A 54206-nucleotide genomic window follows, 5' to 3' on the forward strand; every position below is an offset into this window, starting at 1 on the left:
AAGCACTCGAATTGATCGGTCGACTGTCGATGCTACAGTTTGAGCGAAAAGATGTGCGGGCCGCTCGTCTCGGCTATACCATCAAAACGTTACAATCTCCGCGCCTTCGCTTCGGTAAAGGGAGGACAGCAAGCTACGCCAAAGGTGGTTTGAATCAAGGCGGCGTGTTTGAAACAGGGGAGGCGACCATCAGTTTCTTTGTCGACCCGAAATTACACGATCGCCAAAAATTGCAACAAGTCCTCGATTTTATCAAGAAACTGCAGAATACGTCTGAACGCTTTGGCGTGACACTCAACGTCTCGACTAAACCAAAAGGACTGAGCCAAACGCTCTCTACCGATTTGTTGCAGGCAGAAGACGTCATGTTCCAACTGAAGAATGTCCCGAAACACTTTGAAGGTGTCGTCGTCGTCATCGCCGAGGAAGCATCGCTCAATCATTCGTATCAAGCCATTAAGCGGGAATTTGGTGGGAAACATGATGTCGTGACTCAATGTGTGGAGCTGCATGACCGCGTGTTGAACTCTGAAGATACACTGTACAACATCCTACTCGGTGTGTACGTGAAGGCAGGCCTACAACCTTGGATTCTCGGTGAACCGCTCCACTCGGATTGTTTTGTCGGGTTAGACGTAAGCCATGAGAATGGAAAACATGCGTCGGGCATCATTCAAATCATTGGGAAAGACGGGGCGATGATTAAGCAGAAATCACTCTCGACAAGTGAAGCAGGGGAGAAAATCAGTGCTGAGACGATGCGGGAAATCGTCTATGACACGCTTCATGCGTTTGAAGAACAGTACGGTCATGCGCCAATGCATATCACGTTCCACCGGGATGGATTCTGCCGTGAAGATTTGGCTCTCATCGACTCGCTTCTTTCTCCACGTGGGATTCGCTTCGACTACGTGGAAATTTTGAAGAACGTCAATCGACGAATGGCGATTCATGAGAAAGAATGGAAGACATCACAGGGACTTAGTTATACAAAGGAGCGAATGGGCTATCTACTCTCGACTAACCCTCACGTGCGTGTCGGGATGGCGAAACCGCTCAAAGTGGTGCAACAGACAAACGTCTTACCGTTTGAGGATGTGTTAAGCGATGTGTATCGTTTATCGTTCATGCATGTCCACTCGCTCTTAAAGACACGACTGCCGATTACGACACACTATGCGGACTTAAGTTCGACGTTCCATAATCGGGGATTAATCAATGCGAATACGCAACATGAAGAGGCGTTGCCGTTTGTGTAACTTATGGAGTGGAAAGATGTCATATCGTTTTTATCAGTAGCATTGTTTGTCGAATATAAAATACAGTTTGGCACCAATGCGTATCATATAATTAGATTAAGACAATACTAGGAGGTAGAGTGATGAGTGAAAAAGGAGAAATCAGTCAATCCGCAAAACTGCTTATGGAAAATGAACATGCGTTAAATGACATCCCTTTTAAACAATATGAAACACTTTTAAAGCATACTCCAGACATCATAAATGCGGTTAGCAATATGGGAGGAGTCGGCTCGAAATCGCAAGACAAAGTGTACAGTACAATCGATAAAGCGATTGATGTCTTTTCCGAACAACTCAAAGACGACAACCTAACGGATGAAACTAGAGACAAACTCAATGATCGGATTGAGCGAATGGTGGATAAGTCATTTCAAAAAGATTCGGAGTTCAAGAGATGGATGGGTGCATCGATTGTGGCCGGAGTCAGTGGTGCCGCATTGGCATTAGCAAAAAATACAGAGGCGAGAAAAGCACTGATTCATTTGCTGACGAAGAAGGGCTGAATGTAGCAAATAGGATAGTTGAACGAAGTTTTTAAAATAGCAGGAGCGACGATTCAATTCGTCGCTCCTTTCTAGTTCAATCCGTCTGTTTCCGGTTATACATCACAATACTCCCGACGAACATGACAAGTGCCCAAGTGGACAGAATCACAAGTTCCACCCATGTAGAGCCGAGTCCAGCACCCGCCTCGATTTGATGAGCGAGGTCGATCAAGACGATGTTCGGTAAGTACTCGAGCAAACCGATGATGGCGAACTGGTCTTCGTACACCAATAACATCGGTGAGAACGAAAAGAAGAAAAACGCCGGCATGACGATGAGCGAGGCTTCCATGACCGTCTTCGTCATCAATCCGAGAATCGTCCCAATCCCGATATAAAAGAACGTCGAGACGATCAATGCGAGTGAGATGACGAGTAGGTTCGCAGGACTGTATCCCATGATAAAGGCACACGCCGCGATAAGGATAAGCGTCGTCACGAACGTGAGCGCGCTTTTCCCGAGCAAGATGTCGAGCGTGCTCGCCGGCGACAACATCAATCCGCGGAGCGTGTTCTTCTCTTTCTCTTCGGCAATCAAGGCGCACTGCACGAACGTCGCGACGAGGCTGAACGTGATATTGATGACGAAGTATGTCACGTCGATGCCTCCTCCGCCGAGCTGTGAATAGAAGACGGCGAAGAACAGCGGCATGATCAACGTCGACGAGACGAATAAGTTCCGCGACAAGTCTTTATAGTCTTTCTGGAAAATGGCGAGTGCCCGTTTCATTGAAAATGTCATGATAATTTCCTCCCCGTCACTTCGATAAAGATATCCCCGAGCGTCGGCTCGTTCGAATGAATGGCCGCGATGTTTTGATCACGCATCTGTTCATGAAGCCAGTCCGCCCCATCTTTTCCTTGCTTCAATTCAACCGTTTCCCCGTCATGCAGTTCGACGCGCATGGAGCCATTCGCATAGTTCCGGCGCAATCGTTTCGGAGCGTCGAGCAGTTGAATTTCCCCTTGATGTAAAAAGGCAACGCGGTCGCACAGTTCCTCTGCCTCGTTCATGTCGTGCGTCGTCAAAAAGATGGTCGTCCCTTTAGCCTTCAACCGTTCGATGCCTTTATAAATATGACGCGAGTTGACTGGATCGAGCGCGGACGTCGGCTCATCTAAAAACAACAGCTCCGGTTCATGTAACAACGCCCGGGCCAGTGTCACCCGTTGCAGCATCCCACGTGATAAAGCGGAAATGCGTTTTTTGCGTTCCCCGGCCAAGTTCACCGTTTGCAGTACTTCATCAATTCGGGTGCGTGGTTCGCCGTAAAGGTCGCAATAGAGTTGTAAGTTCTCTTCAATCGAGAGACGCGTGTACAGTCCGCTGTTATCGGTCAACACGCCGATTCGCTTCCGATACTGTTCTTGTTTCAACTCCGAGACCGGGACGCCGAATACGGTTGCGTCACCTGATGTCTGCGCGAGTTGGGACGTTAAGATTTTGATGGTCGTCGTCTTCCCTGATCCACTCGGTCCAAGAAAGCCGAACACTTCTCCTTTGCCGACAGAAAACGTCACGTCTCGCAACGCCTCTTCATTGCCGAATAGCTTTTTTAATCCGTTCACTTGAATGATTGAGTCCATTCTCATTCCTCCTCGTCGATGTCGTCTTGCTTGCTTTCATCATATCGAGAGGAAGAGGAGAGCGCATTAGAATGGCGGTAAATGGCGCTTCTTGAGGACTGAGTGGAGCGAATGAGCCGGTGAATGGAGCTTATTTTAGTCCGATCATCGTCTTCAACTCGGCCATTTTCGTCTTCGAGAGCGGGATAGTCGTCTTCGCCGAATCATCGAGGACGAGGCTGAAACTGTTCTTCGTATAGGTGATGACTTCCCGCACCCGTTGAAGGTTGACGATGTACGACCGATGGCAGCGAAAGAAGCCGTACGGCGTCAGACGCGTCTCGAGTTCGTTCATCGTGAAGACGCTCGGGAACTGTTCCGATTGACTGTGCAATACGGATTGTCCGTCTTGGCTTTCGATGTAGTCGATTTCCGGCGGGTCGAGTAAGACGATTTTCTCGTTCACTTTCGTCGGAATCTTCTCGAAGCGGACGTGCATGACGTCAGGCGTGATATCTTCGTTCGCATCAGGTTCATCCGGTTCCACATCGAGTAGGCGCAAGTGCCGGTGGTCGATGCGATAAACGGTCGACGTGACGAACAGGGCGCTCTCCATGTTGCTCGTCAGAAGTAGGATGGCTTTTTGTTGCTGCTTCAGTTGCATCAAGACGGTTGCGAACAAGTGGCGTGTCTCTTGGTCGACGTTTTGATCCGGTTCTTCGAGAACGTAGATGTCACGATTATGTAAGAGCAGCGCCGCATATTGGACGCGCCGGACGAGCGACAAGCTGAGCCGGTTCAAGCGTTTGTTCCGGTATGGGATGAGTTGAACGGTTTGCAGGACGGCATCCAGTGATTCTGTCGATGCGTAAAGCGTGTGCGTAAATCGCAAGTACTCCTCGACCGTCAGCCGGTCATACAATCCATCACGGATGGAGAAGACCGAAAGCGTACGATTCGCTATATCGATGTTTCCGGAGTAGTTCGCATGCGAGTCAGTCAATAATGCGAACACTATTTCCCGGGAAGTGACGCCGCAGTGGATGGCTGCGATTTCACCTGGATTGATGGTGAACGAGATATTTTCAAGGATGAGCGTGTCCTGTTGGCGAACAGAGACGTTGTCAAAAGTAAGCACCGAATCCCTCCCTTTTTAGTGGAGTATAACATTTTAAAAGAAGGTTTTAAGAGGGAAATTATTACTCATATAAGTTACATCTTTTGGTAAAATTGAAAGGTGTAGTTTTATGATAAGGTGGTGAATCAATCATATGGTTGAAAAATACGAGCAACTCCAGATACAAGTGTTTGAGCTTCAAGTAGAAGTAGAGATGCTCCAAACGTTGTTACGTAAAATGATTAATCAGGATGAGGCGTTACATCATAACATCGAAAGCGAATTGGAATACATCTTTCTCACACAAGAGTTGCCAGTCGAAAAACGTTTCGACGTTTCTTTTTATTTGACGCGACTGCAAAAAGAATATCAATTCGAAAAAACGATTCCCGATTTTATGTCTTTCCACGAAGGACTAAAGGAAAGATTAGGAGTAGACGAATTGTCGATGAGGGTGTCAAAGCGATTGATTCAAGAGCATATCGATCGAGGTGTTTTTTCGGTAGGGAAAGAAATCTTAGCAACGATGAAATGAGGCTGTTTCAGATATGAACGAAGTACAACAATTGATGGACAAAGTGATTGAATTTCGAGACGAGCGCGATTGGGCGTTTCACCATAACCCGAAAGACTTGGCGTTATCGTTGTCGCTTGAGGCGAGCGAGCTGTTGGAGTTGTTCCAATGGGTGTCGAGCGAAGAAGCGCTCGAGACGAAACACGTCGAGATGAAAGAAGAGCTCGCGGATGTCCTCATCTACGCGCTGACGTTTGCCCATGCAACAGGGATCGATGTGTCGCAGGCGATTGAAGAGAAGCTTGAGAAAAATGCGGTGAAATATCCGAGTCCGAACGCCTAAGTTGTAATCGACCGATTAACCTTGACCATTATTTTCACTACGTTTTGATGTGAAATCGGATAAAGTGGTGAAAGAACAAATGTGGAAAGGGTTAATGAATATGGGCATCTATTATACGTATCAGCATGAAGACGCTTGGAAAGTAGCATTGGAGCGAGGATATTTACAAGGTGATCCTCGATACGCCATGTTCAATGACGAAGGATTCGATTTTTTCAAAACGGCTTATGACTGGATGGTCGAACAATATGAGCAGCGAATTGGAATTCCACTGAACGGGAACTATCCGGTCTGGTGTTGGGATGAGTTTCCTGACCTCGGAACTGGCGGACATATCGGACATGGGAACAAAGGTGTCGTGTTAACGGTTGAATTACCGGACGATCAAGTGTTGGCTTCGGAAATTTCATTTTGGGATCTTGTTTTACATAAATCCACTTTGTACGATACAGCTGAAGCATTTGATACCGAGGAAGAACCCGACCCGTCGGATACACGAAAGTCTTGGGAGAAAATCTTTGACCGAGCGTGGTGCGAAGAGATGGCGGTCAATCGGTCAATCGAGACACCTGACTATCAATACGTGATTCATCGTATCGAGCTCCATCAAGTACGGGCCGTCATGCCGTTCCAAGACTTGAGTAATAGCTGGTTGGATCGGATTCGAGGATTTGTATGGCGTCTCGGTTATCGACTTGGTTTGAAAAAGTCGATTCCATTTCAGTGGCAAGGAAACTGTCATTTTAAAGAAATTAGTTGAAGAGGGGAAGATAGGAATCATGACCCAACGCGAACGGTTTGATCATTTATATGAGGCGGGGAAACGTTCCACCCGCCAAGCACTTCTTCTCGGATTGTTCATCATCTTACTCGGCGTCATGTTTTGGTTCACAGACGAGCGTCGACTCGCCGAACTGGTATGGTTCGTCTTGTTTATTCCGGTCGTCTCGTTCGTCAAAGTGTGGGCGCGGACGAAAACGCTGCTCACGTTCAACGAGGCTCCAGACTATCGGCGTCTCGTCTGGTATGAGTATTGGAGCGGGATGGCCGTGATTGTAATCTTTTGCGTGTTGATTGTGACGTTGCTGTTACGTCCGGAACAAGCAAATATTTTGATTCTCGTTGTGGCGTTCAATCTATTTGCGTGGATTGCTTCTTCTAAGATTGATCAAAAGCTTGCTAACATCGACCCGGAACACGTGACGCATAAAGCCTATGAACGCGGTAAAGTCGGTTTCTTTTTAAAATAAAGGCAGTCAAAAAGGAGTAGCACACGCTACTCCCTTTCGTTTACCCGATCGACCAATTGTTTCGCTTCAAGCAGCGACAGGTCATATGTCTCACGCAAGAATTTAACGGTCGGAATCACGCCAATCGTATCGATTTTTTCTTTAATCGACGCATGAAACTCAGCATCTTGCACGATTGGTTCGGTATGAAGTTGTTTTCGTTTCAATACACTCATATCCTTTTCTTGTCGCGTAATGATATTGAGCAAGAAAGCGTTCAAAATCAATGAGGCAGTCAACAGGATCGTGGTCCAATCCATTCAAACACTCCTTTCGCTTAATTATCGATGATATCGAAACTGTAAGCATTGGTGAGCGGATTATGAATAATCAATTCATAGCTTAGCTGTTGTTCGTCCACATCGTGAGTGATGTCGACATTAAGGGCGTGTCTCTATTTTTTCTTCGATTCGCTCGAGGCGCTCCACTAAGACGTCAAACTGTTGTTGCTGATGAGCCGCGGTTTGACGATCCAATTCGAGTCGCGCGTCGGCCCGTTTCTCGTAGCGATCGATAAATCGAACAATCATCACGATGACCGCGATGAGTAACGCGAGTGGGACAATGATCGCCAATAAACTAAATAGCAATGTCATTAAAACATTCATGCTTTTTCCTCCTTCATGTAATCCATACGGTTAGTATACTTCCAAATTCAGACAAACCCAAACGATTCCCATGATGGATCAGGAAACAGCAGGTCAGTTATGCTAACAGTATCTTCTAAAAAAGAGGTGGACCTATGGCAATTTACTATACATATCAACATGCGGGCGCCTGGGAAGCTGCCAATGCGTGTGGCTACTTGTTTGGGAATCCGGCGTACGGCATTTTTCAAGACGAGGACTACGCGTATCATCGCCCTGCCTACGATTGGCTCGCGGGGCAATATGAGCAACGGACGAAAATCTCGCTTCGTGGAAACTATCCGGTTTGGTTGAGCAAAACAAGGCCAGACGTCGCACGGGGTGGCTACTTGGAACCTGGAGAACCGGGCGTCGTGCTGACGGTTGAGCTGCCGGACGCACATGTGCTCGCAGTCGAGGCCGGTTATTGGACGTTCGCGTTGAATCGGTGTTTTCTCTCGTTTGAAGACCGGGAAGCTAGGAATGAGGAAGAGTTGAAAAAATCGTGGGAGAAGATGTTCGACATTGACTGGTGCGAATCAATTGTCGAGGAGTATCCGGAGACGAACACGAAGTATCACTATCTCGTCGCTCGGGTTGATCTCGGACAAGTGCTCGACGTGACGACGTTTATTGAGGAGGGTGTGTGATGGAGCTACCGACACGACTAGGTACAGACGAGGCGGGTTACGTCATCAATCAAACAGACGTGATACGGATTCAACCGATGTTTCGGCCAGTGCTTGATCAAGTGATTCAATTGTTGCGAGAAGAATTCGCAGAAGCACTGCATAGCGTATATGTATACGGTAGCGTCGGTCGTGGGACGGCTGTAGCCGGACGGTCGGATTTAGACGTGACGGTCATCGTCAAACGGGAAATGGATGATAATGTATTGAAGCGACGTACCGTGCTCCTGTTGCGGGAACATCCGGAAGTAATCAAAATTGATTATGACATTGGTCTGTTGGATACAGTGCTTGAGCCCACTAATCATGTTGAATGGGGATTTTGGTTACGTCACATGTGTGCATGTGTTGACGGGACTGACTTGTCTCATCGTTTTCCGTATATGAAACCGGACGAGCGGACTAGCCGAGCGTTGAATCGAGATTTGTTCGATCAGTTACGAGAAGCGAAAGTGCAATTGAAGACAAGACGTATGACGGGAAACGAAAAACGGTCACTCGTCAAACGGATGATTCGAGGTGCGTATTTGACAATCAACGTCGAAGATCAAAGTTTTGTATCGACGATTACAGACAGTCTGTTTGTATTGCGCCTCTATTTTCCAAACAGTGAAATCATAGATGACTTAGAGCGAGGCATGGAGTCAGAAGAAGTTCAAGATGACTGGTTGGGTAAGTTGATTAATCAGTATGAATCATTGTTTCTTCCACGATGACAGTCATTTATTAAAGCGACTTCTGTTGGTCTAAATCATCAAAATGAAATTCGACGTAAATCATCCCGAGGATGAGATACATGATTACGAACGTCCGAACTAAATTGGGTACGTAGAGGATTTGGAAAAACAGCAATCCTTCAAACGAGAACACGAATAGATAGGCAAGGAGATACATCAAGATCTTGCCTCTTCGAAATCGAGAGAACAGACGAATGCCTACGAGGAACGGATAAAGTAGCGTCTTGACGGTATTGGACATGTTGGTAAATCCTTTCTAAAAACGTCACCGCTCATTAAGCGGAACGTATTCCGGTTTAGTGCGTCTACGTCTGACATCCGATTCGAAGTAATACATTGGGGTGAACAATCCTGCTGAAAGATAAATCATAAAAACGGTTTCCAGTAAGAGCGACCCTTGGAGGCCATATCCGATGATGAGGACATGGACGGGAACAAAGAACAGCATGAATGCATAAGACATTGTACTTTCTGTTTTGATAAATCGATATAATCCTCGCATCAACAAGATGTAAGGAAATAAGATGTAATAGAAGAAACGCTTCACGTCGTAACGCCCTTTCCTGAGCGGTGCGCCCAAATTATGTACATTCGTCTTTTTCAGTATAATGGGAGCACCACGTATAGAGAAGGAGTATTTATATGACCAAATCAATCGCCATCATCGGGGCGGGTGTGAGCGGCTTATATGCCGCGTCGCTCCTCACTGAGAAAGGCTATGACGTCACCGTGTTCGAGGCGCGCAGTCGCATCGGGGGACGGGTGTTGAGCCAAGACGGGTTCGACCTCGGTCCGACCTGGTATTGGCCAGAGACGGAGACGACAATCACGCAACTGATCGAACGGATCAACCTTCCGACGTTCTCACAATATACGGCCGGTGATTTGATGCTCGAGCGGCAGTTCGGTGTCATCGAGCGTCATACGCTCCCGCCAGGTCATATCGTTCCATCGATGCGACTCGTCGGGGGCATGGCCAGTTTGACGACGGCGCTCGCTTCGACACTACCGGCAGGGACAATTCAACTCGAGTCGACCGTCACCTCAATTCAACAGGCGGAAGACGAGATATTGGTCGAGCTCGAAGGCGGACGGACAACAGCGTTCGAACATGTCATCTTAGCCATCCCGCCACGACTCGTCTCACGCATCTCGTTTCAACCGGAATTGTCTGAAACGACGAAGGTGAAGCTAGCAAACACACCGACTTGGATGGCCGGGCAGGCGAAAGTCGTCGCCGTGTACGACCGCCCGTTTTGGCGAGACAATGGTTTATCCGGTCAAGGGATGAGTTGGGCCGGTGTGTTGCAGGAGATTCATGACGCCTCGCAGCCGGGCGGACTTGCCGCGCTGTTCGGCTTCTTCCGGTTGTCTGCTGCCGAACGCTCGGTACTCGACCGGGACGAGCTGAATCGTCGCGTCATCGATCAACTCGTGCGCTTGTTCGGGGAAGAGGCGCGCCATCCGCGTGACGTGTTATACGTCGATTGGTCGAGTGATCGTGACACGGCAAGCCCTCGAGATGCCCAGCCGTTGACCGATTTCCCGGTCTATCAGCCAATCGCGCTCGATTCAGCCTGGGAAGGACGACTCTCACTCGCTGGGACGGAGACGGACTCGTTGTTCGGCGGACATATCGAAGGCGCGCTCCGTGCAGCGGAACGTGTCGTTGAGAAACTCTAACCAAAGATGCGTATCCTCCCGAGTCGGGACGATACGCATTTTTCATTTGAACTTTTTAATCATCAGCGCGAGTGAGCGATTGATCATCGTCATCTCATCATCTTCGAGCACGGAGAACATCTCTTCGGCGAGCCGTTCCTCGATGGCATCGATTTGTTTCGAATACTCCATACCGATTGGGCCGAGCCGGATGAAGCTCTCGCGCAAGTTGTCCGGGTTCTTCTCTTTTTTTACGAACTGACGCTGTTCGAGCACTTTGAGCACTTGGCTGACCGCACTCTTCGAGATATTCATCTTCGCGGCAATCTCGGTCGTCGTCCAAGTGTCTTGTCGTTTGAACAGGAGTAGCATCTGCTCTTGCTGGTAACTGAGTTCGAATTCGTTCAACTCGGTAAAGTATTTGGTGAACAACAAGTCGAGCTCGTCAATTTGACGGTACATCTCGATGACTTGCTGTTTGCGTGTGTCGTTCAATCGTCGTTCTCCTTTCATCGCGTGTCACGGAACGTCTGGCTCCGCACGTATAACACGATACTTAATACTAATCCGATTATACCAAACGAGATGAGGAGCGTTTGAATCGGTACGGCCAAGGCGACCAAAATCGATAGGACAGCGAACGCGATCGGCTCGAGGCCAGATGCGGCGAGCGCCATGATGCTCATGACCCGTCCGATCTTGTCATGGTCGCTATGTTCTTGCATGAGCGTGACAGTTGGCAAGTAGACGAGCATCAGCATGAATCCGCTCGCGGCCGCGGCCAAGGCGAGGAGCGTGATCGACTGTGCCTGCGTATAGAGGAAGAAGGCCCCAATCGTCAAAAACAAGACGCGGAAGACGAAGCGTCCACGATGGACCGAGCGGAACAAGAGGACAAGAAAACTTGCCACGAACGTCCCGACAGCAAGTCCACCTTCAATCAAACTCAAATCAAACGCGTTGCCACCCCGTTCACCGACGAGAATCGGGATGCTCATGATGAGCGGTCCCATGACGAACAAGTTGACGATAGCAATCGACAGCGTCCCGCTCCGCAAAATCGGTGTGCTCGCGACGTAACGGATGCCTTCTTTCAAGTCAACGATGACATGACCGAGCGACATGGCACGGGCTAGGGGAATCGAATCACGAATCAAGCGCGGCATAATCAAGATGGCGGCGATGAAAATCAGGACGGCCGCCGTCCCGAAGCTGAGCCCGAAGCCACCCCATGTCAGTAAGGCCCCGGCGAGAAACGGTCCGAACACGAACATGAGCTCGAGCGTTCCTTGGAAGAGCGAGTTGGCACGCTGCAGCTCTTCTTGTTTGACGAGCGACGGAATCAAAGATGACAACGCTGGATAAGACATGCCGTCGAGTAGACCGAACACGATGGAAATCATAATCAAGGCGAACACTGAATACGCGTCCGCGAGATGGAGCGCTACGACCGCGACCATAAGAAGACCTTGCCCGAGGTTCGTCAAAAACAAGAGCCGACTCTTTTGGAATCGGTCGGCGAACACACCGCCGAACACCATCATTACGACACGCGGTAACGAGACGGCGGTCATGATGATCCCGAGAAGGGCCGGTTGCTTCAGCACATCGATTGTGAGCCAGGATACGCTCAAGAAGAAAATCGAGAACCCGAGTGTGAGCGTCATGCCGGATAACCACGTAAACACGAAGCGTGTATTTTGTAGCAAATTCATAAAGAAAACCTCAGTCTTTCTGCCTTTTAATATAGTTAAGTTAACTAAACTATAAAGCGAAGTCACTTATTCGTCAAGCAAGTAGGTGGCTGTGAAGTTAATTGTAAAAAAACGGAACTTTTTTCACTGACAACCGTATAGTTAGTTAAGAGGTGAATGCGATGAGTAAACAAGAACGATTACATAGCGTGAAACAAATGAATGTACAGTGGATGTTGTTACGGCTCATGTTTGCTTTGCCGACTGGGGTTTTGATCTATTACTTCTTACAGTCGCAAGGCTCCCCGATGATTATGGCAGCGTTCCTTCTATCGTTGACCAGTGCAGCAAGTATTTTGTTTATGAGGGAAGCGCGCTTCGTCAAAGCATTAACGACGCATGATCAAGCGAAAAAGGTGATCGGTATCCAATATCAACTCGACTACTTGTTCGTCATCATGATGGCCGTGATTTTTCCGATGATGATGCGACTGAATATCCTGACCAGCTTGATTCCCTTTGTTCTGTTCGTCAGTGGTAGCGCGTTCATCTTGTTTACGCAACATAAACTTGATCAACAGTTGAGCTGGATGGATATAGAACAACCGACTCGTCGCGAGATTCAACGCACGAGATTCACGTGGTGAGGTTGAAACAGACATGAGGTTAGCTTGGATCCATCACAATTAAAGGAGTAGCTTATGAATAAACATCACCGTTTGAAGCAAATGGTTACCGCAAATCGGAAATGGCTTCTCATCAGGCTCGGTTTTGCGATTCCGATTGGGGTATTGCTCTTCTTCTTTCTACAAACCGAGACACGATCGCTCGTATACGGAAGTTTGATGGTCATGTCGTTGTTAGCATACGGCGTGATGATCATGCGGGAAAGTCGATTCATGAGCAGTTTCACAGACCACATTCGAGCAAAGCGGGTCATCCACATTCAATATGTGTTCGACTATATGATGGTTGTCTTCAGCTGTTTGTTTTTCCCGTTGCTTTTGAAGCTCGAAACAATCAGTTGGGTCCCCTTTTTCATCTTCTCCCTTGCGGCGTTAGCGCTGGTAATTGTCGAACGCCTGCTTGATGAGAAAGTAAAAAGGATTGATCCTGAGCAACCAAGGCGTCGCGACGTCAAACGAGAAAGCTTTTAAGGGGGGATTCGATGACCAAACAAGAACGTATCAATCTGATTTATAAAACCAATATAAAGACGGCCGTTCTTCAAAGTCTGCTCACGTTTCCGATGGTGTTTTGTCTCGTCGGATTGATTCGATCGGATTCATGGAACGGATGGTACGCGGCCGGCGCACTCGTCTGTCTCTTGCTGCTGGGAGGAATCTTCTTCAAGGCGAACCGAGTCGAGACCGAGTTGACTGAGCGAGAGGATGCCAAAACCATCATCGCCCGTCGGAATGGATTTGTCTTTGCGCTGTTCGTCGTATTCATTTTATCGTTTGCGCTGACGCTTAACCTTGGTTGGATGTACGCCTGGATATTAGCTGTGGCAGTTGGTGTACTATACGGTGGCTACCGCTTGATTCGAAAACAAGACGAGCGACTGAGCGATATCGATCCGGAGCATCCGATGCTTCGTGAGATTCGACTCGACAACGTCAGAGACTGAGGAGGTACGAAATGAACAGGGAAGCCCGGACTGAAGCGTTGTTACAAATCAACACGACGTATCGACGTTTTATGATTGGGAGCAGTGTCGTCATCTTTGTGAGTGCGCTCTATTTCATGATGCAGACGACTTACTCTGGCGTGATTGCGGTGGTCAGTCTCATCCCGACGTTGTTTTTCGAATGGAAACAGACAGTCCTCTATCTGCAGTTCAATGACGACTGGACGTATCGACGTCTCATTAAACTACAGTTTTCCTCACTCGTTTTCACGTTCATCTTATTGTTCAGTCTGATCGCCCTGTTTTTAACGGGGCAAGTCCATAAGGACGTATTGATGTGGGTGATTGTCATCGGGGCACCACCTTCTGTCTTGTTACCGCTGTGGATTGATCGAAAACTGCTCAAACTCGACCCGGAACACGTCACGTCGAACATGCTGGCTAAAGCCAATCGCGAGAAGTTAAAACGTCGTCTTGACGGAATCAATGATTAGAAAAGGAATGGAATCGTATGACGAAACAACAACGGATTGACGAAATGAATCGATATCGTGAGCAAAGGAAGCGGCGACGAGACATGTTGTTCGCTCCTGTCCCTGGACTTTTATTTGTCACGTTGCTCGCGGATCACATTTGGTGGGTGGGCTTAGGGTTGATGGGTTTGTTCGCCAGCGGTTCAATCGTGTATTTGCTAAAAGAAGGGAAGGCATTCGCTCGTCTATCCAATCAAAGCGAAGCACGAGTGGCGACGCAAAACGTCTACTGGATTTTAGGTGGGTGGTACGTCTTGATCGTCGGTAGCGTGGCAAGTTATAAACTGGCGGTCCCTTGGTGGACATGGATTCTTGTCCTTGGGATGGCGGTGCTGTTGCCGCTTCTGTATAAACGCTTCAATGAGACTGTCCGAAGCGCGGATGCAGCTCAACCGGTCCGCTCTGAATTGGCAACAGCGAGTGGATTGCTATGAAGATGTTGACGAAACAGGAACGAATCGAGCGTTTGCTCGCACATGAGGATGCGACGTGGCATTGGCGCTATTGGGGTCTCTTCTTCAACCTCATCGTCGTCGCGTTCATCTCGTATCAGACATCGATTTACTTACCGCTCATCCTATTTGCAGTGTATTTGCCGCAATTGTGTGTCGCGTGGTGCAAGACGAAAGTGTTGCTGACATTTAATCCAGATCCTCGCTATCGGCGTTGGGTTTACAGTGATTTCATCGTCGAATGGTTCATTTTTTTACTGTTTCTCTGTCTGCTCGCTGCTCATCACACCGGCTTCCTCACGATTTGGCCACTCCTGACCATCTTAGGAGTCGGCACGATTGGTGGGTTGGTGTTTTCACGTCTGGCCCATCGAGTCATACTGACGTTTGATGCACACCACGTGACGAATCGGATGTTCGACGAAGCGAAAACTGAGCGCTATACGCACCGAAAGACGAGTTCCTGATAGTCGGAACTCGTCTTTTTTCATTTTCAGGACATCGGTCCTTTATGCTCGAGTGCTCGAGGAGTAAGCTTGAGACGTACACAGTATATAGAGAGAATCGAGGAAGAGACTATGTTAGCCATTGTAATTGGACTCGTCATCGGGATTTTGTTACCGATGCAGACGAGCGTGAACTCGCGTCTGCGCACCATCGTCGGGTCACCGTTCGTCGCGTCGTTCCTGTCATTTGCGATCGGGACGACCTTTTTAACGCTCACGTTACTGCTCACCGGGCAGTCATTCGGGATCGAATCATCCATTTTCCAAGGAGAACCGCTTTGGATGTGGTCGGGTGGTTTGTTGGGGGTCATCTTTTTAACGGGGAACATTTTGCTGTTCCCGAGGCTCGGTAGTGTCCAGACCGTCATCATGCCGATTTTCGGACAGATATTGATGGGGCTCTTGATTGACCACTTCGGTTGGTTCAATTCAACCGTCAACGTCCTCACACCGTGGCGCGTGTTCGGGGCACTGCTCGTCTTGCTCGGCGTCGTTGGCACGGTCGCGCTAACGGACTGGATTAACCGTCGCCGCGGTAAACTCGTCGCCACATCGCAGACGGGAACCGGCAATTTGAACGTCTGGCGCCTCGTCGGAATCGGGACCGGGATGATGAGCGCGACACAGACGGCCATCAACGGTTATTTAGGAACGGTGCTCGAATCAGCTTTGAAAGGGGCGCTCGTCTCGTTCGTCGTCGGGACGGTTACGTTACTGCTCATCTTGCTCGTCTTACGGCCGAGCGTTGAATGGCGTGGACTACGCGGTCAGCCGTGGTGGATTTGGCTCGGTGGTATCATCGGGGCCCTGTTCATCGGCGGGAACGTCTTGATCGTACCGATGGTCGGGACCGGCATCGCCGTCGTCATCGTCATTGTCGGCTTGCTGTGCGGGAGTTTGCTCATCGACCGTTTCGGTTGGTTCGGTGCCGCCAAGAACCCGGTCACTGGGATTCAACTCGTCAGTTTACTCGTCATGGTCATCGGGATCATGCTGATTCGTTTATCGTAAAGGAGGAAGACAACATGCGCGGAGTACTGTTCGCCATCAGCGGCGGCTTCTTTTTGACGCTACAGAGCGTCGCCAACGCTCGCATCAGTTCGAGTATCGGGACGTGGCAGGCAGCGACGTTGACGCAACTGACGGGTTTTCTCGTCGCACTTGTCATCATGCTTCTCGTCCGCGACCGGACGTACATCCATATGCGTCGCGTCGAGCCGCTCTATTTGTCAGGCGGCGCGTTCGCTGCGTTCATCTTGTTCAGCAATATGACGGCCGTACATGAGCTCGGCGTCACGCTCACGATTTCGTTGTTCTTGATTGCCCAGCTTGCCCTCGCACTTGTCATCGACTGGCGTGGCTGGTTCGGGATGTTGCGCCGTGACTTGAACCGGACGCAACTGCTCGGGGTCGTCATGATGATCGTCGGGATTCTCGTATTGAAAGGATGACGTGCGATGGAACAGATTGACCGTTATATGAAGCGGTATGGGTTGGATGAGGTGCTCCCATTAGCCGTCCGACCTCAACTTAAGCTCGTCCGTTACGCGACAGGGGAGGCGATTTGCACCCAAGGCGCTAAGGCCGAGCAGCTCCACTTTCTCGTCAGTGGAAAGATTCGGGTGGCCCACACGTCAGCGGCTGGGAGGCGGCTCGTCTTGTCGTTCAAATATCCGCTCGACTTGATTGGCGACATCGAATACGTCCGACGTACACCGTTCTTGAACACGGTCGAGGCGGTCACGCCGGTCGAGATGATCGTCGTCCGCTTCGACGACCTCGCGCGTCATGCCAAGGAGGACGTCACGTGGCTCCACTATTTGTTGGAAGGAATCACGAAGAAGTTCGAGATGAAGTCGCAGTCGATGAGTTTCAACTTGTTTTATCCGGTCGATGTGCGGCTCGCGAGCTATCTGTTGTCGATGACACCGGAAGAGACGACGCTCGGGTCGACCGTGGACGAGTTGACCGATATCGCCGATTTGATTGGGACGAGCTATCGCCACGTCAACCGAACGCTCAAACGGTTCGTGGAACAAGGATTGATTGAACGGGATCGTCGGTCGATTGCAATCATTGATCGCGCCGGGCTGATTGCTGTTGCTGGGGAGAGTATTTATGAATGAGGAGGACACATCATGGCACTTGGGATGATGCTCGCGGTCATGGGCGGCATGCTCGTCTGTGTGCAGAATACGTTTAACGCCAAAGTGAAAGAACGGGTCGGGGCGTGGGCGACGACGACGCTCGTGCTCGCCCTCGGTTTCCTGGCATCGCTACTCGTCGGATTGATCAGTGAAGGCATGGGTCTGTTCGCCGTCACGGGGATGGAGACGTGGTACTGGTTCAGTGGCATCATCGGGGTCGGCGTCGTCATGAGTGTGACGCAAGGCGTCCAACAGCTCGGGCCGAGCCATGCCATCTCGATCGTCATGGTGTCACAAATCCTATTCGCACTCCTCTGGGATACGCTCGGTTGGTTCGGGCTCGAAGCCATCCCGTTCACGTGGAAGACAGCGCTTGGCATCGTGTTAATCGTTGGTGGGGTGCTGTTATTCCAGTTGAGTGGGAAAAAAGAGACGGTCCGCCAAAAAGCAAAGCAAGTTGGTTAAAACGATTTCCGACAAGTTGAACAAGTCTGCCCGTGTTCCTGCCGCTTAACGACAGCTTGGCAATGCGGGCATGTTGTCGTGAGCGAGGCGCGGGGTTGGACGGGGGAACGGTCTCCGAACGATGACGGATAGATGGTATACGAGCGGGTCACGATGAAGCCGACGATGCCGAGTAGAATAGCTAAAATCAGAATATCCATCGAAATACCTCCTAATTATTGGTATGCTACTTGTATATACGGTAAACGATCCGAATTGGTTTCAAGGAGGAATACATTTATGGTGACACGAGAAGAACGAATCGAGCAGTTGTATAAACGAAATAAGACTGGGATTGTCATGTTAATCGGAACATTTTTAATTGGATTGGCGGGGGGACTGTGGTTTTTTACAGGTGGCACCTATGAGCAGGTGGCTGCGTTCGTCTTCTTTTTCGTTGTCGCGCTGCCGCTCAGCTTCGTAGCTTGGCGTAAGACAAGAACGCTTTTGACATTCAATGAGGATAAACGCTATCGTCGCTGGATTCGCTTGAAAGGGTTTCTAAATATCGTCTTATTGATCGGGATGATGGGGATGATGTCGCTCTTTACATCAGGGTTGGTCCTGTTGTCATTGTTCACCGGGACGGTAGTGAGCTTGGCGATTGCATTTCTACTCATCGAAATGGTGATTGATCGACGCCTTCTTCAAATCGATGATGAGCACGTCGTCGATAGTCTGATCGGATTGACAAAACGTGAGCGCTTGAAGCGAAAATGGGAGAACGAATGATGGTCGAGCATAAAAATCGCTTGCTTCAATTGATGCGGTTTGAACAAGTCTCGATTCGTTTATTTGGTCTACTAGTCGCCATCATCATCTTGACCTCGTTTTATCTCAATAGTCGTTACACTTTAACGAACATGCAGGTGTTCGCAGCCTTTTTAGTCATTTACGCATCACTGATTTTATGGGGCTGGTTACGGATGAAGCTATTGCTTCGCTTTAGTTCGGATGAGCTGTATCGCCGATATGTTCGAATCAACTTTTTATTCATCTTCATGACGGTCATCGGGCTCGCGGTATTTATTTGGGGTACAGTCATTCAAAATTTTCAACACGTCACGTATTCATTGCTTGGTATGCTAATCGTCTTGCCTTGTCTTTATTTTGAATGGTGGGTGAATGAGCGACTCAAAAAGATTGATCCAGAACATGTGACGAATCAAGACATTCGCCAATATAGACGTTTGAAGAAAGCAGGGGAACAATGATCATTTGGAACGATATACCGGACGACCCGAACCGGTTGACCGCATTAACGGATGACGTGTTGACTGAAGTGGAGACGCGACTCGGAGTGAAACTGCCGATTGATTATCTCGAGGCGATTCGTATTCAGAACGGGGGATATGTCGAACAGCGCGACTTGCCGATTATATGGAATGGGCAAGCTGACATCGCTCTCGTTGATTCAATTGCTGGAGTTGGTTTAAATAAAGGGCTGATCGAATCGAAAGCTTTATTGACGGAATGGGGTGTCGAGGATGACCGATTAATCGCCTTCGCTGGTGACGGGCACTTTTTCCTCGCATTCGACTACCGTGCGGGCGCGACGCCGAAGATTGCCTATATCGATACGGATACGGAAGAGATTGATGTCTTGTTCGACTCATTCCGTCAATTCACGGAAGCGCTCACGACGGTGGATATGGCAGTATATGAAGAAATGATTCCAGAACCAGGTACTGAAATGAAACAAGGGGAGGCGCTCCTGAACGATGCGCGACGCCTACTCTATAGCGATCATCTAGAAGACAAAAGGATTGGTGCGGTTATTTGGTTCAATGGATTGGATTCACTTGAAGCGGACGAACTCGTTCGTGAGCTGTTGACATGGATGGATGACGAGACGTTACGAGAGACGGCGACAAGCGTCATTCAAGAAGTCATTATTCGACGGAAGCCTTTAGATCAACAACTGTTCGAAGCATTTTTTGAGACGCTCCACAGGCAAGACGACGTCTATAGTAAACAACGCTACGAAGAGACGATGTACATTCTCGATAACGATATTCGAGTTGAGTGAAACGATTTGCCGTTTCCTTTCGTAAAAGAAGGTAACGAGATTTGATTAGGGGGATTGGATGGTTGACCATAACATAAGACTTGAACGCATGATGGAGAATGATCGAAAGCGACAAAAACAAATGTTGTACCCGACGATAGGAATCATCGCACTGTTCATCATCTATTTTTGGGCGACGGACGTCCTCTTGCTGTTGCCAATCATCTTGGTTGGACAGTTGCCCGTGCTGTATAAAGGGTGGCACCGGATGAAGTTGCTGCTCACCTTCAACGACGACGCGCGCTACCAACAGAAAGTACGGTCCGAGTTCGGCTTGGCCGTTGGGAACATCGTGTTTCTCGTGCTGTTGATCGCGAGCTCGATGCTCGGATGGATCACGCTACTCACGCTCGTCATCGTCGTTATCGTCGGTCTGATCACGTTCCTAGCGCTTGGGATTCGCATCGACCGTGAGTTGAAAACGATTGACCCGGAGCATGTGACCGCGACGGAGCTTGGCAAGGCTCAACTCGAGCGCGAAAAACGAAAGTCATCATGATGGGAGTACCTAACTATGGTTAATAAAAATGAACGACTGAAACAAATGGTCGAGAACGACCGAAAGGTGAACCGGACGGCGCTCTTGCTCACGTTCGCAATTTTAGGGATCGCCTTTTTCTTCATCTTTACTCAAGACATCACGGTCGCGACGTTCGCTGTAATCATCATGGCGACGCAATTGCCGAGCCTCTATCGGGCGTGGCATCGGATGAATTTACTGCTTACGTTCAATGACGAGGCACGCTATCAAAAGTTCGTGCGTCTCGAGTTCGGTATCGTGCTTGCGAACGTCATCTTGCTTGGGGTTTTCATCGCCATCGCTTGGGTGATTGAAGGGTCGCTCGTCCTTTTCGCAATCATGTTGCTCGCTCTGTTCATCCCATTCATCTTCTTGTCAGTATGGGTGAACCGGAAAATCGAGTTGATTGACCCGGAGCACGTGACGAATCATGAGCTGCGGACGGCGCATCGCGATGAAGCGAAACGTCAGCTCAAATAAGTAGGCGTTCGATGAGCTATGCAAGTGTTTGACATGCTCTGGTCGCTTGGTACCTTTGCTGTCATGTTAGGCGGAATCGTTGTTGTATTGAAGCTGATTGTTGGAAAATCGAGTTCAGGCAACTAAAAGAAGCATCTGACGTCGTGTCAGATGCTTCTTTTTATGAAAACATACCTACCAATATACCGCAGATGACCATGCCGATCGTATAGAACTTGAAGCGGTGTCGTTCCCAAAATAAATCGGTCATCGTGTCACCGCCACATCATCAATGGAGCCTTCCACCATCTTCACGAACGCCTCGTCCGGGTCGGTCGTCCCGGAGGCGCGCAACCAGTCTTGGAAGTCGCCTTCGTATAACACACGTCCCGCGTGGAGGAAGATGACATGTGCGTCAAATTGCGAAAGGTCGTGTAGCTGATGCGTCGAGATGAGGCACGTCCGTCCGTCTTGGACGAGACGGTGTAACCGCCGCATGATGTGGATCCGCGATGCCGGATCGACCCCGCTCGTCGGTTCGTCGAACAGATAGAGGGAGCGCTTGACCGAGGCGAGTAACGTCACGAACAACCACTTCCGCTCCCCGACAGACATTTTCCCGAGTTTCATCTTCCATAAGTGTTCGAACAGCTCTTGCTCTCGTGCGGTCGAGAGACCGTTCACATACGACTCGAGTTTTTTGAAATCGGGTCGTTTGGACAACCGTCCGATAAAGAAAGCAAGGTCTTTCCCGGTCAGTTCATTGTAGTATAAAATGTTTTGCGTCAAATAGAGCATGTCGGTCGAAGGGACGAGCGACAGCGACGTATGATCGACCGGGAGTGTGCCGGTCATGCAGTCGAATAGCGTCGTCTTCCCGGCACCGTTCAAGCCAATTAAGACGTTGATTTTATTCGGGTGAAGCGTGAACGAGACGTCGTCGAGCACGGGACGTTTCGCTTTCGGATAACGATACGACAGCTGTTGAATGTGCATAAGTTCCTCCTAGCGTGTGACGAGTGAGACGAGATTGAATCGTTTCATGGCGATGAGTCCGATGACGACATAGCCGGTGAGCGAGAGCAAGGTGGCGACGAGATTGAACGAAACGTCGATTTGTGTGACGCCGTGGAGCAGGGCGAGCGACAGTTGATGGAGCGCGTAGAACGGATTGACGTACCCGAACCATTGATCCGACTGTTTGACGGCGAGTAGGAACAGCGGATACATGAGGATGTTCGCAAACTTCATCAGGCTCGAGACTTTCACCGGCAGGAGCGTGATGCTGATACATCCGACTGCTAACGGCAAGCTGCCGAGCAGAAGGAGCAGCGGGGTCACGAACAGGCCGAATGAAAACTGATCGTGGACGAGCGTGACGATGACCGTGAAGATGACGAGGCTGATGGCCGCGAACAGAAGCTGTGCCAAAATGATGGCCGTGACATATGTATATTTGTTCCCGGAAATCATGACGTACGTCTTCATAAGACCGTGCTCGCGCATGCGAGCGAGCTCGAGTGCGACGCCGTTCAAATACGTCGCCAAGATGATGTACACCCAAAAGTACGACAAGTACGTGGAAAACTCAGCGGGTGTCATCGTGTCGATGTTCGGCGGGCTGTACAAGAGTGCGATTGCGAGCGGGATCCCCATTGTGAAGATGAACGGGACGCGGTCGCTGGCGATGACTTTCGCATACATAAAGAAAAAACTCGTAATTTGATGCATTGGCTTCCTCCCGATATGTTGTCAGTATTCTATACCTTTATACAGTATACGGAAAGGAATTGTAAAAAGTTTCAAGTTTGAGGCGAATGCAAAAAAAGAGCTCCCATTCAGTCGTATGAATGAGAGCTCTTCCCTTATTCAGCTCGTGACGACGCCGTCACGTTTCGCAATCTTATCACTCACTTGCTGGCCGCTCAGTGTCACCATCGGCATGCCGCCGCCCGGATTGACCGTGCCGCCGACGAAGTAGAGGTTGTCGTACAGTTCGCTCTGTTTCTTATGCTTGAAGCCACCGTTCCGTTTCTTATCGGCGACGGTCCCATAAATCGCGCCCCGGTCCGAGCCGTATGTCCGCTCGATATCATGCGGCGTCCAGACGTCGCGCGTCACCGTATGTTCGCGCAAACCGTCCAAGCCCATGCGCTCGAGTTTATCGAGGACGCGCTCTTCGAATGCGGCGTACTGTTCAGGAGTGAACGGCTCGTCTTGGATATACGGGATATGCGGCAGGATTTTAATGTTCTCGTGCCCAGGCGGTGCCTGTGTCGGATCGGTCTTATTGACGTTCACCAAGTAAATCGTCGGGTCGTCCGGCAACTCGTGCTGCTCGAAAATCTTGTCCATCTGTTCATGCAAGTTCTCCGAGAAGAAGAAGTTGTGGTGGCCGAGCGCCGGATACTCTTTGTTCACCCCAAGGTGGAGCACGAAGCCGGAGCTGGCCGGTTCATATTTCTCGACGAGCTTATCGACGAACTGTTCGTCCGCCTCGACCATCTTTTGATAGAACGGGATGACTTCCATGTTGGAGACGAAATAGTCGGCCGAACGGAGCCGTCCATCTTCGAGTTCGATGGCCGTCAGTTGCCCGTTCAACGTATGGGCCCGGACGACACCTTGACCGGTATGGAGCTTCACACCGATCTCTTCAGCGAGTTTCGTCAGTCCTTCCGCCAGTTTATGTGTGCCGCCTTCGACGTACCAACAGCCTTGCGCGTGTTGCATGTAAATCATCATGTTGAGGACGGCTGGCGCACTATACGGGGATGAGCCGACATACTTCACGTAATACGACAGCATCGTCCGTAAATGCGGGTTGCTGATTCGTTTGGCAATCCCATCGTACATCGTCGACGTCAAATCGAAGCCGAACAACGTCGAGAAAAGGCCGGTCTGTGCCACCGCTTCGCGCGGCGACTCGAATCCTTCCTTCAAATAACTCTTCTCCGTCGTCTTGTAGATACGCTCGGCATACTTCAACAACTCGCGATACTCACGCATGTCTTTGCGCGACAGCGTCGGGTTAGCGTGCTCCATCACGTCCAAGTCATGGTAGAGATCGAGCACGGTGCCATCCGGGAAGAACGAGCGCCACTCAAGGTCGAGCCGCTTGGTTGGCACATAGTCTTCCATCCGTTTGCCGCTGCCTTCGAATAGCTTCTCGAAAATCTGCGGCATCGTTAAAATCGAGGGACCGAGATCGAAGCCGAACCCATCCTGTTCGAGCCGGTTCACTTTCCCGCCGATGTGATCGTTCTTTTCGTACAACGAGACGTCATATCCTTTTTGAGCGAGCGAGATGGCCGCGGATATCCCGCCGAGCCCTCCACCGATTACAATTACAGACTTGTTCACGTTTTGCATATATGTTTCGCCCTTCTTCCACCATGTATTTTTTAATCTTAAGTAGGAAAGCGTGATGATCTACTCTAACAATTTGCCATCATGTCTCTTATTCCCTGCTTCACGCTGAATGAACATGCATATTGCGCTCGAATGTACAAAAGTGACGAGGAAATGATTCGTCGCATGAATCTCCTGGTCCCTGTTTATACTTTGTTTACATCTTCTGATTATCCTTTAGGTACAACCAAAAGGAGGAATACACAGATGAAGCAGAAATGGAAATGGGGCCTCGGTATCGGGGTGTTAGCGATCACGTTAGGAGCAGGCGTCGCTTTGATGCCGCAGACAGTCGATTATAAGACGGAAGCCGTATCGGTCGAGACGATTGAGAATGTATACACATTCGCGGGACAAGTGACGAACATCGATCAGGAAACAGGGAGGCTGTTCGTCGACGAGCGAGATATCGGCAAAGTCGAGGAAGGGGATCCGTTGACAATTTATGTGGGTGCGCTCGACCTCGAAATCGATGCGACAATCGAATCGATTGCGGATGAGGCAGAACCGATGACGACACCGGGCGCAACGGCTCGCTATGCGATGGACGTTGAACTCCCTGACATCGACGGGTTACGAAATGGGATGACGTTAGAAGGCTCCGTCGTCGCTACCCGCGCCGAAGCAGTAGATACGCTCTCGCTCGACAGCATCACGTTCGAAGAGGAGGATGCCTACGTGTACGTCGAAGGAGACGACGGTCCGATCAAACGCCAAGTCGAACTCGGCATCACGGACGGGAGCCGTGTCGAAATCAAAGATGGTTTGGACGCAGACCGCGTCTTGTTGCTCGATGAAGCGACGAGCGGCGGATTGATGCCTCCACGAATCGGAGGTGCCCAATGACGCTCATCGAAGTCGAGGCGCTCACAAAAACGTACGGGTCTGGCGACAATGAACAGACCGTCTTACGTGGGATCGACCTCAATATCCAAGAAGGAGAGTTCGTCGCCATCCTCGGTCCATCGGGGTCCGGCAAGTCGACGCTCATGAACATTCTCGGTTGTTTGGATGGGTATACGAGCGGGCGGTACCGATTCGGGGACAAGGACGTGACAGGATTATCTGAGACCGAGCTGTCGTTGTTTCGGAACAAACAAATCGGGTTCATCTTTCAACAGTTCAATCTGTTGCCCCGCCTATCCGCTTACGAGAACGTCGAGTTACCGCTCATCTATCAACGGAGCTCGAAGACAGAGCGACATGCGCGGACAAAACAAATGCTCACACGCGTCGGACTCGGCGACAAGCTCGACGCCTTCCCGAACCAACTGTCCGGCGGGCAACAACAACGGGTCGCCATCGCACGGGCGTTGGTGACGAATCCGTCACTCCTGTTGGCCGATGAGCCGACCGGCGCACTCGATCAAGCGAACGGGCGCCAAATCATGGAGCTGTTCCATGACCTGCACGCCGAAGGGAAGACGATTATCATGATCACGCACGACATCGATATCGCGAGAGAGGCGACACGGATCGTCCATGTGCGGGACGGGAAGATTGAAAAGGAGGAACGGGTGCGATGATTCGAGAAAATATACGCATGGCCTGGTTGACGGTCATCAGTCATAAGATGCGTTCCTTCTTGACGATTCTCGGAATCGTCATCGGGACGGCATCCATCATCGCGTTGATGACGGTCATCTCCGGGGTGACCGATTCGATCAATGAAGAAGTGGCGACGTTCGGGGCGGACCGGATGACCGTTCAAATCGAAGACGCGAGCAAGCGCGGCGTCAGCGTCGCCGAACTCGACCGGCTCGAAGCCATCGACGGTGTCAGCTCCATATCCCCGACGACGACCCAGCAGACGGACGTCTATGTGACCAGCCAGACGTCGACGCAGTCAGTAATCGGCAAGAGTGATGCCTATTTCGATGATTCTATCGTCGCGACCGGTCGTGGCCTCACACCACCAGACCTCGAGCAACAGACGCACGTCGCCTTGCTTGGGGATACGCTCGCCAAAGAAGCGTTCCCGACGACGTCACCGCTCGGGGAGACGATTGTCATAGGTGGCATTCGCTATACGGTCGTCGGGACACTCGCCCCGTCATCTGAATTTTCGATGTCGACTGATGAAGCGATTATCATTCCGGTGACGACGGCACTCCACCAGTTTCACCAAAACACGATCGCATCATTCGATATTTACACCGATGCCGGACAATCCGAGACGGTGAACGAAGCGGTGACGCAACAGTTGACGACCGCCTTTAACGGCCGTGACACGTTTACCGTCACGAGCTTTGAGGACGCGCTCGCCTCGATTGATCAAATCAACGCCTTGCTCAGTATGTTACTCGTCGGGATCGCCTCCATCTCGCTCCTCGTCGGTGGCATCGGCATCATGAACATGATGCTCGTCTCTGTGACGGAGCGGACGAGCGAGATCGGGTTACGAAAAGCGTTAGGGGCGACACCCGGAAAGATTCGCCAACAGTTCTTGTTCGAGTCGGTGCTGTTGTCGCTGCTCGGCGGATTCGTCGGCGTGGTCGTGGGCGGACTGCTCGCATTCGGGTTGACGCTCGTCATGGGCGTACCGTTCACGCTCGCCAGTTCGACAATCGGGCTCGCGCTCGGATTCTCGATTCTGATCGGCGTCGTCTTCGGCTATATTCCAGCCCGGAAGGCATCGAATTTGCAACCGATTGAAGCATTACGAAACGCATAAGGAAAGCAGGGGTTCACGATGGTCACCATCCTACTGGTCGAAGACGACCCGGCGCTCGGGGGTCTATTACACGAATATTTGACGACGTCGGGTTACCGCGTCCACTTGGCGGTGGACGGAGAAGCTGCATTGGACGTGCTCGAACGAGAACCGATTGATTTGATGGTCACCGACGTCATGATGCCTCGGCTCGATGGCCGCGAATTGACGGAGCAGTTGCGTGACGCCGGCTACACGTTCCCGATTTTGATGTTGACCGCGCTCGAGACGTTGCCGGATAAGAAGAAAGGGTTTCGAGCTGGGGCCGACGATTATCTCGTCAAACCGGTCGATTTGGAAGAACTTGAGCTCCGCATCGAGGCGATGCTTCGGCGGGCCAACATCTATCGGGAGCACCAGATTCAATTGAACGACTGTGTGTTGGATGAGCGGTCGCTCACTGTGGTCACGCCGTCCGAGACGATTGAGGTGCCAAAAAAAGAGTTCGAGTTGCTGTACCATCTGGCGACGCACTTGAACCAAGTGTTCACGAGACAACAGTTGCTCGATCGGATTTGGGGCTATGAGACGGAGAGTGACGTCCGGACGATCGATGTGCATATCAATCGGTTACGTAGTCGCCTGAAGCATGTCGAGGCGTTCCAAATCAGTACGGCTTGGGGTCTCGGCTATCGGTTGGAGTTGAAGTCATGAAGCGTTTCCTCAGCACAATCTACGGCCGCTTTCTCATCATCTTCTTCGGGCTGTTGCTCATCCCGATCCTGTTGACATTGACACTTTTTTTGACGTTCCAATTCAACTCGTTGACGACGCAAGTCGAGACGATGCTCGTCGAACGGGCCGACAGTATGCGGACGGCATCCGAACGCTATGAGCTCGAGGCCGATGAGGTCGTCGAACTGTTCTCGGAACAGACGCTCGTCATGGCGACGAAACGCTACGAGACCGATGCTTGGTCCGTCTCCGAACGTGCTCGCCTGGAACGGGGAGACGTGTTGACCGTTCGCGATGAACGGTTACCTGCAGTCGTGTTGCTGATTGACGAGACGATTGTGACGTTGACGCCGAATGCGGAGGACAACCCGATTTCCATCTTCCGTGATTTATCACTCCAGACGTTACTCTTGACAGCGCTCGTCTCGAGCGGGTTCGTCCTACTCGCGGTTCGTCTTATGACGCGCCGGATCGACCGTGTCACGGAAGCCGCGAGCCGGGTCGCCTCTGGCGATTTGACGGTACGGGTCCAAGACGGTGGGAATGATGAGATTGGAAAGTTGGCCAGTCAGTTCAATCAGATGACCGAGACGCTCGCGACGAACGAGTCGAAGAATGAAGAGTTGACGTCGATTATGGCCCACGAGTTCAAGACGCCGGTCGCCTCGATCCTCGGGTATGCGACGATGTTGAAACGGGTGGACGTCTCGTCCGAGAAACGTATCGATTATGCGACGATGATTGAACAGGAAGGGAAGCGCTTGTCGCGCTTGTCGCGCGATTTACTCCGTCTCGCCAAACTCGATCACACGGTCGTCGGTTTAGACTTGACCCGTTTCTCGCTCACCGAACAGATTCGGGACAGTATCTTGTCATTCGAGCGCGAATCGACAAGGAAACGGCTGAAATGGGTCGTTGATTTGGATGAGATTGACATGGTCGGGGATGCCGGGTTACTGCAACAAGTGTGGATGAACTTGCTTCAGAATGCGATGACCCATGCCTACGAGAAAGGGAAAGTGCGAGTCCGCTTGATGCAGACGTCCGAAGCAATCGTATGTGAGATTCAAGACGAGGGGGAAGGCATGACGCCGGAACAAGTGAGCCGGATGTTCGAACGGTTTTACCAAGCTGATAGCTCGAGACATCAAGGCGGCTCGGGGCTCGGCATGGCGATTGTTCAAAAGATTGTCACGTTGCATGGCGGACAGATTCAGGTGAATAGTGAGGTGCAGGTCGGAACGACGGTGACTGTCACGTTGCCGCTTCGAAGAGACAGGTTATGATGACCTGTCTCTTTTTATGGCTTCAGGCCGCCTGCCGTGAGCGGGCCTTCGAACGTGATCGTGTAGATGATACGGGCGATGTCCTCGGCCGTTTCAGGTCGGTCGTTATACAGCCATTCGTAAATGACCCCCATATGCGCCGAGGAGATGTAAGACACGAGATAGTCGGCCGGAACGAGTGCTTTCGTTGCATCGAACAACACCGTCGGGGAACGTTGGAATAGCGCCGCGTGCATATACGACCGGAGCCGGGCCTGGAACTGAGGGTCCCCGTTTGGCCCGAGGAGCGGTTTCATCAAGATTTTATTGTCTTCGATGAAGCGGATGAACGGGACGAGCAGCTCATGAGCGGCCGGTCCACGCTGGTCACCGAAGACGCGTGGAATCTGTTTGACCAGTTTCCGTTCGGCCTCGTGGAAAATGACTTCAATCAACTTTTCCATCAAATCGTACTTATCCACATAATGACTATAAAATGTCCCGCGATTGATGCCGGCCCGTTCGGTGATGGCTTTCACCGTGACTGCTTCGAATCCTTGCTCGTCCATCAAGTCTAAAAAGGCCGTCTTGATTAATTGTTTCGTTCGCGTGATGCGTAAATCTTCATGTCCCATCTGTTTTTTCTCCTTTATCCAACACTTGAGTGCGAACTGTCTGTTAAGCGACACGATGGCCGATATTGCCGATTGTTGAGCTGTCGACTGGGGTCTATACTGAACCTATAAACCAACACGGTGTCTATTAATTTAGTGTACTCGAACAAGGCATCGAAAAGGAGAATGAATATGAATATTCAACTAAACGACATCAGTAAATCGTTCGGCGATCAGTTGGCCATCGACCATGTCGGTTTTACGATCAACTCAGGGGACATCTGTTGCCTGCTCGGCCCGTCCGGTTCGGGGAAGACAACGCTCATCCGGCTGATGATTGGTGCCTTGGCCGCAGACAAAGGAACGATTCGCATCGGTGAGACGGTCATGCCGAACATGGACATGCTTCACAGCATCGGCTTCATGCCACAAAACGATGGGTTATACGAAGATTTGTCGGCCGAAGCGAATCTAGAATTCTTCGGCTCCATCTATCAACTCGGCAAAACGAAGCTCCAGCAGCGCATCACCGACGTGCTCACACTCGTCGATTTGACGAACGATCGGAAAAAGCTCGTTCGGAACTTCTCGGGCGGGATGAAAAAACGACTGTCGCTCGCCATCGCCATCCTGCATCAGCCGGACGTCTTATTTTTAGACGAGCCAACGGTCGGCATCGACCCGATCTTGCGCCGTCAAATCTGGGATCAGTTTCAGGCGATTCGCTCGAGCGGGACGACCATCATCGTCTCGACGCACGTCATGGACGAAGTACTCGAATGTGACCGGGCCGCGCTCATCTATAACGGTCGCTTGATCGCTTACGACACGGTGCCGCATCTGTTAGCGCAAACGGAAAACGGTCGTGTCGAGGAATTGTTCCTCATCGCCGGTCGAGAAGGAGGGGAACAGCATGCGTAACTTAGCGAAACGCGTCATTTTTCAGACGCTCAACGACAAACGGAGTGTCGCCTTGATTTTGATTGCCCCGCTTCTCATCTTGACGCTCGTCTACTTCTTGCTCGGAGACTCGGATTACGTACCGGTCGTCATGCTCGATGAGAACGCACAAACGCAACTCGTCGAGGCGTTCGAAGCCGAGACGCTCGACGTCCGTTTGGATACGGTCGATGACCCATTCGAATATTTGGAAGACAATAAAGACGTCGATGCGGTATTTGAAGCGACACCGGAAGGGACGACGATCACGCTCCGGGAACCGTCGACGAAATCTTCGAAAGCGGTGCGGGAGATTCAAACGGCGCTGTCGACGTTGAATCCCTCGGCTGATATCGAAATGAATTATGTATACGGGGAAGAAGGTCAATCGACGTTCGATTCGTTCGGCTACGTGTTCTTGTCACTGTTCTCGTTCTTCTTCGTCTTCATTCTATCCGCGATGGCGCTCGTCAAAGAGCGGAGCGGTGGCACGCTCGAACGTCTGCTCATGACACCGATCAAACGCGGACAGGTCATTCTCGGGTACACACTTGGCTACGGCGTGTTCGCGGTCGTTCAGTCCGTCTTCATCGTTCTGTATACAATTTACGTGCTCGGTCTGACATCGCTCGGCAATATCGGTTGGGTCATGTTGGTCATGCTTCTCATGGCCGGGACGGCCGTCTTGTTTGGCGCGACGATTTCGGTGTTCGCCCGTTCTGAGCTTCAAGTCGTCCAGATGATCCCGTTCACCATCATCCCGCAAGTGTTCTTCTCCGGCCTGATCCCGCTCGACTTGATTCCGTACGGACTTGGCAACTTGAGCTACATCATGCCAATCTTTTACGGGGCGACGGCCATCAAAGAAGTGATGGTATACGGCAGCGGTTTCTCTGGAATCTGGATTTACCTGCTCGGCTTGGTCGTCTATGCCGGGATACTCTATCTCTTGAACATGCGAGCACTCGGGAAATATCGGGGGCATTGAGTCATAACGCGAGGACCCAATCTTGTAACTGTTGAAATGCCGGGACTTGTCCGGCTAAGCGAATCACGACAAACCAGGCCCCTGTGTAAAGCAAGGCCGAGATGGCATTGTACAGCGCATACGTCCGAAACTTGAGCGACGTGAAGCCAGCGATGTAGTGCAGCGGATGACGCAGGCCTGGAATGAAGTAGGAGACGAGGACGATTCGTGACCCGTACCGCTCATATAATGTCTTCGCCCGATTCAAGTAGCGTGAGTTGCGTCTAGAAGACGGGATCACGCGATGAAGACCGCGGCCGATAAGATAAAACCAGCTGAATGCGAGGGTGAAGACAATCCAAGTCGTGATGAAAAGCGCCCAATCCGGCGTCGTTACAGTCAAATGAGTAATCATTAACACGTCGTCTGATAATGGGGTAAACATGATGCCGACGGCGAGCATCACGTATTGCGTCAATAATTCCATAATCGTTCACTCCTTACCTTGTCTAGTATGACCCGACAAACGTAAGGAGTGTTTAGCGTCATCTTAAGAAATCTTAAGAAGTTCGACAGAAACCGTTGCGATCCGCTCGGTACACTTAAGATAAATGGACAAGTTGACGTGTAGGATGGAACAGAAGAAGAAAAAAGATGCTACGCTAGGTTCAATCGAGACGAAGTTTGAAGTCGTACATGAATCGTACGTTTAACGCGTACTCAGGCAAGGAGGAAGAACATGCGGTCACAACCGACCATTCTCATCGCCGATGACGATGAGGCTATTCGCGAGTTGCTAGCGATTTATTTGAAGAACGAAGGATATGGGCTTCGTTATGCGAAAACAGGCCAAGAGGTGCTCGACATCGTCGCGCGTGAACCGATTGATTTATTGATTCTTGACTGGATGATGCCCGTCATGGACGGTATCTCCGCATGCATCGAGATTCGAAAGACGCGGTTCATGCCCATCTTGATGTTAACAGCGAAGACGAGTGATCTCGATTTGATGCAAGGGATTTCTGTGGGGGCGGATGACTATATGAAAAAGCCATTCAATCCGCTCGAAGTGACGTTACGGGTCAAGTCGTTGCTCCGTCGTTACCGCGATTATGGAGCCGACCAAGCAACCCAAGCCGGTAAAGTCGTGTTCCAAGAAGTGACGCTCGACCTGCAAACACGGCAATGCCAAAAAGGAGAGGAATTGATTCGTCTCACCCCAAAGGAGTTTGATATTCTCGCTTATTTCATGCGCCATCCGAATCAAGTGCTGACGGTCGAACAGATTTATGAGGCGGTATGGGGTGAGGACGCATTCGAAGTCGATAATACGGTGATGGTGCATATCACTAAAATTCGAGAAAAGATTGAAGATACGCCGCGAAAACCCTCGTACATCAAGACCGTTTGGGGCGTGGGGTATCGTTTATGAGACAGCGGCAGTGGGATCGTTTGCTCGTCAAGTTGATTGGGATTATTTTAGTCAATGCTCTCATCGCCACGATTGCCTTTTTAATCATGGGCTACTCGATCAGCATGTATTATATTCGGAACGGGACCACGCCTGAGCCGTTGACGTCCAATCTTGCCTTTTTGACCGTGACGTTCATCACGATTTTCATTTTCATCATCGGCTTCTCCTTGATGATGCGAAAAACGTTACGGAAAATCACGTATTTGTCGAGCGAGATTGAGCAAATCGCCAGTGGCGACCTCGGTCGGACGGTCGAGGTGGAAGGGCGGGATGAACTGGCTTCACTCGGGCAAAGCGTGAATTGGATGTCCCAGCAGTTGCAGCACCTGTTCGAAAAAGAGCGCGCCCATGAAGAGGAACGAAACCAACTGTTCTCGAACCTCTCCCATGATTTACGGACACCGCTGACAAGTATTCGTGGCTACCTACAATTGTTAGAAAGCGAACGGGCCATGACGGACGTCGAACGGAGTCATTTCAACGTGTTGAATGAGAAAACGGCCCAGCTCGAGCAGTTACTCGAACAGTTGATGGACGTGAATCGCTTGTATTCTTCTCAAGTGATTCTATCGAAACATCAAGTGAATATTAGTTTATTGACAACGCAGCTCGTTCACGAGATGGGTCCCTTGTTTGAAGAAGCGAACCATCACATAACGAGCCATGTACAACCCGACCTTTACATCGAAGCCGACCAAGACCAACTCATTCGCGTGTTTCAAAACTTGATGTCGAACGCATTGAAGTACGCAACACCGGATGAGCCGATTGAATTGACGCTCGTTCAACAAGACGACCACGTATTGTGGCAACTGCGTAATCAGACGACACCCCAGACGATCGCGTCCATCGATCATTTATTTGACCGAACATATCGGGTGGACGCATCCCGAGGTGAGACACCAGGGGATGGACTTGGCTTATCCATCGCACGTCAAATCATGATTCTGCATGAAGGCATGCTACAGGCGTATCCCTTAGCAGGAGACCGGATCTGTTTTGAGGCCAGCTTTCCAATTGAACGAGGAAGCGATGCAACGAGTCACTAAGGGCGTTGCTCGCTGTATAGCGGGCGCGACCGAGTTGGACAAATGAAAAAAGCATCCGAGCAGATGCCCGAATGCTTGTTAACGTTTAAGTAGTAAAGCGACGCCCGTCACGAGAAGTGCGAGTCCGCTAAACAGTCGTATTTGGTTGCAAGTCACTATCCTTCACCCCTATATTCAAGATCATCCTCTAATCAGAATAATCTAAATCGTTAAAAAAGGAAACAAAAACCAGTTTCCTTACGTAAGATAGAAGTGAGGTGATGAGAAATGGAGAAACAAGCACGAATTCGAACGATTCAACTGTATCAAAAAAGATGGATGCCTTTGCACGTATCGGTCGTCATCGCGGTCGGGATCTCATTTGCGTTATTGGTCATGAACGAGTTTCAAACGGGTTATGGGGTCGCGTTTTTAGTGGGGCTCGTCGTGTTAAGCTATTTAGAATGGCGTGAAAGCCGATTTATGCAGCGTTTGACAGAGGAACCGCACGTTCAAACACTCATTCGTCGTTCCTATATGGGACGAAACGCCATCTCGTTGCTCGGCGCGATGGGGTTCTATGTTTTATTCAAGGCCGGGCTACAGTCCAATTTTTTCTTATGGATGACCATTGTATTGTGTACATTTGCTACTCAAACGATGACGACGATGTATTACGAACGTAAAATTCGGCAGCATGACCCGGAACATCCGAATCGGCACGATTTGAGTTTTACAAAAGGATAGACAGCAAACAAGCCGCCCTGTTCAGGACGGCTTGTTTCATTAATTCAATTCGCTTTTTTGAGTTCTGCTGTCTCTTCTTTAAAATCAAGTTTTTTCACGTCAACTCGTTTCACGAAGAACGCAAGCACGAGCGCCAAAATGTTCATACCGAGAGCGACATAGAATGAAACTTGAATCCCTGACAGTAACGCTTGCTGCGTCAACGCGCCCATCGCACTCTCGGTGAGTGTCGCTGGGTCGACGCCGGTCATGAGCGACTCGGCCTCTGTTTTCGTGACCGAGTTCATGATGGTGACGAGGACGGCTGTTCCGATTGCACCGGATACTTGTTGGGCCGTGTTGTTGATGGCCGTCCCGTGCGGGTTGAGATGCGTTGGTAGCTGGTTAAGACCGTTAGTTAAAATCGGCATCATGACCATCGACATCCCGAACATGCGAAGCGTATACGTCGTGACGATATACGTGTACGTCGAATCGAGTTGGACGTGGGCGAGCATATACGTCGAGATGGCCGTGATGGTGAGACCCGTGATCGAGAGCAACTTCGGTCCGAACTTATCGAACAGTTTCCCTGTAATCGGGGACATGATAGCCATGATAATGGCACCCGGTAACAACATGAGTCCAGAGTCGAGCGGCGAGATGCCCCGGACGCTTTGCACATAGGCCGGTGTCAAAATCATCCCAGAGAACATGGCGACAGCGTTGACGATTGCGATGATTGAAGCGAGTGCGAACATCGGATATTTGTACGCTCGTAAGTCGAGGAGTGGTTTCTCCATATTGAGCTGACGGATGACGAAGGCGATTAACGCGACGAACCCGACGATCATCGTCGTCAAGACGATCGGGTTATCCCAGCCGTCTGAACTCGCTGAGCTGACACCGTACAAGACGCCACCGAACCCGAGCGTCGATAAGACGAGTGACAAGTAATCGAGCGATTGCTCTTTATTTTGGACCATGACGTTTTCGGCTTTCCAGATGGCAAGGCCGAGGCCGATGATGGCGAGCGGGAGAATCATCTCGAACAAGACGCGCCAGTCGTAGTACTCGACAATATAACCCGAGAGTGTCGGACCGATGGCTGGTGCTGAGATCATGACGAGACCGAAAATCCCCATCGCCGTTCCGCGTTTTTCACGCGGAAAACTGACGAGCATGACGTTCATGAGGAGAGGGCCCATCGTCGAAGCACCGACCGCTTGAATCATCCGACCGGCGAGTAAGACGCCGAAGGTTGGAGAGAAAGCAGCGATAGCCGTCCCGAGGGCGAAAATCGCCATCGAAGTGATGAAGAGGCTCCGGTTTGAGAACCGGGTGATCAAGTAGGCCGATGCCGGGACGAGTACGCCCGTCACGAGCATAAAGCCGGTCGCGAGCCACTGCACGGTCGAGTAATCAGCAATCTCCAAATCGACCATGATTGATGGGAGCGCGACGTTCAATAAAGAGTTGTTGAGGAAGGCGATAAACGCCCCGACAAAGAGGACCGCGAGCATGAGATACGGCGGTTTCTTTTGGAATTCTGGTTTCATACGAGTTGCTCCTTTATTTTCTAAATAGTTATATACTAGTAAGTGTCGATGTCATGATTTTATACCCACCGTATAAATAAATCAACCATTTTGTACTAAGGGTTCAAAATGGTATACTTAAGCTAGAATTCAGATAGAACGGAGCAATCAGTATATGAAGGATAAGAAACGAAAAGTTGCTGACGTGGCCATGGCTTTGTTCATTGAGAACGGAGTCCAGCAGACGTCGGTCCAAGAAATCATCGAGCGGGCCAACATCTCTAAAGGCACGTTCTACAATTACTTCGCCTCGAAGACGGACTGTGTCGCCAACATTCTCGAAAATTTGCGCTATGACGCCGGCCAACGACGGATTGAGATGCAGATGGGACGTGACAAGCGCGACAAGGACGTCTTTATCGAGCAGATTTCCATCCTCATTCAATTGAATGAAGAACGGAACCTCCATGCCTTATTCGAGTCGATTATGTCGGCGAATGAGCCCGAATTGAAAAAGCTCGTCCTCCAACACCGCGTCTATGAAATCGAGTGGCTCGCCATGCGCCTGACGGAGATTATCGGGGAAGCGATTCGCCCGTATTCGGTCGAGTTGACGGTGCTCTTCAACGGGATGTTGCAACATATCCTGTTCACACTCCGGATCACGAACACGGCCTACTCGATTCAGCGATTGATTCGTAATTTGTACGCCTACGTCGAACTGATGGCGGCTCGGATGGTCGACACTGGAGAACATATCCTGAACCCGGTCACGGTCGACCAAATGCGCGGGACGACGGATAAGAATCTCGTCACGAAAGAGGAGCTAATCGAGATGGCAGCGCGCATCCATGAGCACGTGAAAATGACCGAGGAACAAGCGGATTTGTTTGAAGCGATCACATACGAGCTCCATCAAGACCGGCTTCGGAAAATCGTCCTCGAACAGTTGCTCAAGCCGTTCCAACGTTTGTTCAAAGGGGAGACGGGAGAGACGGAAGTACAAAAGTTCACGAACCTCGTTTGGTTATACACGCGGACACACTAACGACAAAAAGTGACTTTATCCGTTAATATAGAAGAAACACGGTACGAAAATAAATCTCAAAATATTCCACGAAAAAGAATTGATTCCTACAAATTCATGCGCTACAATCAAATTACCGAAAGCGCTTTCGGGAAGAGGAGAATGACATGGGTACGATTTATGATTTAGCTAAAAAAACCGGCTTTTCGATCACGACCGTCTCTAAAGCGTTGAACAACTATAAGGACGTCAGCGAAAAGACGAGAGCCAAAATATTACAAGCTGCGGCTGAGATGGACTATCTGCCAAACGCACACGCACAGTCGTTATCGACGAAGAAATCGTGGGCGATCGGGGTCATGTTCTCAGAAGCGAACGAAGTCGGAATGAAGCATCCATTCTTCAACGGCATCATTGAAAGTTTCCGTCACGCGACCGAGGAGCACGGCTATGATTTGATTTTCGCCTCGCGAAACCTCCGGAACCGTGACATGAGTTATCTCGAACACTTCAAACATCGAGCCGTCGATGGCATCGTCGTGATTTGTTCGGACCGGATGGACGAGCAAGTACAAGAGCTCATGCAAAGTGACATCCCGATCGTCGTGGTCGATATGGATAGCGCCAACTGTAGCGTCGTCTATTCGGACAACACGGAAGGTGCCCGCATGGCTGTAAACTACTTGTACGAGTTAGGACATCGCCACATCGCGCATATCGCCGGAGATTCGTCGATTGACGCTGGTGCGGCCCGGGTGAAAGGGTATGAGCTTGCGATGCATGCACTCGATTTACCGATTCAACCCAATCACTTGGTCAACGCCGGATTCTTCTCAGTCGAAGAAGGCAAGCAGGCGATGGAAAAGTTATTACAACTGGAGTCACCGCCGACAGCAGTCTTCGTCGCAGGCGACCAAATGGCCATCGGGGCCATCGAAGCCGTCCATGAACACGGTCTCCGGGTCCCGGAAGACATCTCGATTATCGGCTATGACGACATCGAGATGATCAAGTACATCACACCGAAGCTGACGACGATTCGTCAAGATACAGACGAAATCGGAGAAGCGGCGGCCGAGCTGCTCATCGAGCAGATGACAGCCAAAGAACGCCGGACTGAACGTCGCGTCATCCCAGTTCGGTTAATTGAACGGGCGTCCTGCGCACCGGTCAAAAAGTAAACAAGTCACGATGATCTTTCGAAGTCGCTCTGTTCGCTTCAGCGGACTGGAGAGAAGAGAGCGATTTCGAAAATCATTTACCCTAAATCGAAACCGCTTTCGATATTTTATTTCAGTATTTCCGAAAGCGCTTTCGACAAATCATTACCTCTTTTTGTAAACGCTTTCTAAAACACTTAAAAGGATGGGTTCACACATGCGTAAAAAATTAGTCAGCTTACTCTCAATCGGAGCACTATCAGTCGGCGTCTTGGGCGCTTGCTCAAACGACGAAGAGACTTCAGGTTCTGGGTCAGGTTCTAAAGACGACGTTCTCAAAGTTTGGTCGTTCACGGATGAGCTCAAAGAACCAATCAAAACATACGAAGAGAAGAACGGCGTCAAAGTCGAATTGACAATCGTTCCAATCGCCGACTATCCGACAAAACTTAAGCCGGCACTTGAGAGCGGCGTTGGGGCACCGGACGTCTTCACAGGTGAGATTGCGTTCCTCAAACAATGGGTTGACGCTGGCTACTGGGAAAACCTTTCAGACGAGCCGTACAACGTCAATGAAATCTCAGACGACTACATTCCATACGTCTTCGACCTCGGGAAAGATAAAGATGGCAACGTGCGCGCTCTTTCATGGCAAACGACACCAGGTGGCGTCTACTACAAACGTAGCTTAGCAAAAGAAGTCCTCGGCACAGACGATCCGACTGAAATCGGCAACATGATGAGCTCGATGGACGGCGTCTTCGAAGTGGCTGAGAAGATGAAGCAAAAAGGCTACAAAATGTTCCCAGACGAAGGCGCGATCCGTTGGTTCTCACAAGGCGCGAACCCAGAAGCATGGGTAAACGACAAGAACGAACTCGTGTTGACAGAAGACAAAATCAACTACATGGACTATGCGAAAGAACTTCGTGAGAAACAATACACGGCACTCGCTCCAGAATGGTCACCATCTTGGTTCGAAGGGATGTCGAAGCCAATCAAAGTGAAAGAAGGCGGCAAAGAAACGGAAACAGAAGTCTTCTCTTACGTCCTTCCGACATGGGGCCTTCACAGCGTCTTGAAAGACAGCGCGAAAGATACAGCCGGTGACTGGGCAGTCACGAACGGTCCAAGCCCGTACTTCTGGGGCGGCACATGGCTCGGTGTTTACGAAGGATCGAAAAATAAAGAAGCTGCTTACGATTTCGTGAAGCTCATGACACAAGACGAAGAGTTCTTGACTGGCTGGGCTGAAGAGACAGGCGACGTCCTCGCTTACAAACCAGTTACCGACAAAATCAAAGACGACTTCAGCGATGAGTTCCTCGGCGGACAGAACAACTACGAGTTCTTCCTCGACCAAGCGGATGAAATCACACCGGGAATCGTCACGAAATACGACCAACAGCTCGACACGCTCTACGGCGCTTCAGTCCTCCAGTACGTAGAAGGCAAGAAGTCGAAAGAAGAAGCGATCGAAGAGTTCAAGAAACAAGCGAAAAACGCTTACCCAGACATTACAGTTGACTGAGGCCAGCTAACCCGTGGGGGGATTTCCCCCCCTTTGAGGGTTGCTAGGGAAGGAGTAACACGACGTGAAAAAATTAGACCGCTATGGCTATGCCTTTATTGCCCCGTTTTGGGTCGTCTTTTTGACATTCAGTATTTATCCGGTCTTCTTGACCCTGTACTACAGCTTTACCAACTATACCGGCAGCCCGGGAGAAGAGGTCGTCGGATTCGCCAACTACACGCGACTCTTGACGGATACGTACTTCATCGAGGCGTTCGTCAATACGATCAAGATTTGGGGAGTAAACTTTGCCTTACAGATCGGTCTTGCACTGGCTCTCGCGCTCCTGTTCTCAGATCTTCGTCTAAAATTGAAGGGCCTCGCGTTCTTCCGTTCATTTTTCTACTTGCCTAACTTGATCACGATCAGTTCGGTCGCGCTCTTGTTCGGAATCTTGCTCGACTGGCAGCACGGTTCACTCAACATGATCCTCTTGAAACTAGGAATCATCTCGGACCCGATCAACTGGTTATCGCAACCGGTGACGGCACAACTGTCCGTCTCGCTCATTTTGACATGGATGTGGTTCGGTCACTCGTTCATCATCGTCATGGCCGGCGTGTCGGGGATTTCAAAAGATTTCTTCGAAGCTGCCCATATCGATGGCGCGAACCGTTGGCAAATGTTTACGTTCGTCACACTGCCACTACTTAAACCGATTCTCTTGTACATCATGATCACATCGCTCATCGGTGGACTTCAACTGTTCGACCTTCCGCTCCTCTTAACGGATGGAATCGGCGCACCAGATGGCTCATTGAACACGATGGTACTTTACTTGTACAACCAGGCATTCAAGTATAACAACTACGGCTATGCGGCAGCGGTCGCTTACGGCTTGTTCTTGATCACACTCGTCTTCTCGGCGATTGTCTTCAAAGGCATGTTCCGTAAAGAACGCGCTGCGCAGAAGGGAGCATAAGCAATGGAACAAAATGCAGAATCACGGCGTATGCTCGCCGACAGCGAAGTGCAGCCGCCACGCAAAGAGACACCGCGTCAAGTCGATCCGCCGCAACAAAAGCAAAAGAAAAAACTGTTCAGCCGTGGTGTCATCTATACGGGCTTGATCGTCTTGACGATCGTCTGCTTCATCCCGTTCCTCATGATGCTCGTCAACGCGACACGGACGAACGGAGAAATCATGTCTGGTTTCTCTCTTCTCCCGGGGACGGCACTCATCGAGAACTATGCGATTTTGAGTGACTACATCAACATCTGGAACGGCTTCAAGAACAGCTTGATTATCGCCGTTCTCGTCACACTGTTATCTGGTTACTTCTCGGCGATGACCGCGTTCGGTTTTGCGTTCTACGACTTCAAAGGGAAAAATGTGATGTTCATCTTCATGCTCGTCATGATGATGGTCCCAGGCCAACTCGGACTCATCGGGTTCTACGAGATTTCGAAGACGCTCGGGATTCTCGATTCGTTCATCCCGCTCATCATTCCGTCAATCGCGAGTCCGTTCGTCGTCTTCTTCATCCGGCAGTACACGCAGGCCACGCTTCATGTCAGTATGATCGAAGCGGCCCGAATCGATGGGGCGAGCGAGCTTCGCATCTTCCATACGATCGCGCTCCCGATGATGATGCCGGCTGTCGCCACGATGTCGATCTTCACGTTCATCGGCTCATGGAACAACTACTTGATGCCGCTCGTGCTCTTGTTCTCACCAGAGAAGTACACGTTACCGGTCCTCATGGGCTTCCTGAAAGGCTCACAAGTCGCCGAGAACCTCGGTGCCCTTTACCTCGGTATCGCCATCTCGGTCGTGCCGATCATGATCGCTTTCTTGTTCATGTCGAAGTATATCGTCAGCAGTATCTCGGCTGGTGCGGTCAAAGAATAACTAGAGAGAAAAGAGGAATGGACTATGCAGTTTAACAAAGACTTTGTCTTCGGCACCGCGACCTCGTCGTATCAGATTGAAGGCGCGCATAACGAAGACGGGCGTACGCCGTCGATTTGGGACATGTTCTGCGACATCGACGGACGCGTGTTCGAGAAGCATAACGGTGACGTCGCGTGTGACCACTACCATCGCTTCGAAGAAGACATCCAGCATATCAAACAGCTCGGTGTCGACACGTATCGCTTCTCGATCGCATGGCCGCGCATCTTCCCGGCGAAAGGTGAGTTCAATCCGGCTGGGATGGCGTTCTATAAGACGCTCGCGACACGCCTCCGTGAGGAAGGTATCAAGCCGGCCGTCACGCTCTACCACTGGGATCTCCCGATGTGGGCACATGAAGAAGGTGGCTGGGTGAACCGCGACTCGGTCGACTGGTTCCTCGACTACGCCAAAGTATGTTTCGATGAGCTCGACGGCATCGTCGACTCATGGATCACGCACAACGAGCCATGGTGTGCCGGCTTCCTCGGTTACCATCTCGGTGTCCACGCACCGGGGCATCGCGACATGAACGAAGCGGTCCGCGCCGTGCACCATATGCTCCTCTCGCACGGAAAAGCGGTCGAACTGTTGAAGCAAGAGTTGAAGTCGACGACACCGATCGGGATCACGCTCAACCTGTCACCGGTATACGCCAAGACGGACTCGGCAAATGACCGACTCGCCCAAAACAACTCGGACGGTTATTCGAATCGCTGGTTCCTCGACCCGGTTTTCAAAGGTCAGTATCCGGTCGACATGATGAACTTGTTCGCGAAATACGTGCACACGTATGACTTCATCAAACCAGGTGACATGGAGACAATCTCGACAGAGTGCGACTTCTTCGGCATCAACTTCTACAGCCGCGGACTCGTTGAGTTCAGCGCGGCGAACGACTTCATGACGGTGGCTGCGTACTCCGATTACGACAAGACGGGCATGGGCTGGGATATCGCCCCGAACGAATTCAAAGACCTGATCCGTCGCTTACGTAACGAGTACACAGACCTTCCAATCATCATCACAGAGAACGGCGCGGCTTACGACGACGTGCTTGAGAACGGCGAAGTCCATGACGATAAACGCATCGACTACGTCAAAAAGCACCTCACAGCCGTATCCGACTTGAACGACGAAGGCATGAACATCGCCGGATATTACCTCTGGTCGCTCATGGACAACTTCGAATGGAGCTTCGGTTACGAGAAACGCTTCGGCATCCTCTACATCGACTTCGACACGCAAGAGCGCGTCTGGAAAGACAGCGCGAAATGGTACGCTGGCGTCATCGGCGACCATAAAGCCAAACACGCGGATAGCGTCGAGGCGTAAAATTGATCCATCCCTGCCGCTACAGGGATGGATTTTTTGTGTGGAACTTATTCCAGGGGGGAACGTATAAAGGGAGACCAGGAATGAAAGGGAGAGTTCAGATGAAACGTGAATATGCGACGTATGAAGTGACAGGATATGATGATAAAGGGAAGATCAAGTTCATCCACTTGAAGGAAGGCGAATTCGTCTTACCGGTCGAGATCAAAGGCGACGACTTAACGAAGATCAAGAAGATGATGGAGCTCAATCCAGGAGTGACGGTCATCGTCCATGCGGCGGTCGATCAGAAACGATTACGTCTCCAAGAGATTGACGGTTATTCACTCAGAAAGGACGGATGACGATGGCACTCACGAAATTGGCGTCTCGTGACGGACTGATCGATCTGTCGATTGAAAGTTATGCGTACGCCTATCCGGACGCCGACAACATCTATGATGCGGCGTGGCATCAGAATTGGGTCGGGCTGCACACGCCGGACCACCGCATCACGTTCGACGACATCATGCTCGACAGTCTGCTCGTGGCGCATTACATACCACTTTTCGAGTCGTTCGTCGCGGGTGATGTGCAGGCAGTCATGTTTGCACCGACAGAACCGTTCATCAGCTTGACGTTGACGAGACGGGACGCGGATGGGGATGAAGTATATGTGCGAGGCCATCTGGAGCACCCGATTGGGGGCGAGACAGAAGAGCTTGATTTTGCGTTCGAGACGTCGGTTTTAAGCGTGGAGCAGTTCTTACAAGGGTTACGGGAGATGTTGCGTGAATTCCCCGTTCGAAAGGTTGAATGAAAAAACGCCATGACGACGACCGTCATGGCGTTATGTATGTAGTTTCGATGTGTGCGCCCGATACTTACCTAACGAATAGGCAGCACACAGAAGGAAAATCGTATGTAGACCGATGCCGATCAACATCGCATGCGGAATGATGGACTTGAAGCCAAGCCCGAAGGCGAGCGCTGCGCTCGATAAGATCATGAAGCTAGGGGTGTAGTTTTTCAAATCAAATCTCTCCTTTACTAGAGGTTATAGGGTGACGTTGTTTTCCAAAATGATAGCCGGCGAGTAAAAGGAATGCCGTGCTTAAAAACAACGGATAGACAGATTGGGTTGCAAGACCGACAAAGCCGGATATGCTTGATAAGAAACAGAAGAGCGAAGTGTGATTCAGTTTCATTGTTTCCCAACTTTCTTAGGTAAGATAAGAGAAATCAAGATTATGACAATCGAGATGGCATAAAAAATAAGCAAGAAATCTCTCATTTCGTCTCTGGATATATGCATTCCACTGATCAGAGCAATTGATAAACCAGACGTAGGCAAAATAGCGATAGCAAACGCGATTCATTGCCATATCTTTCTCGTCATGTAATCCCTCCCTCATTCCACCAGTGTCCACTTTCTTACTTGTTTCCCTAAATATAACAGCCCTTCTCATCACTGAGAAGGGCTGTTGTTTTTTGCTTAGGCTGACGCTTTGTCTGATTCTTCTTGTGCTTTCAACTCTTCACCGTACGAGACGCGGTCTTGCATGCGGACGAACGGGAGGTAGACGGCTACGGCCATGGCGATCGTTGCGATCTGTAAGAGCGCTGCACGCCATCCGCCGATTAAGAAACCAGAGATGACCGGTGGTGTCGTCCACGGCACTTGAAGTGCGTTGAACGGATCGACCCAGCCCCAAAGGATTGAGAAGTACACCATGAACGAGGCGATGGCAGGAACGATGACGAACGGTACGAACATGATTGGGTTGAACACGATCGGCATCCCGAAGATGACCGGCTCGTTGATGTTGAAGAGACTTGGTGCAAGCGAAAGCTTACCGAGTTGCTTCAAGTGAGCCGAACGGGCGACGATGAGTGTTGCGATGATGAACCCGATTGTTATTCCTGATCCACCAAGCTTCGTGAAGACATCGAGGAACTGGATGGTAACGATTTTTGCGTTCTCACCGGCGACGAGTGTTTCACCCGCATCGATGAGTGCTTGGTTTTGAAGCGCGTTTGCTGTAAGGAGTGGTCCCATAATCCCCATGAGGATGGCAGCACCGTGAATTCCACACCACCACATGACTGACATGAGCACCATGATGATAACGGCTCCGGCAAGTGTGTCTGTCAAGTTTTGAAGTGGTGCTTGAAGCACGTCATAGACGACTTCTGTGAACGTACGTTCCGCAACTGCTTGGAAAATTGCGAACGTCGCGACCGCAAGTGTGATAATCGCAAGACCAGGAACGAGTGCTGAGAATGAGTTCGATACGCCTGGTGGGACACCGTCAGGCATTTTGATGCTGATGCCGCGTTTGATGAACTGCGAATAAATAAATCCAACGACGAGTCCGACGACGATGGCAGCGAGGACACCTTGTCCGCCTGTCCATACTTTCGGGATGACTCCGCCGACTGTTTCTCCACCTTCAGAGAGGACAGACGCTTGTGTGATGATCAAGAATGAGATGATTCCGAGGATACCAGCTGGGACACCTTCGATTTTCTCGTTTTTTACGTACGAGTAAGCGATTCCAAAAACACCGATTAAAGCAAGGATGTCAAACGTCGCACCGACGACTTGCGTGAGCGGGAGCGTCCAATCGGCTCCGAACAGACCTGACATGAATTCAGCCCAGCCCGGAATCGGGAGTGCGAGGATGAGCAAGAACAATGACCCGATGATCGTCATCGGCATCGTCAGGATGAACCCGTCCTTAATTGCAAGGACGGGCTTGGCGTTCGCGAAACGAACGAACCCTGGCGTGAATTTTTCAAATACGGTTTCTAAGCGGCTCATGGGGAACCTCCTTATAGGTTTTCAGCGCGAGTAGCGATGATGTCTTTGTACCAGTAGAATGATTTCTTCTTCTTGCGAGCAAGCCCGTTGGCGTGATCGACGTAGATAAAGCCATATTGCTTCTTATAACCGTTGAGCCAGCTGAGCAAGTCGATGGCCGACCAAGCGTAGTAGCCTGCGACGTTGATTCCTTGTTCGACCGCGTGTTTCACAGCGCGCAAGTGGCCTTCGATGTATTCGATACGTGGGTCGTCAAGGATCTCGCCGTCCACGATCGGGTCGACATCACCGAGACCGTTCTCTGTGATGTAGATTTTCACGTCGCCGTAACGATCTTTGAGCATGTGCATGCCGTCAAGGAACGCCTCCGGTGAGATTTCCCAAGCCCATTTCGTGTAGACTTTGTCATCCATCATGACCGTCTTGTAGACGCCATCAAATGAAGGGTTACCCGGGCGGCCTGTCGAGTTCTCACGGCCACCGGCCATGACGAGTGCCGAGTCATTTTTCATGACGCGTTGCGGGCTGTAGTAGTTGAGGCCGATGAAGTCGTTCATTGAAGCCGTTCGTTTCAAGAGGTCGAGCTCTTCGTCTGTCATCTCAGGAAGAAGACCTTGCTCTTCGAGTCCTTTCACGACGTACGCTGGATATTCACCTTTCAAGATCGGGTCATAGAACCAGTGTGTCGCATAAGCGTTCGCGTGCATTTCGGCGAATTTGTTCTCTTCGGCGTCATCGATGCTGAAAGCCGGGTTGAACACGTGCGTGATTCCGATTTCGCCCTCGTATCCGTTTTGTTTGAACAACTCGACGGCACGAGCGTGAGCGACGAAGACGTGGTGCGTCGTTTGGAAGTATCCTTTAACGTCGCCTTCGATGCCTGGCGGGTGTGCCCCAGTCAAGTAGCCGAGCGAGCAGAAGATGACAGCTTCGTTGAACGTGATCCAGTGACGGACACGGTCGCCGAACGATTGGAAGCAAGTATCGGCGAAACGGACGAATGCGTCAACCGTCTCTGGGTTTTTCCAGCCGCCTTTTTCTTCAAGCGCTTGCGGGAGGTCCCAGTGGTAAAGCGTCACGAATGGGACGATGTTGTGCTTTAAGCACTCGTCGATCAAGTTGTTGTAAAACTCGAGTCCTTTTTCGTTCACTTCACCTGTGCCGTTCGGGAAGATACGCGGCCATGAGATCGAGAAGCGATACGATTCGAGTCCCATCTCTGCCATGAGTGCGATGTCTTCTTTATAACGGTGGTAATGGTCGACTGCGACGTCGCCGTTCGTATCTTCAAATGTTTTTCCAGGAATTTTCGAGAAGACGTCCCAGTTCGAGAGTCCTTTCCCGTCCTCGTTCCATGCGCCCTCGACTTGGTAAGAAGCCGATGCGGCACCGAACAAGAAATTGTTTGGCATTTTCAAAGTGGTCACCTCAGTTTATTTATTTGCGAGTTTTAACGCGTGGTCTAATACTTTCGTTCCGTTCATCATGCCGTAGTCGACTGTGTTGATGACGTCGATTGGAACGCCTTTAGGCTCACAGATTTGTTTGCCTTTCGCGAGCAAGTATTTGACTTGTGGTCCGAGAAGCGCGACGTCGAGGTTGTCCACGTACGTTTCCATTTCTGATTCTGGGTAAGCTGCGATTTCGGCTTCCAGGCCTCGCTCAGCAGCAACCGCTTTCATTTTTTCGACTAACATACTTGTTGACATACCTGCTGCGCAGAAGAGTCCGATTTTCATCATTTTTGATCCATTCCTTTCAATTGGTTGATTTCGTTTTGCATGTTCATCATATAGCCGAGCATCTCTTTGACGAGGATCGTGTTCATCAAGTGGTCTTGCGCGTGCACCATGAGGACGCCGACCGTAGCCGTTTTCCCTTGTGCCTCGAGTGTGACGAATTTCGTCTGGATGGCGTGCGCTTCTTTCAATGTCGCGTCACCAGCTTTTACTGCCTCAGCCGCTTCCTCTGCTTTACCTTCTTGCATCAAGAGCATCGCGTGATGGTAGCTTGCCTTGGCGTCGCCTGAGAGAGCGATTAAACCGAAGATATCTTCGGGCGTAATTTCGATTGTTTCAGAAACCATAGTATCTCTCCTTTTTGTATGGATAACCAAAATTCATAGGTACAAATTCTACAAGTTGATAGTAGCACGATACCGCTTACATGTAAACCCTTTCTTTTCGTCTGAAATGTGAACATAAAAAAACGCACGCGAGAACAATCTCTCGAGTGCGTTTAGGACTTGATGTTAGAGACTTTGAGCATCTTCACATGGCGGAAATGATGTGTCGAGCGCGATACGTCGAAGATTTGACCGTTCGTCAAATAGACGGTGTTGTCGACGAGAAGGGCCGGGTCGTTCTCTTTCAGTCCGAGCAGTGTCGCGTCTTCCGCGTTCAAAAAGTCGGCGTAAATGACACGGTCGGCAAAACCGATAGCGAGTTTTTGATCGTTGCGGAAGTAGTTATAAATCGACTGTTCGGTGATATTCCGGTCGAGATAGACGACGAGGTCTTTTCGGAAATACGAGTCCTCGACTGAGAACGGATGGTCATCGACGAGCCGGAGACGTTTGACGTAGTAGACGGGTGTGCCGACGTTGCACTTCATCCGTTCAGCCACTTCATCGTTCGCTGTCGTCAATTCAAAATCAAGGACTTGTGTTTCGACTTTCCGTCCACTGAAGTCGCTGGTGAGACCTTGCAACTTTTCGAGGTTCACGTAATCGCTCATGTAATGGTCACGGACGAAGACGCCGCTCCCTTGGACTTGATAGACATAACCTTTGTTGACGAGAATCTCAATCGCTTTTCGGACCGTGTTACGGCTGACGCCATACTTGTTGGCGTATTCGTCCTCGGTGAGGAGCTTGTTCGTATGTTGATAGACGTGATTCATAATATCCGTCTCAATTTGTTCAGCGACTTGCTTATACTTTGGACCCATGACTGTCTGCACCTTTCACAACAAAATTTGTAGGTATGAATACGCTATCAGTATATCAGAAATTGAATCGGGATGGCGGACAATCCTTCGGCAATTGTTGAAAAACGTCGAACGATTCATTGCGAGAATATTTGGAAAATATGAAACAATTAGGTGATAGGGCACGTATGAGTAAGGTAAGCATTGTAATGAAAGGGTGTGCCTTAAGTGAAAGAGACACGTTGGTATATGGAGGAGAATACATGGGGGAAGTCACCTCTTCGCATAAGCTATGCTTCCGTTGCGTTCGCATCAATGGCGCTTGCTATATCCTATTTCGGAAGTTACTTATGGTTGACCATTCCGCTTGTCGTGATTGGAATCGCCATGATTGTGTTGGATGTGAAAAAGTATCGAATACGGCGTACACATATAAGCGAACGTGATTTAGTACGATTACTTAAGTGGGATCTCGTATATGATTTGGTGAGCTCAACGATTCTTATTTCAATAACTGTAGTGCTCCTGCTCTTACAATATGACAGTTTGACGATATTCATCGCATTGCTCCTATGGGTAGTGTTCGGCCGATCATTCCAGAAGCAGATGAGTGAACGTATCCCACTGTTAGAGGAATCAGGGAAGGAACGATTGAAGAGATGAATGAGCGGATGACGCAAGAGAAGGCATGGGCCCGACTTTTTGATCAATGGATTTTTGGTCTTTTTGGAACATTTTTTGTCCTGATGCTACCCATCAGTTTCTGGACGGTTGAACTCAAGTGGGGCGCCCTGTACATCGCTTGTACACTCATTCCACTTAATCTTTTATATATGAAACGCTATCGTATGCGCCTAACATTCCACCCAGAATTGAAGGGGTTGTATCGTCGCCAACTTGCTCGAGATGGCATAAACAGTGTCGCATTTTTTCTTGGATTGAATCATGGGATTTTGTTCACATCAAACGTGGCGTACGTATACGTGATGATCTTCATCGGAGGCGCCTTCCTATGGACGTGGAACGTTGAAACGCAAACGAAACGTCATGATATAAAGTATAAACAGTTAAACAAGGAGGCGATTTAAGATGGAGCGGGACGTGAGATGGGTTCAACGGATGCGACGTTATGGGGCACCCGTCCTCATTCTGTATGTCACAGCTTTCATCGTCGCCTTGTTGTTGGAGAAAATGTGGCTCATTCCCATCATGGGCTCGGTCTCTTTCATCATCGTTGTGACAGGCTATAAAGAAATGCGCATCATGTGGAGGGTGACGGAGCATCCTAAGGCGCATCGGATCCTCATGCTCCAATTCGTTTTTGAACTGCTGGACGCACTTTTGTTGACGACACTCATGGTGACGCTGCTGACAGCGGAAGATCTCGGTCTTTTGATTGGTCTCTTTTTTGGGATATGGGGAGTGTTGAGTCCGATTCGGCGGAAGTGGTTTGTCAAAAAACTTAAACAAGTTGGGCCAGAGCTACCGACGTATGAGGAAGTGATTGAAGGGAGGGTCCCGAATGGATCGTCAATTTGATATCTCGTTAGAACGTGCCAAGCAATTCGAACGGGTCTTTGGCTGGCCGATCCTATTCATTTTCTTGATTTCGTTAATCGTTATGTTATGGACACAGGCGACGTGGATCATCCCAGTCATGTTGATCGTATCTATAGGAATGGCCTATAAAGGATACATGGAATATCGAGTCGTGCGTCATTTTGCCGACCATCAAGCCGTCGTGCAGGTGTTACGTTACCGACTCGTTGACTGCTGGATTAAGGCCGCTTCATTATTTGCGCTGTTCATTCCGCTGTACGTAAACGAGGGTGCCTTTATTTTAACTGGCGGTGTAGTCGCCCTTTGGAATTTAACAGGATCTTATCGGGAGAAAAAATGGAAACAACGAATCGATTTACATCAACCGCAGTTATTAACCTATTCAGAAATCTTGGAACAAGAGGATGACGCATGGGACGATCACCAAAAATAACAATACATTTTTAAAAGTCGAAGTGTTGTGACGAATTGATTGAAAGGATGAGTTGAATGGAACTATCACCGCAATCCAAACAACAGATTGATACGGTTCTTCGATTTGAAAACTGGACCGGTTGGGGTTTTGGCATCCTGGCTGTTTCTGCAATCGTTGGAATGCTCGTTTACGCATCGTACTGGGACATGCCAGATTCATTTTTCCTCGTATTCTTAGTAGCGATTTTCGTTCTTCTGTTTAGTATCGAAACCGCTCGATTCTTCATGTGGCTCCGGTTCGTGAAAAACGAAAAAGCACGGAAGCTGCTCACGCTGCGATATACGGTTTATTTGATTGGGTTTAGCGCGATTGGATACTACGGGATTGTCGTATTTTATGAGACGACACAACCACAAACGTTCCAGGCATTCTTGTTGTCGCAAGCCTTTTTCTGGGGAGCTGCCTTTTTAGGGAGATGGCTCGACCGCATCATCCAAAAGCATGACGGTCATTATTTGACGGGAGAGGACTTAAAATTGATTCGAGAAGCCCGTGAGATTGAGCAGGAACGAGAGCATGGATAAGCGCAGCCAAATGCGTGAATTGACGGCGTTCGATCAGAGAAAGCATTCCACACACGTGTTCTTGTCAGCGGTGTTGGCCGTGCTTCTATTTTTCTCAATGGAATATAATTGGCTATCACCAATGACAGTCATATTTCTCAGCATCGCAGCGGGCCTGCCTGATTTTCGCAAGATGTGGCAACGAGAGAACATCAAAAAGCAATTTTTGCAGTCGGATGCAGCAAAGCGGCTCATTCACCTCAACTCGATCTTTGGGCTCGTGATGTTACCCTTCTTCTTATTGTGGGTTTACGCATTGCTCACGGATCTCATTTCACTCCAAACGTTCGCCTTGATTGGTCTAGGGGGATACATGCTTGCCATTTTCGAGCATCGTCTGTATGAACGGCATATGGCTCAACTCGATGATCACTACGTCACGGAAGCTGAATTGCGGGAAGAACAAAAGTGGGGGAGCGCTTAGGTGCTTCCTTTTACATGTTGAAGGGGGAACAATTGATGAAGCGGAAGGTATGGATTATCTCGGGACCGGCTGGCGTAGGGAAATCGACGACGGCGAGACGGCTCGCTCAAGTCATGGAGAAGAGTGCATACGTGTCTGGTGACGACATCAGTCATATGACGGTGTCCGGTCGTGAAAGACCTTGGGAATCGGAGCGGGCGAACGACCTGGTATGGAAGAACATAGTATCTTTAACCGATAATTTTCTTGAAGCAAGCTATGACGTCGTTGTGGACTGGGTCGCGTTTTGGCAAGACGTGAAGCGTTACACGGCGCACTGGATCGCGCAAGGAATCGAAGTACGCTACGTTATCTTATGGGCGAATCAAGACGTTCACGTCCGACGCGATCAGCACAGACCAATCGATGCGCAGATGGGGGAGCGGGTGATCCTATTACGGAACGAGTTTCTAAGCTCGGATGCACCAGACCGTTACTACTTCGACAACACTTTCGGGGAGTTGAGCTGGACGATTCAACAGCTTCAAGAAAGCGAACGATTTGTGCTGACAGATACGTACCAAAGCGGGGCTGGCATATGAGGATTGCGACATTCAACATCTGGAACAATCCGACATCCTGGTCCGAACGAATCGAATCTATCTGTGCCACAGTGCAGAAGATTGATGCCGATCTACTGGCGCTTCAAGAAGTCAAAACGTATGTGGAAGGGGAGCAAGGCATCCGTGTAGCCGAGCAGATCGCCAACGAAACGGGCTATCCGTGTTGCGTGTTTCTCGCCTATCCGGACTCACCCGATGAAGGGCTCGCTATCTTAAGTAAAGTTCCGCTCGATACAGAAGATGCGATTTGGCACCACGATGTAGAAGAAGTGAACTACTGTGCGATGCGGGTGACGTTTCAAGCCGGAGGTCACGCGTTCGGATTGACGAACGTCCATCTAAATTGGAGGTCGCCGGACATTCGGGAAGCGCAAGTGCGAGCGGTCCGCGAGTGGACCGGTGCGGGAGAACGCTACGAGATTTTGTGTGGGGACTTCAATGACGATCCGCAGTCGGAGATTCATCGCTACTTGAGTGAACATCGCTGGATCGATGTCGCCACATGTGACTGTGGTGGGGATGAGCCGACGTTAGACTATGTACATAATCCGTATTTGAAGCAGGATGCTTTACTGAAACGACCAGAGCGCTATGATTGGGTGTTATTGCGTCACGATGCAAGGAGCGTCCCCTCCATTTCGAACGTGGACGTGTTTGGGAAGACGCCCGACCCGAACACCGACGTACTGCCGAGTGATCACTATGGAGTCCTACTCGACTTCGACATCTCTTAAAAAAGAGGAACGCCTAGGCGCTCCCCTTTTTCATTTGAACGTGCGGATGACGAAGTAGAGACAGATGAAGAACGGAATCAAGAACATACTTCCGATCCACTCGCCTTGCCCGAACAGGAGCCAGGCGAAGAGCTGGAATGACAAGACGCCGCCGGCAGCAAGTCCGGCAAAGCGATACGCTTTCGGACGGAGCGACGGGTCATCCCACCATTCTTTAAAGAACGGGAAGCTGAACAAGAGTGCGAGCGCCAAGAAGAAGGCGGCCGGAAACACGAGAAAATCTCCAATCTCACTTTGTCCTTCAATCTGTAGCCATTTCGATGCTGTTGATAAGATGATGCCGATGACGAGAAAGACGATATTCATAGCCATTCCTCCACTTCATCTATATATACTTCCATCATGCCCGAACGAGCTCGACGGGACAACCCTGTTAAAAAAGTAGCTTTTTAGTGAAAGTGGTGACTTTTGCATGAACAGTAAAAAAGTATCGGATTCTGTTGTGACATAAACACTTTCGGATTCGATCGAGACCGGCTAGCATGAAAGGGTATCTGGAGAAACGGCCAGCTATGAAAGAAAAGCGCCAGAACTCTACGGAGTTGACGAGGTGGGGGTAATCGATGTTTCGGCGGATGCTTCCTAGTCGCCTGTCACGACTAAAAGTGTTCTTTTAAAACGTTCGGGTGACCGGACGGACAATGAGGAACACGTTGACAGCACTCTAAAAAGCCCGTTTCCTTTTTCGAGAAATCGAATATAGAGGAGATTTTTGTATGTGTGGAATTGTAGGGATGATCGGTCAAGTCGGAACGAAAGAGATTTTATTGAAAGGGTTGGAAAAGCTCGAGTATCGAGGCTATGACTCGGCCGGAA

At 50.2% G+C, this 54206-nt stretch carries 71 protein-coding genes (2 of these 71 cut by a window edge); 49 read left to right on the plus strand and 22 right to left on the minus strand.

Features of this window, described 5'->3' with window-relative positions; genetic code table 11:
• On the plus strand, positions 1-1259 hold the 3' portion of the coding sequence (locus tag EVJ33_RS10200) for a Piwi domain-containing protein (RefSeq protein ID WP_131436798.1). The gene continues 850 nt to the left of window position 1, outside the view; 1259 of the gene's 2109 nt are visible here — the last part of the coding sequence; its start codon lies off the left edge, out of view; the stop codon is at positions 1257-1259.
• Between the two features lie 122 nt (positions 1260-1381).
• Positions 1382-1804, plus strand: coding sequence for a hypothetical protein (locus tag EVJ33_RS10205; protein ID WP_131436800.1), 423 nt, complete (start codon positions 1382-1384; stop codon positions 1802-1804).
• Between the two features lie 76 nt (positions 1805-1880).
• On the opposite strand, the gene EVJ33_RS10210 is transcribed toward EVJ33_RS10205, so the two are convergent.
• The 3 genes from EVJ33_RS10210 to EVJ33_RS10220 all read right to left on the minus strand — a co-directional run bounded on the left by EVJ33_RS10210 (position 1881) and on the right by EVJ33_RS10220 (position 4550).
• Positions 1881-2588 (minus strand): ABC transporter permease, encoded by a 708-nt coding sequence (locus tag EVJ33_RS10210; protein WP_131436802.1) that lies wholly within the window; start codon positions 2586-2588, stop codon positions 1881-1883.
• Positions 2585-3433, minus strand: coding sequence for an ABC transporter ATP-binding protein (locus EVJ33_RS10215; RefSeq protein ID WP_131436804.1), 849 nt, complete (start codon positions 3431-3433; stop codon positions 2585-2587). Before EVJ33_RS10215 ends, EVJ33_RS10210 begins: the two co-directional genes overlap by 4 nt.
• A 130-nt stretch (positions 3434-3563) precedes the next feature.
• The gene (locus tag EVJ33_RS10220) at positions 3564-4550 is read right to left on the minus strand and encodes a LytTR family transcriptional regulator DNA-binding domain-containing protein (RefSeq protein WP_131436806.1); all 987 of its coding nucleotides are present in this window, start codon (positions 4548-4550) and stop codon (positions 3564-3566) included.
• 133 nt (positions 4551-4683) lie between these two features.
• Here EVJ33_RS10220 and EVJ33_RS10225 point away from each other — a divergent pair, with 133 nt between their 5' ends.
• The 4 genes from EVJ33_RS10225 (at position 4684) to EVJ33_RS10240 (ending at position 6636) form a co-directional block, all read left to right on the plus strand.
• Complete coding sequence (locus EVJ33_RS10225; RefSeq protein ID WP_131436808.1) at positions 4684-5064, plus strand: hypothetical protein; 381 nt, start codon at positions 4684-4686, stop codon at positions 5062-5064.
• Between the two features lie 13 nt (positions 5065-5077).
• Complete coding sequence (locus EVJ33_RS10230; protein WP_131436810.1) at positions 5078-5386, plus strand: nucleotide pyrophosphohydrolase; 309 nt, start codon at positions 5078-5080, stop codon at positions 5384-5386.
• Positions 5387-5465: 79 nt separating this feature from the next.
• Positions 5466-6146 carry a DUF3841 domain-containing protein gene (locus EVJ33_RS10235; RefSeq protein ID WP_131436812.1) on the plus strand — a complete coding sequence of 227 codons (681 nt, stop codon included), beginning with the start codon at positions 5466-5468 and terminating at the stop codon, positions 6144-6146.
• Between the two features lie 19 nt (positions 6147-6165).
• Positions 6166-6636 (plus strand): hypothetical protein, encoded by a 471-nt coding sequence (locus EVJ33_RS10240; RefSeq protein ID WP_131436814.1) that lies wholly within the window; start codon positions 6166-6168, stop codon positions 6634-6636.
• Positions 6637-6662: 26 nt separating this feature from the next.
• Here the strand turns inward: EVJ33_RS10240 and EVJ33_RS10245 are convergent, their stop codons facing one another.
• A complete protein-coding gene (locus tag EVJ33_RS10245; RefSeq protein ID WP_131436816.1) occupies positions 6663-6935 on the minus strand; it encodes a hypothetical protein in 273 nt (90 codons plus the stop codon).
• A 120-nt stretch (positions 6936-7055) separates the two neighbouring features.
• Positions 7056-7283 carry a hypothetical protein gene (locus EVJ33_RS10250; protein ID WP_131436818.1) on the minus strand — a complete coding sequence of 76 codons (228 nt, stop codon included), beginning with the start codon at positions 7281-7283 and terminating at the stop codon, positions 7056-7058.
• Positions 7284-7417: 134 nt separating this feature from the next.
• Here EVJ33_RS10250 and EVJ33_RS10255 point away from each other — a divergent pair, with 134 nt between their 5' ends.
• On the plus strand, positions 7418-7951 hold the full coding sequence (locus EVJ33_RS10255) for a DUF3841 domain-containing protein (RefSeq protein WP_131436820.1): 534 nt from the start codon (positions 7418-7420) through the stop codon (positions 7949-7951).
• Positions 7951-8706 (plus strand): nucleotidyltransferase domain-containing protein, encoded by a 756-nt coding sequence (locus EVJ33_RS10260; RefSeq protein ID WP_131436822.1) that lies wholly within the window; start codon positions 7951-7953, stop codon positions 8704-8706. Before EVJ33_RS10255 ends, EVJ33_RS10260 begins: the two co-directional genes overlap by 1 nt.
• A 10-nt stretch (positions 8707-8716) precedes the next feature.
• Here the strand turns inward: EVJ33_RS10260 and EVJ33_RS10265 are convergent, their stop codons facing one another.
• On the minus strand, positions 8717-8968 hold the full coding sequence (locus EVJ33_RS10265) for a hypothetical protein (RefSeq protein WP_131436824.1): 252 nt from the start codon (positions 8966-8968) through the stop codon (positions 8717-8719).
• A gap of 401 nt (positions 8969-9369) precedes the next feature.
• On the opposite strand from EVJ33_RS10265, the gene EVJ33_RS10270 reads away from it, so the two are divergent.
• Positions 9370-10410: a flavin monoamine oxidase family protein gene (locus EVJ33_RS10270; protein ID WP_131436826.1), complete on the plus strand. Its 1041-nt coding sequence runs from the start codon at positions 9370-9372 to the stop codon at positions 10408-10410.
• 42 nt (positions 10411-10452) lie between these two features.
• On the opposite strand, the gene EVJ33_RS10275 is transcribed toward EVJ33_RS10270, so the two are convergent.
• Both EVJ33_RS10275 and EVJ33_RS10280 read right to left on the minus strand, forming a co-directional pair.
• Complete coding sequence (locus EVJ33_RS10275) at positions 10453-10884, minus strand: MarR family winged helix-turn-helix transcriptional regulator (protein WP_236634598.1); 432 nt, start codon at positions 10882-10884, stop codon at positions 10453-10455.
• Positions 10885-10898: 14 nt separating this feature from the next.
• Positions 10899-12104: an MFS transporter gene (locus tag EVJ33_RS10280; protein ID WP_131436830.1), complete on the minus strand. Its 1206-nt coding sequence runs from the start codon at positions 12102-12104 to the stop codon at positions 10899-10901.
• 161 nt (positions 12105-12265) lie between these two features.
• Between EVJ33_RS10280 and EVJ33_RS10285 the strand changes: the two genes are divergently transcribed.
• The 10 genes from EVJ33_RS10285 to EVJ33_RS10330 all read left to right on the plus strand — a co-directional run bounded on the left by EVJ33_RS10285 (position 12266) and on the right by EVJ33_RS10330 (position 17816).
• A complete protein-coding gene (locus tag EVJ33_RS10285; protein WP_131436832.1) occupies positions 12266-12730 on the plus strand; it encodes a hypothetical protein in 465 nt (154 codons plus the stop codon).
• Positions 12731-12784: 54 nt separating this feature from the next.
• Complete coding sequence (locus EVJ33_RS10290; RefSeq protein ID WP_131436834.1) at positions 12785-13240, plus strand: hypothetical protein; 456 nt, start codon at positions 12785-12787, stop codon at positions 13238-13240.
• An 11-nt stretch (positions 13241-13251) separates the two neighbouring features.
• Positions 13252-13713 carry a hypothetical protein gene (locus EVJ33_RS10295; RefSeq protein WP_131436836.1) on the plus strand — a complete coding sequence of 154 codons (462 nt, stop codon included), beginning with the start codon at positions 13252-13254 and terminating at the stop codon, positions 13711-13713.
• Positions 13714-13724: 11 nt separating this feature from the next.
• Positions 13725-14207: a hypothetical protein gene (locus EVJ33_RS10300; RefSeq protein WP_131436838.1), complete on the plus strand. Its 483-nt coding sequence runs from the start codon at positions 13725-13727 to the stop codon at positions 14205-14207.
• A gap of 17 nt (positions 14208-14224) precedes the next feature.
• Positions 14225-14680, plus strand: a complete 456-nt coding sequence (locus EVJ33_RS10305) for a hypothetical protein (RefSeq protein WP_131436840.1) — start codon at positions 14225-14227, stop codon at positions 14678-14680.
• A 2-nt stretch (positions 14681-14682) separates the two neighbouring features.
• Positions 14683-15165, plus strand: coding sequence for a hypothetical protein (locus EVJ33_RS10310; protein ID WP_131436842.1), 483 nt, complete (start codon positions 14683-14685; stop codon positions 15163-15165).
• A gap of 111 nt (positions 15166-15276) precedes the next feature.
• On the plus strand, positions 15277-16215 hold the full coding sequence (locus EVJ33_RS10315) for a DMT family transporter (protein ID WP_131436844.1): 939 nt from the start codon (positions 15277-15279) through the stop codon (positions 16213-16215).
• A 14-nt stretch (positions 16216-16229) separates the two neighbouring features.
• Positions 16230-16655 carry a DMT family transporter gene (locus EVJ33_RS10320; RefSeq protein ID WP_131436846.1) on the plus strand — a complete coding sequence of 142 codons (426 nt, stop codon included), beginning with the start codon at positions 16230-16232 and terminating at the stop codon, positions 16653-16655.
• Positions 16656-16661: 6 nt separating this feature from the next.
• Entirely contained in the window at positions 16662-17330 is a 669-nt protein-coding gene (locus EVJ33_RS10325; protein WP_131436848.1) for a Crp/Fnr family transcriptional regulator, read from the plus strand.
• Between the two features lie 12 nt (positions 17331-17342).
• Positions 17343-17816: a DMT family transporter gene (locus tag EVJ33_RS10330; RefSeq protein ID WP_131436850.1), complete on the plus strand. Its 474-nt coding sequence runs from the start codon at positions 17343-17345 to the stop codon at positions 17814-17816.
• Here EVJ33_RS10330 and EVJ33_RS10335 read toward each other — a convergent pair.
• On the minus strand, positions 17813-18016 hold the full coding sequence (locus tag EVJ33_RS10335; protein ID WP_131436852.1) for a hypothetical protein: 204 nt from the start codon (positions 18014-18016) through the stop codon (positions 17813-17815). The two genes, EVJ33_RS10330 and EVJ33_RS10335, sit on opposite strands and share 4 nt — an antisense overlap.
• Before the next feature lie 79 nt (positions 18017-18095).
• Here EVJ33_RS10335 and EVJ33_RS10340 point away from each other — a divergent pair, with 79 nt between their 5' ends.
• From EVJ33_RS10340 to EVJ33_RS10360, 5 genes are read left to right on the plus strand one after another with little or no spacing between them, the layout of a single operon-like run.
• Entirely contained in the window at positions 18096-18587 is a 492-nt protein-coding gene (locus tag EVJ33_RS10340; protein WP_131436854.1) for a hypothetical protein, read from the plus strand.
• Positions 18587-19069 (plus strand): hypothetical protein, encoded by a 483-nt coding sequence (locus EVJ33_RS10345; RefSeq protein WP_131436856.1) that lies wholly within the window; start codon positions 18587-18589, stop codon positions 19067-19069. The genes EVJ33_RS10340 and EVJ33_RS10345 overlap by 1 nt, the downstream gene beginning before the upstream one ends.
• Complete coding sequence (locus EVJ33_RS10350) at positions 19066-19884, plus strand: SMI1/KNR4 family protein (protein WP_131436858.1); 819 nt, start codon at positions 19066-19068, stop codon at positions 19882-19884. Before EVJ33_RS10345 ends, EVJ33_RS10350 begins: the two co-directional genes overlap by 4 nt.
• Positions 19885-19942: 58 nt before the next feature.
• The gene (locus EVJ33_RS10355; protein WP_131436860.1) at positions 19943-20422 is read left to right on the plus strand and encodes a hypothetical protein; all 480 of its coding nucleotides are present in this window, start codon (positions 19943-19945) and stop codon (positions 20420-20422) included.
• A gap of 15 nt (positions 20423-20437) precedes the next feature.
• Positions 20438-20923: a hypothetical protein gene (locus tag EVJ33_RS10360; protein WP_131436862.1), complete on the plus strand. Its 486-nt coding sequence runs from the start codon at positions 20438-20440 to the stop codon at positions 20921-20923.
• A gap of 246 nt (positions 20924-21169) precedes the next feature.
• On the opposite strand, the gene EVJ33_RS10365 is transcribed toward EVJ33_RS10360, so the two are convergent.
• The 3 genes from EVJ33_RS10365 to EVJ33_RS10375 form a co-directional block, all read right to left on the minus strand.
• Complete coding sequence (locus EVJ33_RS10365; RefSeq protein ID WP_131436864.1) at positions 21170-21898, minus strand: ATP-binding cassette domain-containing protein; 729 nt, start codon at positions 21896-21898, stop codon at positions 21170-21172.
• 9 nt (positions 21899-21907) lie between these two features.
• Positions 21908-22633, minus strand: a complete 726-nt coding sequence (locus EVJ33_RS10370; protein ID WP_131436866.1) for an ABC transporter permease — start codon at positions 22631-22633, stop codon at positions 21908-21910.
• Between the two features lie 138 nt (positions 22634-22771).
• A complete protein-coding gene (locus EVJ33_RS10375) occupies positions 22772-24274 on the minus strand; it encodes a phytoene desaturase family protein (RefSeq protein WP_131436868.1) in 1503 nt (500 codons plus the stop codon).
• 246 nt (positions 24275-24520) lie between these two features.
• On the opposite strand from EVJ33_RS10375, the gene EVJ33_RS10380 reads away from it, so the two are divergent.
• The 5 genes from EVJ33_RS10380 to EVJ33_RS10400 are packed head-to-tail and all read left to right on the plus strand — an operon-like array spanning position 24521 to position 28987.
• Complete coding sequence (locus EVJ33_RS10380; protein WP_131436869.1) at positions 24521-25159, plus strand: efflux RND transporter periplasmic adaptor subunit; 639 nt, start codon at positions 24521-24523, stop codon at positions 25157-25159.
• Positions 25156-25839 carry an ABC transporter ATP-binding protein gene (locus EVJ33_RS10385; RefSeq protein WP_131436870.1) on the plus strand — a complete coding sequence of 228 codons (684 nt, stop codon included), beginning with the start codon at positions 25156-25158 and terminating at the stop codon, positions 25837-25839. Before EVJ33_RS10380 ends, EVJ33_RS10385 begins: the two co-directional genes overlap by 4 nt.
• Positions 25836-26987: an ABC transporter permease gene (locus EVJ33_RS10390; protein WP_131436872.1), complete on the plus strand. Its 1152-nt coding sequence runs from the start codon at positions 25836-25838 to the stop codon at positions 26985-26987. Before EVJ33_RS10385 ends, EVJ33_RS10390 begins: the two co-directional genes overlap by 4 nt.
• Before the next feature lie 18 nt (positions 26988-27005).
• Entirely contained in the window at positions 27006-27680 is a 675-nt protein-coding gene (locus EVJ33_RS10395) for a response regulator transcription factor (RefSeq protein WP_131436874.1), read from the plus strand.
• Positions 27677-28987 carry a HAMP domain-containing sensor histidine kinase gene (locus tag EVJ33_RS10400; RefSeq protein ID WP_131436876.1) on the plus strand — a complete coding sequence of 437 codons (1311 nt, stop codon included), beginning with the start codon at positions 27677-27679 and terminating at the stop codon, positions 28985-28987. The genes EVJ33_RS10395 and EVJ33_RS10400 overlap by 4 nt, the downstream gene beginning before the upstream one ends.
• A gap of 14 nt (positions 28988-29001) precedes the next feature.
• Here the strand turns inward: EVJ33_RS10400 and EVJ33_RS10405 are convergent, their stop codons facing one another.
• Entirely contained in the window at positions 29002-29601 is a 600-nt protein-coding gene (locus EVJ33_RS10405; protein ID WP_131436878.1) for a TetR/AcrR family transcriptional regulator, read from the minus strand.
• Between the two features lie 171 nt (positions 29602-29772).
• Here EVJ33_RS10405 and EVJ33_RS10410 point away from each other — a divergent pair, with 171 nt between their 5' ends.
• Positions 29773-30501 carry an ABC transporter ATP-binding protein gene (locus EVJ33_RS10410; protein WP_131436880.1) on the plus strand — a complete coding sequence of 243 codons (729 nt, stop codon included), beginning with the start codon at positions 29773-29775 and terminating at the stop codon, positions 30499-30501.
• On the plus strand, positions 30494-31507 hold the full coding sequence (locus EVJ33_RS10415; protein ID WP_131436882.1) for an ABC transporter permease: 1014 nt from the start codon (positions 30494-30496) through the stop codon (positions 31505-31507). Before EVJ33_RS10410 ends, EVJ33_RS10415 begins: the two co-directional genes overlap by 8 nt.
• Before the next feature lies 1 nt (position 31508).
• On the opposite strand, the gene EVJ33_RS10420 is transcribed toward EVJ33_RS10415, so the two are convergent.
• Positions 31509-31973: a DedA family protein gene (locus EVJ33_RS10420; protein ID WP_131436884.1), complete on the minus strand. Its 465-nt coding sequence runs from the start codon at positions 31971-31973 to the stop codon at positions 31509-31511.
• A 252-nt stretch (positions 31974-32225) separates the two neighbouring features.
• On the opposite strand from EVJ33_RS10420, the gene EVJ33_RS10425 reads away from it, so the two are divergent.
• The 3 genes from EVJ33_RS10425 (at position 32226) to EVJ33_RS10435 (ending at position 34735) form a co-directional block, all read left to right on the plus strand.
• The gene (locus EVJ33_RS10425) at positions 32226-32918 is read left to right on the plus strand and encodes a response regulator transcription factor (protein ID WP_131436886.1); all 693 of its coding nucleotides are present in this window, start codon (positions 32226-32228) and stop codon (positions 32916-32918) included.
• Positions 32915-34009: a HAMP domain-containing sensor histidine kinase gene (locus tag EVJ33_RS10430; RefSeq protein ID WP_131436888.1), complete on the plus strand. Its 1095-nt coding sequence runs from the start codon at positions 32915-32917 to the stop codon at positions 34007-34009. Before EVJ33_RS10425 ends, EVJ33_RS10430 begins: the two co-directional genes overlap by 4 nt.
• Positions 34010-34276: 267 nt before the next feature.
• Positions 34277-34735, plus strand: coding sequence for a hypothetical protein (locus tag EVJ33_RS10435; RefSeq protein ID WP_131436890.1), 459 nt, complete (start codon positions 34277-34279; stop codon positions 34733-34735).
• Positions 34736-34779: 44 nt separating this feature from the next.
• Here EVJ33_RS10435 and EVJ33_RS10440 read toward each other — a convergent pair whose 3' ends face one another.
• Positions 34780-36273 carry an MDR family MFS transporter gene (locus EVJ33_RS10440; RefSeq protein WP_131436892.1) on the minus strand — a complete coding sequence of 498 codons (1494 nt, stop codon included), beginning with the start codon at positions 36271-36273 and terminating at the stop codon, positions 34780-34782.
• A 154-nt stretch (positions 36274-36427) separates the two neighbouring features.
• On the opposite strand from EVJ33_RS10440, the gene EVJ33_RS10445 reads away from it, so the two are divergent.
• The 8 genes from EVJ33_RS10445 (at position 36428) to EVJ33_RS10480 (ending at position 44040) form a co-directional block, all read left to right on the plus strand.
• Positions 36428-37300, plus strand: coding sequence for a TetR/AcrR family transcriptional regulator (locus tag EVJ33_RS10445; protein ID WP_131436894.1), 873 nt, complete (start codon positions 36428-36430; stop codon positions 37298-37300).
• A gap of 146 nt (positions 37301-37446) precedes the next feature.
• Entirely contained in the window at positions 37447-38460 is a 1014-nt protein-coding gene (locus tag EVJ33_RS10450) for a LacI family DNA-binding transcriptional regulator (RefSeq protein WP_131436896.1), read from the plus strand.
• A gap of 196 nt (positions 38461-38656) precedes the next feature.
• Positions 38657-39970 (plus strand): ABC transporter substrate-binding protein, encoded by a 1314-nt coding sequence (locus EVJ33_RS10455; protein WP_236634599.1) that lies wholly within the window; start codon positions 38657-38659, stop codon positions 39968-39970.
• Positions 39971-40034: 64 nt separating this feature from the next.
• Positions 40035-40934 carry a carbohydrate ABC transporter permease gene (locus tag EVJ33_RS10460; protein ID WP_131436900.1) on the plus strand — a complete coding sequence of 300 codons (900 nt, stop codon included), beginning with the start codon at positions 40035-40037 and terminating at the stop codon, positions 40932-40934.
• A gap of 3 nt (positions 40935-40937) precedes the next feature.
• Entirely contained in the window at positions 40938-41864 is a 927-nt protein-coding gene (locus EVJ33_RS10465; protein ID WP_201739695.1) for a carbohydrate ABC transporter permease, read from the plus strand.
• A gap of 24 nt (positions 41865-41888) precedes the next feature.
• The gene (locus EVJ33_RS10470; protein WP_131436902.1) at positions 41889-43241 is read left to right on the plus strand and encodes a GH1 family beta-glucosidase; all 1353 of its coding nucleotides are present in this window, start codon (positions 41889-41891) and stop codon (positions 43239-43241) included.
• A gap of 101 nt (positions 43242-43342) precedes the next feature.
• Entirely contained in the window at positions 43343-43585 is a 243-nt protein-coding gene (locus tag EVJ33_RS10475; RefSeq protein ID WP_131436904.1) for a hypothetical protein, read from the plus strand.
• A gap of 2 nt (positions 43586-43587) precedes the next feature.
• Positions 43588-44040 carry a WapI family immunity protein gene (locus EVJ33_RS10480; RefSeq protein WP_131436906.1) on the plus strand — a complete coding sequence of 151 codons (453 nt, stop codon included), beginning with the start codon at positions 43588-43590 and terminating at the stop codon, positions 44038-44040.
• A 30-nt stretch (positions 44041-44070) separates the two neighbouring features.
• On the opposite strand, the gene EVJ33_RS10485 is transcribed toward EVJ33_RS10480, so the two are convergent.
• The 6 genes from EVJ33_RS10485 to EVJ33_RS10510 form a co-directional block, all read right to left on the minus strand.
• Positions 44071-44253 carry a hypothetical protein gene (locus tag EVJ33_RS10485; protein WP_131436908.1) on the minus strand — a complete coding sequence of 61 codons (183 nt, stop codon included), beginning with the start codon at positions 44251-44253 and terminating at the stop codon, positions 44071-44073.
• A gap of 462 nt (positions 44254-44715) precedes the next feature.
• Complete coding sequence (locus tag EVJ33_RS10490) at positions 44716-46044, minus strand: PTS sugar transporter subunit IIC (RefSeq protein WP_131436910.1); 1329 nt, start codon at positions 46042-46044, stop codon at positions 44716-44718.
• An 11-nt stretch (positions 46045-46055) separates the two neighbouring features.
• Positions 46056-47462, minus strand: a complete 1407-nt coding sequence (locus tag EVJ33_RS10495; protein WP_131436912.1) for a GH1 family beta-glucosidase — start codon at positions 47460-47462, stop codon at positions 46056-46058.
• Between the two features lie 15 nt (positions 47463-47477).
• The gene (locus EVJ33_RS10500; RefSeq protein WP_021065302.1) at positions 47478-47786 is read right to left on the minus strand and encodes a PTS sugar transporter subunit IIB; all 309 of its coding nucleotides are present in this window, start codon (positions 47784-47786) and stop codon (positions 47478-47480) included.
• Positions 47783-48130 carry a PTS lactose/cellobiose transporter subunit IIA gene (locus tag EVJ33_RS10505; protein WP_021065301.1) on the minus strand — a complete coding sequence of 116 codons (348 nt, stop codon included), beginning with the start codon at positions 48128-48130 and terminating at the stop codon, positions 47783-47785. The genes EVJ33_RS10500 and EVJ33_RS10505 overlap by 4 nt, the downstream gene beginning before the upstream one ends.
• A gap of 152 nt (positions 48131-48282) precedes the next feature.
• Entirely contained in the window at positions 48283-48993 is a 711-nt protein-coding gene (locus tag EVJ33_RS10510; protein ID WP_131436914.1) for a GntR family transcriptional regulator, read from the minus strand.
• A gap of 1068 nt (positions 48994-50061) precedes the next feature.
• On the opposite strand from EVJ33_RS10510, the gene EVJ33_RS10520 reads away from it, so the two are divergent.
• From EVJ33_RS10520 to EVJ33_RS10545, 6 genes are read left to right on the plus strand one after another with little or no spacing between them, the layout of a single operon-like run.
• Positions 50062-50511, plus strand: coding sequence for a hypothetical protein (locus tag EVJ33_RS10520; RefSeq protein ID WP_131436918.1), 450 nt, complete (start codon positions 50062-50064; stop codon positions 50509-50511).
• Positions 50495-50965, plus strand: coding sequence for a hypothetical protein (locus EVJ33_RS10525; protein ID WP_131436919.1), 471 nt, complete (start codon positions 50495-50497; stop codon positions 50963-50965). The genes EVJ33_RS10520 and EVJ33_RS10525 overlap by 17 nt, the downstream gene beginning before the upstream one ends.
• Positions 50966-51021: 56 nt before the next feature.
• Positions 51022-51531 carry a hypothetical protein gene (locus tag EVJ33_RS10530; RefSeq protein WP_131436921.1) on the plus strand — a complete coding sequence of 170 codons (510 nt, stop codon included), beginning with the start codon at positions 51022-51024 and terminating at the stop codon, positions 51529-51531.
• Positions 51524-51994 (plus strand): hypothetical protein, encoded by a 471-nt coding sequence (locus EVJ33_RS10535; RefSeq protein ID WP_131436923.1) that lies wholly within the window; start codon positions 51524-51526, stop codon positions 51992-51994. The genes EVJ33_RS10530 and EVJ33_RS10535 overlap by 8 nt, the downstream gene beginning before the upstream one ends.
• Before the next feature lie 35 nt (positions 51995-52029).
• Positions 52030-52575, plus strand: coding sequence for a P-loop nucleotide/nucleoside kinase family protein (locus tag EVJ33_RS10540; protein WP_161566930.1), 546 nt, complete (start codon positions 52030-52032; stop codon positions 52573-52575).
• Positions 52572-53330, plus strand: coding sequence for an endonuclease/exonuclease/phosphatase family protein (locus EVJ33_RS10545; protein ID WP_131436927.1), 759 nt, complete (start codon positions 52572-52574; stop codon positions 53328-53330). Before EVJ33_RS10540 ends, EVJ33_RS10545 begins: the two co-directional genes overlap by 4 nt.
• Positions 53331-53360: 30 nt before the next feature.
• On the opposite strand, the gene EVJ33_RS10550 is transcribed toward EVJ33_RS10545, so the two are convergent.
• The gene (locus EVJ33_RS10550) at positions 53361-53696 is read right to left on the minus strand and encodes a hypothetical protein (protein ID WP_131436929.1); all 336 of its coding nucleotides are present in this window, start codon (positions 53694-53696) and stop codon (positions 53361-53363) included.
• 410 nt (positions 53697-54106) lie between these two features.
• Between EVJ33_RS10550 and glmS the strand changes: the two genes are divergently transcribed.
• Positions 54107-54206 carry the start of a glutamine--fructose-6-phosphate transaminase (isomerizing) gene (gene glmS, locus EVJ33_RS10555; RefSeq protein ID WP_131436931.1) on the plus strand. It continues 1697 nt past the right edge of the window, so the window shows 100 of its 1797 coding nt (coding positions 1-100); its start codon is at positions 54107-54109; its stop codon lies beyond the right edge, outside the window.

It is taken from the genome of Exiguobacterium sp. SL-10 (assembly GCF_004337025.1).
Lineage (GTDB): Bacteria > Bacillota > Bacilli > Exiguobacteriales > Exiguobacteriaceae > Exiguobacterium.

Bases quoted from the DNA above. Each gene is read 5' to 3' on its own strand.
- EVJ33_RS10205 (WP_131436800.1), top strand. From the start codon at position 1,382: ATGAGTGAAAAAGGAGAAATCAGTCAATCCGCAAAACTGCTTATGGAA.
- EVJ33_RS10210 (WP_131436802.1), bottom strand. From the start codon at position 2,588: ATGACATTTTCAATGAAACGGGCACTCGCCATTTTCCAGAAAGACTAT.
- EVJ33_RS10215 (WP_131436804.1), bottom strand. From the start codon at position 3,433: ATGGACTCAATCATTCAAGTGAACGGATTAAAAAAGCTATTCGGCAAT.
- EVJ33_RS10225 (WP_131436808.1), top strand. From the start codon at position 4,684: ATGGTTGAAAAATACGAGCAACTCCAGATACAAGTGTTTGAGCTTCAA.
- EVJ33_RS10230 (WP_131436810.1), top strand. From the start codon at position 5,078: ATGAACGAAGTACAACAATTGATGGACAAAGTGATTGAATTTCGAGAC.
- EVJ33_RS10235 (WP_131436812.1), top strand. From the start codon at position 5,466: ATGTGGAAAGGGTTAATGAATATGGGCATCTATTATACGTATCAGCAT.
- EVJ33_RS10240 (WP_131436814.1), top strand. From the start codon at position 6,166: ATGACCCAACGCGAACGGTTTGATCATTTATATGAGGCGGGGAAACGT.
- EVJ33_RS10245 (WP_131436816.1), bottom strand. From the start codon at position 6,935: ATGGATTGGACCACGATCCTGTTGACTGCCTCATTGATTTTGAACGCT.
- EVJ33_RS10250 (WP_131436818.1), bottom strand. From the start codon at position 7,283: ATGAATGTTTTAATGACATTGCTATTTAGTTTATTGGCGATCATTGTC.
- EVJ33_RS10255 (WP_131436820.1), top strand. From the start codon at position 7,418: ATGGCAATTTACTATACATATCAACATGCGGGCGCCTGGGAAGCTGCC.
- EVJ33_RS10260 (WP_131436822.1), top strand. From the start codon at position 7,951: ATGGAGCTACCGACACGACTAGGTACAGACGAGGCGGGTTACGTCATC.
- EVJ33_RS10265 (WP_131436824.1), bottom strand. From the start codon at position 8,968: ATGTCCAATACCGTCAAGACGCTACTTTATCCGTTCCTCGTAGGCATT.
- EVJ33_RS10270 (WP_131436826.1), top strand. From the start codon at position 9,370: ATGACCAAATCAATCGCCATCATCGGGGCGGGTGTGAGCGGCTTATAT.
- EVJ33_RS10280 (WP_131436830.1), bottom strand. From the start codon at position 12,104: ATGAATTTGCTACAAAATACACGCTTCGTGTTTACGTGGTTATCCGGC.
- EVJ33_RS10285 (WP_131436832.1), top strand. From the start codon at position 12,266: ATGAGTAAACAAGAACGATTACATAGCGTGAAACAAATGAATGTACAG.
- EVJ33_RS10290 (WP_131436834.1), top strand. From the start codon at position 12,785: ATGAATAAACATCACCGTTTGAAGCAAATGGTTACCGCAAATCGGAAA.
- EVJ33_RS10295 (WP_131436836.1), top strand. From the start codon at position 13,252: ATGACCAAACAAGAACGTATCAATCTGATTTATAAAACCAATATAAAG.
- EVJ33_RS10300 (WP_131436838.1), top strand. From the start codon at position 13,725: ATGAACAGGGAAGCCCGGACTGAAGCGTTGTTACAAATCAACACGACG.
- EVJ33_RS10305 (WP_131436840.1), top strand. From the start codon at position 14,225: ATGACGAAACAACAACGGATTGACGAAATGAATCGATATCGTGAGCAA.
- EVJ33_RS10310 (WP_131436842.1), top strand. From the start codon at position 14,683: ATGTTGACGAAACAGGAACGAATCGAGCGTTTGCTCGCACATGAGGAT.
- EVJ33_RS10315 (WP_131436844.1), top strand. From the start codon at position 15,277: ATGTTAGCCATTGTAATTGGACTCGTCATCGGGATTTTGTTACCGATG.
- EVJ33_RS10320 (WP_131436846.1), top strand. From the start codon at position 16,230: ATGCGCGGAGTACTGTTCGCCATCAGCGGCGGCTTCTTTTTGACGCTA.
- EVJ33_RS10325 (WP_131436848.1), top strand. From the start codon at position 16,662: ATGGAACAGATTGACCGTTATATGAAGCGGTATGGGTTGGATGAGGTG.
- EVJ33_RS10330 (WP_131436850.1), top strand. From the start codon at position 17,343: ATGGCACTTGGGATGATGCTCGCGGTCATGGGCGGCATGCTCGTCTGT.
- EVJ33_RS10335 (WP_131436852.1), bottom strand. From the start codon at position 18,016: ATGGATATTCTGATTTTAGCTATTCTACTCGGCATCGTCGGCTTCATC.
- EVJ33_RS10340 (WP_131436854.1), top strand. From the start codon at position 18,096: ATGGTGACACGAGAAGAACGAATCGAGCAGTTGTATAAACGAAATAAG.
- EVJ33_RS10345 (WP_131436856.1), top strand. From the start codon at position 18,587: ATGGTCGAGCATAAAAATCGCTTGCTTCAATTGATGCGGTTTGAACAA.
- EVJ33_RS10350 (WP_131436858.1), top strand. From the start codon at position 19,066: ATGATCATTTGGAACGATATACCGGACGACCCGAACCGGTTGACCGCA.
- EVJ33_RS10355 (WP_131436860.1), top strand. From the start codon at position 19,943: ATGGTTGACCATAACATAAGACTTGAACGCATGATGGAGAATGATCGA.
- EVJ33_RS10360 (WP_131436862.1), top strand. From the start codon at position 20,438: ATGGTTAATAAAAATGAACGACTGAAACAAATGGTCGAGAACGACCGA.
- EVJ33_RS10365 (WP_131436864.1), bottom strand. From the start codon at position 21,898: ATGCACATTCAACAGCTGTCGTATCGTTATCCGAAAGCGAAACGTCCC.
- EVJ33_RS10370 (WP_131436866.1), bottom strand. From the start codon at position 22,633: ATGCATCAAATTACGAGTTTTTTCTTTATGTATGCGAAAGTCATCGCC.
- EVJ33_RS10375 (WP_131436868.1), bottom strand. From the start codon at position 24,274: ATGCAAAACGTGAACAAGTCTGTAATTGTAATCGGTGGAGGGCTCGGC.
- EVJ33_RS10380 (WP_131436869.1), top strand. From the start codon at position 24,521: ATGAAGCAGAAATGGAAATGGGGCCTCGGTATCGGGGTGTTAGCGATC.
- EVJ33_RS10385 (WP_131436870.1), top strand. From the start codon at position 25,156: ATGACGCTCATCGAAGTCGAGGCGCTCACAAAAACGTACGGGTCTGGC.
- EVJ33_RS10390 (WP_131436872.1), top strand. From the start codon at position 25,836: ATGATTCGAGAAAATATACGCATGGCCTGGTTGACGGTCATCAGTCAT.
- EVJ33_RS10395 (WP_131436874.1), top strand. From the start codon at position 27,006: ATGGTCACCATCCTACTGGTCGAAGACGACCCGGCGCTCGGGGGTCTA.
- EVJ33_RS10400 (WP_131436876.1), top strand. From the start codon at position 27,677: ATGAAGCGTTTCCTCAGCACAATCTACGGCCGCTTTCTCATCATCTTC.
- EVJ33_RS10405 (WP_131436878.1), bottom strand. From the start codon at position 29,601: ATGGGACATGAAGATTTACGCATCACGCGAACGAAACAATTAATCAAG.
- EVJ33_RS10410 (WP_131436880.1), top strand. From the start codon at position 29,773: ATGAATATTCAACTAAACGACATCAGTAAATCGTTCGGCGATCAGTTG.
- EVJ33_RS10415 (WP_131436882.1), top strand. From the start codon at position 30,494: ATGCGTAACTTAGCGAAACGCGTCATTTTTCAGACGCTCAACGACAAA.
- EVJ33_RS10420 (WP_131436884.1), bottom strand. From the start codon at position 31,973: ATGGAATTATTGACGCAATACGTGATGCTCGCCGTCGGCATCATGTTT.
- EVJ33_RS10425 (WP_131436886.1), top strand. From the start codon at position 32,226: ATGCGGTCACAACCGACCATTCTCATCGCCGATGACGATGAGGCTATT.
- EVJ33_RS10430 (WP_131436888.1), top strand. From the start codon at position 32,915: ATGAGACAGCGGCAGTGGGATCGTTTGCTCGTCAAGTTGATTGGGATT.
- EVJ33_RS10435 (WP_131436890.1), top strand. From the start codon at position 34,277: ATGGAGAAACAAGCACGAATTCGAACGATTCAACTGTATCAAAAAAGA.
- EVJ33_RS10440 (WP_131436892.1), bottom strand. From the start codon at position 36,273: ATGAAACCAGAATTCCAAAAGAAACCGCCGTATCTCATGCTCGCGGTC.
- EVJ33_RS10445 (WP_131436894.1), top strand. From the start codon at position 36,428: ATGAAGGATAAGAAACGAAAAGTTGCTGACGTGGCCATGGCTTTGTTC.
- EVJ33_RS10450 (WP_131436896.1), top strand. From the start codon at position 37,447: ATGGGTACGATTTATGATTTAGCTAAAAAAACCGGCTTTTCGATCACG.
- EVJ33_RS10455 (WP_236634599.1), top strand. From the start codon at position 38,657: ATGCGTAAAAAATTAGTCAGCTTACTCTCAATCGGAGCACTATCAGTC.
- EVJ33_RS10465 (WP_201739695.1), top strand. From the start codon at position 40,938: ATGGAACAAAATGCAGAATCACGGCGTATGCTCGCCGACAGCGAAGTG.
- EVJ33_RS10470 (WP_131436902.1), top strand. From the start codon at position 41,889: ATGCAGTTTAACAAAGACTTTGTCTTCGGCACCGCGACCTCGTCGTAT.
- EVJ33_RS10475 (WP_131436904.1), top strand. From the start codon at position 43,343: ATGAAACGTGAATATGCGACGTATGAAGTGACAGGATATGATGATAAA.
- EVJ33_RS10480 (WP_131436906.1), top strand. From the start codon at position 43,588: ATGGCACTCACGAAATTGGCGTCTCGTGACGGACTGATCGATCTGTCG.
- EVJ33_RS10490 (WP_131436910.1), bottom strand. From the start codon at position 46,044: ATGAGCCGCTTAGAAACCGTATTTGAAAAATTCACGCCAGGGTTCGTT.
- EVJ33_RS10500 (WP_021065302.1), bottom strand. From the start codon at position 47,786: ATGATGAAAATCGGACTCTTCTGCGCAGCAGGTATGTCAACAAGTATG.
- EVJ33_RS10505 (WP_021065301.1), bottom strand. From the start codon at position 48,130: ATGGTTTCTGAAACAATCGAAATTACGCCCGAAGATATCTTCGGTTTA.
- EVJ33_RS10510 (WP_131436914.1), bottom strand. From the start codon at position 48,993: ATGGGTCCAAAGTATAAGCAAGTCGCTGAACAAATTGAGACGGATATT.
- EVJ33_RS10520 (WP_131436918.1), top strand. From the start codon at position 50,062: ATGGAGCGGGACGTGAGATGGGTTCAACGGATGCGACGTTATGGGGCA.
- EVJ33_RS10525 (WP_131436919.1), top strand. From the start codon at position 50,495: ATGGATCGTCAATTTGATATCTCGTTAGAACGTGCCAAGCAATTCGAA.
- EVJ33_RS10530 (WP_131436921.1), top strand. From the start codon at position 51,022: ATGGAACTATCACCGCAATCCAAACAACAGATTGATACGGTTCTTCGA.
- EVJ33_RS10535 (WP_131436923.1), top strand. From the start codon at position 51,524: ATGGATAAGCGCAGCCAAATGCGTGAATTGACGGCGTTCGATCAGAGA.
- EVJ33_RS10540 (WP_161566930.1), top strand. From the start codon at position 52,030: ATGAAGCGGAAGGTATGGATTATCTCGGGACCGGCTGGCGTAGGGAAA.
- EVJ33_RS10545 (WP_131436927.1), top strand. From the start codon at position 52,572: ATGAGGATTGCGACATTCAACATCTGGAACAATCCGACATCCTGGTCC.
- EVJ33_RS10550 (WP_131436929.1), bottom strand. From the start codon at position 53,696: ATGAATATCGTCTTTCTCGTCATCGGCATCATCTTATCAACAGCATCG.